Annotated in this window: 54 protein-coding genes (1 of these 54 cut by a window edge); 23 read left to right on the top strand and 31 right to left on the bottom strand. The window is 69.7% G+C overall.

All coding sequences use genetic code 11. From position 1 onward, the window contains the following. Positions 1 to 375, top strand: partial view of an SRPBCC family protein gene (locus tag ABZ532_RS25560; protein ID WP_361288198.1) — the 3' portion only. 576 nt of this gene lie to the left of the window's left edge; 375 of the gene's 951 nt are visible here — the last part of the coding sequence; its start codon lies off the left edge, out of view; the stop codon is at positions 373 to 375. A 4-nt stretch (positions 376 to 379) separates the two neighbouring features. Here ABZ532_RS25560 and ABZ532_RS25555 read toward each other — a convergent pair whose 3' ends face one another. After that, complete coding sequence (locus ABZ532_RS25555) at positions 380 to 871, bottom strand: hypothetical protein (RefSeq protein ID WP_361288195.1); 492 nt, start codon at positions 869 to 871, stop codon at positions 380 to 382. Positions 872 to 959: 88 nt separating this feature from the next. Here ABZ532_RS25555 and ABZ532_RS25550 point away from each other — a divergent pair, with 88 nt between their 5' ends. Then, positions 960 to 1,373: a TIGR03618 family F420-dependent PPOX class oxidoreductase gene (locus tag ABZ532_RS25550; protein WP_361288192.1), complete on the top strand. Its 414-nt coding sequence runs from the start codon at positions 960 to 962 to the stop codon at positions 1,371 to 1,373. 23 nt (positions 1,374 to 1,396) lie between these two features. Here ABZ532_RS25550 and ABZ532_RS25545 read toward each other — a convergent pair whose 3' ends face one another. The 10 genes from ABZ532_RS25545 to ABZ532_RS25500 form a co-directional block, all read right to left on the bottom strand. Continuing rightward, the gene (locus ABZ532_RS25545) at positions 1,397 to 1,645 is read right to left on the bottom strand and encodes a hypothetical protein (RefSeq protein ID WP_361288189.1); all 249 of its coding nucleotides are present in this window, start codon (positions 1,643 to 1,645) and stop codon (positions 1,397 to 1,399) included. 106 nt (positions 1,646 to 1,751) lie between these two features. Further along, a complete protein-coding gene (locus ABZ532_RS25540; RefSeq protein ID WP_361288186.1) occupies positions 1,752 to 2,759 on the bottom strand; it encodes an NADP-dependent oxidoreductase in 1,008 nt (335 codons plus the stop codon). A 146-nt stretch (positions 2,760 to 2,905) separates the two neighbouring features. Next, complete coding sequence (locus ABZ532_RS25535; RefSeq protein WP_361288183.1) at positions 2,906 to 6,283, bottom strand: pyruvate carboxylase; 3,378 nt, start codon at positions 6,281 to 6,283, stop codon at positions 2,906 to 2,908. Between the two features lie 393 nt (positions 6,284 to 6,676). Then, positions 6,677 to 7,675: a glycosyltransferase family 2 protein gene (locus ABZ532_RS25530; RefSeq protein ID WP_361288332.1), complete on the bottom strand. Its 999-nt coding sequence runs from the start codon at positions 7,673 to 7,675 to the stop codon at positions 6,677 to 6,679. A 152-nt stretch (positions 7,676 to 7,827) separates the two neighbouring features. Further along, on the bottom strand, positions 7,828 to 9,294 hold the full coding sequence (locus ABZ532_RS25525) for a DUF2079 domain-containing protein (RefSeq protein ID WP_361288180.1): 1,467 nt from the start codon (positions 9,292 to 9,294) through the stop codon (positions 7,828 to 7,830). Between the two features lie 80 nt (positions 9,295 to 9,374). Next, the gene (locus ABZ532_RS25520; RefSeq protein ID WP_361288177.1) at positions 9,375 to 10,541 is read right to left on the bottom strand and encodes a glycosyltransferase; all 1,167 of its coding nucleotides are present in this window, start codon (positions 10,539 to 10,541) and stop codon (positions 9,375 to 9,377) included. Between the two features lie 36 nt (positions 10,542 to 10,577). Further along, a complete protein-coding gene (locus ABZ532_RS25515; protein WP_361288174.1) occupies positions 10,578 to 11,267 on the bottom strand; it encodes a peptidylprolyl isomerase in 690 nt (229 codons plus the stop codon). 313 nt (positions 11,268 to 11,580) lie between these two features. Then, positions 11,581 to 13,800: a glycosyltransferase family 39 protein gene (locus ABZ532_RS25510; RefSeq protein ID WP_361288171.1), complete on the bottom strand. Its 2,220-nt coding sequence runs from the start codon at positions 13,798 to 13,800 to the stop codon at positions 11,581 to 11,583. Continuing rightward, positions 13,797 to 15,275: a bifunctional glycosyltransferase family 2/GtrA family protein gene (locus ABZ532_RS25505; protein ID WP_361288168.1), complete on the bottom strand. Its 1,479-nt coding sequence runs from the start codon at positions 15,273 to 15,275 to the stop codon at positions 13,797 to 13,799. Before ABZ532_RS25505 ends, ABZ532_RS25510 begins: the two co-directional genes overlap by 4 nt. 113 nt (positions 15,276 to 15,388) lie before the next feature. Then, entirely contained in the window at positions 15,389 to 16,426 is a 1,038-nt protein-coding gene (locus tag ABZ532_RS25500) for a UTP--glucose-1-phosphate uridylyltransferase (RefSeq protein ID WP_361288165.1), read from the bottom strand. A 225-nt stretch (positions 16,427 to 16,651) separates the two neighbouring features. Here ABZ532_RS25500 and ABZ532_RS25495 point away from each other — a divergent pair, with 225 nt between their 5' ends. The 3 genes from ABZ532_RS25495 (at position 16,652) to ABZ532_RS25485 (ending at position 20,016) form a co-directional block, all read left to right on the top strand. Next, positions 16,652 to 17,206: a hypothetical protein gene (locus ABZ532_RS25495; protein WP_361288162.1), complete on the top strand. Its 555-nt coding sequence runs from the start codon at positions 16,652 to 16,654 to the stop codon at positions 17,204 to 17,206. Between the two features lie 580 nt (positions 17,207 to 17,786). Continuing rightward, the gene (locus tag ABZ532_RS25490; RefSeq protein ID WP_361288159.1) at positions 17,787 to 19,355 is read left to right on the top strand and encodes a hypothetical protein; all 1,569 of its coding nucleotides are present in this window, start codon (positions 17,787 to 17,789) and stop codon (positions 19,353 to 19,355) included. A 235-nt stretch (positions 19,356 to 19,590) separates the two neighbouring features. After that, on the top strand, positions 19,591 to 20,016 hold the full coding sequence (locus ABZ532_RS25485; RefSeq protein ID WP_361288156.1) for a chaplin: 426 nt from the start codon (positions 19,591 to 19,593) through the stop codon (positions 20,014 to 20,016). 83 nt (positions 20,017 to 20,099) lie between these two features. On the opposite strand, the gene ABZ532_RS25480 is transcribed toward ABZ532_RS25485, so the two are convergent. After that, positions 20,100 to 21,263, bottom strand: a complete 1,164-nt coding sequence (locus tag ABZ532_RS25480) for a GDSL-type esterase/lipase family protein (protein WP_361288152.1) — start codon at positions 21,261 to 21,263, stop codon at positions 20,100 to 20,102. An 801-nt stretch (positions 21,264 to 22,064) separates the two neighbouring features. Here ABZ532_RS25480 and ABZ532_RS25475 point away from each other — a divergent pair. Next, positions 22,065 to 23,918: a protein kinase gene (locus ABZ532_RS25475; protein WP_361288149.1), complete on the top strand. Its 1,854-nt coding sequence runs from the start codon at positions 22,065 to 22,067 to the stop codon at positions 23,916 to 23,918. Positions 23,919 to 23,958: 40 nt separating this feature from the next. After that, the gene (locus ABZ532_RS25470; RefSeq protein ID WP_361288146.1) at positions 23,959 to 24,666 is read left to right on the top strand and encodes a hypothetical protein; all 708 of its coding nucleotides are present in this window, start codon (positions 23,959 to 23,961) and stop codon (positions 24,664 to 24,666) included. A gap of 110 nt (positions 24,667 to 24,776) precedes the next feature. Here ABZ532_RS25470 and ABZ532_RS25465 read toward each other — a convergent pair whose 3' ends face one another. The 5 genes from ABZ532_RS25465 to ABZ532_RS25445 form a co-directional block, all read right to left on the bottom strand. Continuing rightward, positions 24,777 to 25,646: an MBL fold metallo-hydrolase gene (locus ABZ532_RS25465; protein WP_361288144.1), complete on the bottom strand. Its 870-nt coding sequence runs from the start codon at positions 25,644 to 25,646 to the stop codon at positions 24,777 to 24,779. Positions 25,647 to 25,898: 252 nt separating this feature from the next. Beyond that, positions 25,899 to 26,414, bottom strand: coding sequence for a hypothetical protein (locus tag ABZ532_RS25460; protein WP_361288141.1), 516 nt, complete (start codon positions 26,412 to 26,414; stop codon positions 25,899 to 25,901). A 158-nt stretch (positions 26,415 to 26,572) separates the two neighbouring features. Beyond that, on the bottom strand, positions 26,573 to 27,052 hold the full coding sequence (locus tag ABZ532_RS25455; RefSeq protein ID WP_361288138.1) for a hypothetical protein: 480 nt from the start codon (positions 27,050 to 27,052) through the stop codon (positions 26,573 to 26,575). 250 nt (positions 27,053 to 27,302) lie between these two features. Then, positions 27,303 to 28,238, bottom strand: coding sequence for a calcium-binding protein (locus ABZ532_RS25450; protein ID WP_361288135.1), 936 nt, complete (start codon positions 28,236 to 28,238; stop codon positions 27,303 to 27,305). 625 nt (positions 28,239 to 28,863) lie between these two features. Continuing rightward, a complete protein-coding gene (locus ABZ532_RS25445) occupies positions 28,864 to 29,232 on the bottom strand; it encodes a low affinity iron permease family protein (protein ID WP_361288132.1) in 369 nt (122 codons plus the stop codon). A 376-nt stretch (positions 29,233 to 29,608) separates the two neighbouring features. Between ABZ532_RS25445 and ABZ532_RS25440 the strand changes: the two genes are divergently transcribed. Further along, positions 29,609 to 29,920: a DUF4235 domain-containing protein gene (locus ABZ532_RS25440; protein ID WP_361288129.1), complete on the top strand. Its 312-nt coding sequence runs from the start codon at positions 29,609 to 29,611 to the stop codon at positions 29,918 to 29,920. A gap of 330 nt (positions 29,921 to 30,250) precedes the next feature. Continuing rightward, a complete protein-coding gene (locus tag ABZ532_RS25435; RefSeq protein ID WP_361288126.1) occupies positions 30,251 to 30,583 on the top strand; it encodes an antibiotic biosynthesis monooxygenase family protein in 333 nt (110 codons plus the stop codon). Between the two features lie 388 nt (positions 30,584 to 30,971). On the opposite strand, the gene ABZ532_RS25430 is transcribed toward ABZ532_RS25435, so the two are convergent. Then, positions 30,972 to 31,634, bottom strand: a complete 663-nt coding sequence (locus ABZ532_RS25430) for a class F sortase (RefSeq protein WP_361288123.1) — start codon at positions 31,632 to 31,634, stop codon at positions 30,972 to 30,974. Beyond that, positions 31,631 to 32,443: a hypothetical protein gene (locus tag ABZ532_RS25425; RefSeq protein ID WP_361288121.1), complete on the bottom strand. Its 813-nt coding sequence runs from the start codon at positions 32,441 to 32,443 to the stop codon at positions 31,631 to 31,633. The genes ABZ532_RS25430 and ABZ532_RS25425 overlap by 4 nt, the downstream gene beginning before the upstream one ends. A 313-nt stretch (positions 32,444 to 32,756) precedes the next feature. On the opposite strand from ABZ532_RS25425, the gene ABZ532_RS25420 reads away from it, so the two are divergent. From ABZ532_RS25420 to ABZ532_RS25405, 4 genes are all read left to right on the top strand, one after another. Further along, the gene (locus ABZ532_RS25420; protein ID WP_361288118.1) at positions 32,757 to 32,996 is read left to right on the top strand and encodes a hypothetical protein; all 240 of its coding nucleotides are present in this window, start codon (positions 32,757 to 32,759) and stop codon (positions 32,994 to 32,996) included. Positions 32,997 to 33,226: 230 nt separating this feature from the next. Further along, on the top strand, positions 33,227 to 33,640 hold the full coding sequence (locus tag ABZ532_RS25415; protein ID WP_361288115.1) for a TraR/DksA C4-type zinc finger protein: 414 nt from the start codon (positions 33,227 to 33,229) through the stop codon (positions 33,638 to 33,640). A gap of 359 nt (positions 33,641 to 33,999) precedes the next feature. Further along, on the top strand, positions 34,000 to 34,881 hold the full coding sequence (locus ABZ532_RS25410; protein ID WP_361288112.1) for an MEDS domain-containing protein: 882 nt from the start codon (positions 34,000 to 34,002) through the stop codon (positions 34,879 to 34,881). Then, on the top strand, positions 34,878 to 35,303 hold the full coding sequence (locus ABZ532_RS25405) for an ATP-binding protein (protein ID WP_361288109.1): 426 nt from the start codon (positions 34,878 to 34,880) through the stop codon (positions 35,301 to 35,303). The genes ABZ532_RS25410 and ABZ532_RS25405 overlap by 4 nt, the downstream gene beginning before the upstream one ends. 142 nt (positions 35,304 to 35,445) lie before the next feature. Here ABZ532_RS25405 and ABZ532_RS25400 read toward each other — a convergent pair whose 3' ends face one another. Beyond that, entirely contained in the window at positions 35,446 to 36,006 is a 561-nt protein-coding gene (locus ABZ532_RS25400) for a VanZ family protein (protein ID WP_361288106.1), read from the bottom strand. A gap of 71 nt (positions 36,007 to 36,077) precedes the next feature. Further along, positions 36,078 to 36,350: a PEP/pyruvate-binding domain-containing protein gene (locus tag ABZ532_RS25395; protein ID WP_361288103.1), complete on the bottom strand. Its 273-nt coding sequence runs from the start codon at positions 36,348 to 36,350 to the stop codon at positions 36,078 to 36,080. A gap of 484 nt (positions 36,351 to 36,834) precedes the next feature. Between ABZ532_RS25395 and ABZ532_RS25390 the strand changes: the two genes are divergently transcribed. Genes ABZ532_RS25390 through ABZ532_RS25350 form a run of 9 tightly spaced genes read left to right on the top strand, consistent with a single transcriptional unit; the run spans position 36,835 to position 44,571 of the window. Further along, positions 36,835 to 37,314, top strand: a complete 480-nt coding sequence (locus ABZ532_RS25390; protein ID WP_361288100.1) for a hypothetical protein — start codon at positions 36,835 to 36,837, stop codon at positions 37,312 to 37,314. A gap of 5 nt (positions 37,315 to 37,319) precedes the next feature. Beyond that, positions 37,320 to 38,228, top strand: coding sequence for a hypothetical protein (locus ABZ532_RS25385; protein WP_361288097.1), 909 nt, complete (start codon positions 37,320 to 37,322; stop codon positions 38,226 to 38,228). Next, the gene (locus ABZ532_RS25380) at positions 38,215 to 39,621 is read left to right on the top strand and encodes a V-type ATPase 116kDa subunit family protein (RefSeq protein WP_361288094.1); all 1,407 of its coding nucleotides are present in this window, start codon (positions 38,215 to 38,217) and stop codon (positions 39,619 to 39,621) included. Before ABZ532_RS25385 ends, ABZ532_RS25380 begins: the two co-directional genes overlap by 14 nt. Further along, on the top strand, positions 39,618 to 40,040 hold the full coding sequence (locus ABZ532_RS25375; protein WP_361288091.1) for an ATP synthase subunit C: 423 nt from the start codon (positions 39,618 to 39,620) through the stop codon (positions 40,038 to 40,040). The genes ABZ532_RS25380 and ABZ532_RS25375 overlap by 4 nt, the downstream gene beginning before the upstream one ends. Positions 40,041 to 40,042: 2 nt before the next feature. Continuing rightward, entirely contained in the window at positions 40,043 to 40,264 is a 222-nt protein-coding gene (locus tag ABZ532_RS25370; RefSeq protein ID WP_361288088.1) for a V-type ATP synthase subunit F, read from the top strand. Continuing rightward, positions 40,261 to 40,788: a hypothetical protein gene (locus ABZ532_RS25365; protein ID WP_361288085.1), complete on the top strand. Its 528-nt coding sequence runs from the start codon at positions 40,261 to 40,263 to the stop codon at positions 40,786 to 40,788. Before ABZ532_RS25370 ends, ABZ532_RS25365 begins: the two co-directional genes overlap by 4 nt. Then, positions 40,785 to 42,554, top strand: coding sequence for a V-type ATP synthase subunit A (locus ABZ532_RS25360; RefSeq protein WP_361288330.1), 1,770 nt, complete (start codon positions 40,785 to 40,787; stop codon positions 42,552 to 42,554). The genes ABZ532_RS25365 and ABZ532_RS25360 overlap by 4 nt, the downstream gene beginning before the upstream one ends. Beyond that, positions 42,551 to 43,933 (top strand): V-type ATP synthase subunit B, encoded by a 1,383-nt coding sequence (locus tag ABZ532_RS25355; protein ID WP_361288082.1) that lies wholly within the window; start codon positions 42,551 to 42,553, stop codon positions 43,931 to 43,933. Before ABZ532_RS25360 ends, ABZ532_RS25355 begins: the two co-directional genes overlap by 4 nt. 5 nt (positions 43,934 to 43,938) lie before the next feature. After that, positions 43,939 to 44,571 carry a V-type ATP synthase subunit D gene (locus ABZ532_RS25350; RefSeq protein WP_361288079.1) on the top strand — a complete coding sequence of 211 codons (633 nt, stop codon included), beginning with the start codon at positions 43,939 to 43,941 and terminating at the stop codon, positions 44,569 to 44,571. 372 nt (positions 44,572 to 44,943) lie between these two features. Here the strand turns inward: ABZ532_RS25350 and ABZ532_RS25345 are convergent, their stop codons facing one another. The 8 genes from ABZ532_RS25345 to ABZ532_RS25310 form a co-directional block, all read right to left on the bottom strand. Further along, positions 44,944 to 45,138, bottom strand: coding sequence for a hypothetical protein (locus ABZ532_RS25345; RefSeq protein WP_361288076.1), 195 nt, complete (start codon positions 45,136 to 45,138; stop codon positions 44,944 to 44,946). Between the two features lie 10 nt (positions 45,139 to 45,148). After that, positions 45,149 to 45,394, bottom strand: a complete 246-nt coding sequence (locus ABZ532_RS25340; protein WP_361288073.1) for an acyl carrier protein — start codon at positions 45,392 to 45,394, stop codon at positions 45,149 to 45,151. Further along, positions 45,391 to 46,785, bottom strand: a complete 1,395-nt coding sequence (locus tag ABZ532_RS25335; RefSeq protein WP_361288070.1) for a 2-oxo acid dehydrogenase subunit E2 — start codon at positions 46,783 to 46,785, stop codon at positions 45,391 to 45,393. Before ABZ532_RS25335 ends, ABZ532_RS25340 begins: the two co-directional genes overlap by 4 nt. 2 nt (positions 46,786 to 46,787) lie before the next feature. Further along, the gene (locus ABZ532_RS25330) at positions 46,788 to 47,783 is read right to left on the bottom strand and encodes an alpha-ketoacid dehydrogenase subunit beta (RefSeq protein WP_361288067.1); all 996 of its coding nucleotides are present in this window, start codon (positions 47,781 to 47,783) and stop codon (positions 46,788 to 46,790) included. 2 nt (positions 47,784 to 47,785) lie between these two features. Next, positions 47,786 to 48,871: a pyruvate dehydrogenase (acetyl-transferring) E1 component subunit alpha gene (gene pdhA, locus ABZ532_RS25325; RefSeq protein WP_361288064.1), complete on the bottom strand. Its 1,086-nt coding sequence runs from the start codon at positions 48,869 to 48,871 to the stop codon at positions 47,786 to 47,788. Further along, positions 48,868 to 50,658, bottom strand: a complete 1,791-nt coding sequence (gene acsA, locus ABZ532_RS25320; protein ID WP_361288062.1) for an acetate--CoA ligase — start codon at positions 50,656 to 50,658, stop codon at positions 48,868 to 48,870. Before acsA ends, pdhA begins: the two co-directional genes overlap by 4 nt. Before the next feature lie 549 nt (positions 50,659 to 51,207). Continuing rightward, on the bottom strand, positions 51,208 to 51,885 hold the full coding sequence (locus ABZ532_RS25315) for a CBS domain-containing protein (protein WP_361288060.1): 678 nt from the start codon (positions 51,883 to 51,885) through the stop codon (positions 51,208 to 51,210). A 738-nt stretch (positions 51,886 to 52,623) separates the two neighbouring features. Further along, entirely contained in the window at positions 52,624 to 53,589 is a 966-nt protein-coding gene (locus ABZ532_RS25310; protein ID WP_361288058.1) for a pirin family protein, read from the bottom strand. A 103-nt stretch (positions 53,590 to 53,692) separates the two neighbouring features. On the opposite strand from ABZ532_RS25310, the gene ABZ532_RS25305 reads away from it, so the two are divergent. Continuing rightward, complete coding sequence (locus tag ABZ532_RS25305) at positions 53,693 to 54,061, top strand: tetratricopeptide repeat protein (protein WP_361288055.1); 369 nt, start codon at positions 53,693 to 53,695, stop codon at positions 54,059 to 54,061. Here ABZ532_RS25305 and ABZ532_RS25300 read toward each other — a convergent pair. Beyond that, positions 54,055 to 54,438, bottom strand: a complete 384-nt coding sequence (locus ABZ532_RS25300; protein ID WP_361288052.1) for a zinc ribbon domain-containing protein — start codon at positions 54,436 to 54,438, stop codon at positions 54,055 to 54,057. The two genes, ABZ532_RS25305 and ABZ532_RS25300, sit on opposite strands and share 7 nt — an antisense overlap. Positions 54,439 to 54,568: 130 nt before the next feature. Next, positions 54,569 to 55,267, bottom strand: coding sequence for a helix-turn-helix domain-containing protein (locus tag ABZ532_RS25295; RefSeq protein WP_361288326.1), 699 nt, complete (start codon positions 55,265 to 55,267; stop codon positions 54,569 to 54,571). Positions 55,268 to 55,546: the final 279 nt, after the last annotated feature.

Genomic DNA, 55,546 nt, shown 5'->3' with positions numbered 1-55,546 from the left:
GTCAGCTTCCACGAGGTCACCCCGGATCTCACCCGCATCGTGCTGGTCGTCGAGTACTACCCGTCGGGCTTCTTCGAGAAGACCGGCAATCTCTGGCGTGCCCAGGGCCGGCGTCTGCGACTGGACTTCAAGAACTTCCAGCGTTACGTCAGCCTGACCGACGAGGAAGCCGAGGGCTGGCGCGGCGAGATCCGCGACGGTGAGGTGGTGCGCAGCCACGAGGAGGCCCTGGAGGAGGAAGAAGCGGAAGCGGAAGACAACGAGGGGTACGAGGATCCTGAGGAGTACGACGAATACGAGGAGGAGGGCGAGGGGGACGACGGGGACTACGACCAGGAGGAGGACCAGGACGAGGAGGACGAAGAGGAGGAGTGAGGCATCACCTCAACACCTCTGCCGACTCGTTGTGGAGTTCGTCCACGATCTCCATCTGCCGCCTTGCCCGGTCCTTCAGTTCGATGATCCGTCCGTAGTCGATGCGGGGCCGTTCTTCCGCCACCGTTGCCAGTGACTGCCACAGCTCGTACTTGCCCTGGATGCCGATGCGCAGGGTCTCCAGTTCGACGAGCGAGCTGAGCCCGGCGCGGCGGTGGAGGCGACCGTTGGGCTTGAGCCGTGCGATCTTCTCGACGGCCCACCCCACACACACCTTGTAACGGCGCGGGCCGATCCCGAGTGACCGCATCAGTGCCACGAGTGATGCGCGGTCCTCTGCGATGTCGTCGGCGATGCGCTCCATGTCCGCGGCACGCGGCGATGCGCGATGGGCCCGCGCGATCCGCCGGGACAGCTCGACCCCTGTCGTCGCACCCGCCAGATGATCGTTGAGGTAGATGGTGAGAGCATCGTCATGCCGGGGATCTGCGTTCATGCTTCCTGTCTACGACAGCGGCCCCCGGTTCGCGACTCGCGGCGCCGCCGCGTACCGGATCCACCCCACGGATGAGGAAAGGCACCCCATGACGCCCGAGGAAGTGGCTGTTGCCACCGCGGGAGAGCGCTTCTGGCAGGAACGCCGGATCTGCTACCTCACCACGCCCCGCCCGGACGGCACCCCGCACCTCGTGCCCGTAGGGGTCACCTACGACCCGCGCACCAGGATCGCCCGTGTCATCACCAGCGCGGGCAGCAAGAAGGTCCGCAACCTGCGTGCCGCTGGGCCCGGCACCCCGGTGGCCGTCAGCCAGGCGGAGGGGCGGCTGTGGTGCACGCTCGAAGGCACCGCCGTCGTCCGGGACGACCCCGAGTCCGTGGCCGATGCCGAGCGGCGCTACGCCGAGCGGTACAAGCCGCCCAGGCCCAATCCGGAGCGTGTGGTCATCGAGATCACCGTCACCCGTGCCATGGGCACCGCGAAGCCGGCCGGCTGGTGAGCCGTCCGGCCGCCGGAGAACGCTCATGCTCTGCGCGCTCCCGGCTTCCAGCGCCCCAGTGCGCTACGACCGCAACTGCGCAGCTGCGACGGGCACATACGGGCACGCTGGCCACCCGTGGTGATGAGCGCGTTCACCGACGACATGGGGTCGGTGCCCATGGACTTCGCCACCAGGACGCCCACCACCAGTGGGAGCAGTGCCGTGGCGAGGGCCATGCCCGTGACGGTGACGTGCTGGACGCGGAGGGTGCGCGGGGCCTCGGGGTTCATGACTCCCATTTCAGCCCCGCGCCCGCCGGCACGGATCGGGTGGCGTACTCAGTGCCGGCGCCCTCGGGTACTCAGATGACTACTCAGATGTCTGCGCGCTGAGGCGTCAGCCGAGTTCGAGGACCAGTTTCCCCACGTTGTCTCCGCGGAAGAGCATCTGGAACGCCTCGGGGAAGTCGTCCACGTTGCCCTTGACCACGTGTTCCTTGACCTTGATCCGGCCATCGCCGATCCAGCCGGCGATCTCCTGCGCGGCCTCGGCATAGCGCTTGGCGTAGTCGAAGACCACGAACCCCTCCATGCGGGCGCGGCGCACCAGCAGGGACAGGTAGTTCGAGGGGCCGCTGACCGGTGTCGTGTTGTTGTACTGGCTGATCGCGCCGCAGATCACCACGCGTGCGTGCATCGCGAGTCGGGTGAGCGCGGCATCCAGGATGTCGCCGCCGACGTTGTCGAAGTAGACGTCGATGCCGTCCGGGGTCAGCTCGCGCAGGCGCTGTTTGATGTCACCCTCGCGGTAGTCGATCGCGGCGTCGAAGCCCAGTTCGTCGGTGAGCAGGGCGCACTTCTCGGGGCCGCCCGCGATACCGACCACACGGCAGCCCTTGATCTTGGCGATCTGTCCCACGATGGAGCCGACGGCGCCCGCCGCCCCCGACACCACCACCGTCTCGCCGTCCTTCAGGGCGCCGACGTCCAGCAGGCCGAAGTAAGCGGTCATGCCCGGCATGCCGAGGGCGCCGAGGTAGGTGGACGGCGGGGCGAGTGAGGTGTCGATCTTCATCGCGCCCTTGCCGTCGGAGACGGCGTACTCCTGGACGCCGAAGGTACCGAGGACCTGGTCACCGGGCTGGAACCCGGGGTGATTGGAGGCGGTGACCTCGATGACCGATCCGGCGCGCATCACCTCGCCGATTCCCACGGGCGGCAGATACGAGGGGCGGTCGTCGAGCCAGCCGCGCATGGCCGGGTCCAGCGAGACGACCCTTGTACGGCCGGCGAACTGGCCGGGTCCCGGCTCCTCCACGGGTGCCGTGTGGTGTTCCCAGTCCTCGGCTCGCACCATGCCGGAGGGGCGCGCTGCCAGTCGGATCTGGCGATTGGTCGCAGTCATCGGGCCTCCTGTCGCTCACTGACGACTCAGACCATACCGACCAGTAGGTATGAGCGCGAGCCCGACAGGCGGCCTCTCTTGCTATGACATGCGCCACCCGTGCCGGACGAGAGCGGTGAGCTCTCGTCCGGCACGGGTGGCGGGCCTCAGCCGATCTCGATGAGCAGATCGCCCGCTTCGACCTGCTGGATCCTTCCAATGGCCAGGCGCGTGACCGTGCCGGCGCACTGGGCGGTGATGGACGCCTCCATCTTCATCGCCTCGATGGTGGCCACCGTCTGCCCGGCCGACACCGTCGCGCCCTCCTCGACCTGGAGTGTCACGACACCCGCGAACGGTGCGGGGACATGCCGGTCGTTGCCGCGCTCGGCCTTCTCCGCGGCCTTGACCTCGGTGGCGACGGACTCGTCCCGTACCGACACCGGGCGCAGCTGGCCGTTGAGCGTGGCCAGTACCGTGCGGATGCCTCGCTCGTCGGCCTCGGAGATCGCCTCCAGCTGGATCAGCAGGGTGACGCCGGCGCCCAGGGTGACCGTGTGCTCGACGTCCGGTTCCAGTCCGTAGAAGAAGTCCTGCGTGGGCAGCACGGAAGTGTCGCCGTACGCCTCGCGGTGGGCCTCGAACTCCTTGGTGGGACCGGGGAACAGCAGCCGGTTCAGCGTCGCCCGGCGCTCCTGGTCCAGCCCCTGGCGGTCCTCGTCGGACAGCGTGGGGGCCGTGGCCTCACCGGGGCGGCCCTTCAGCGCCCGGGTACGGAACGGCTCGGGCCAGCCACCGGGCGGGTCGCCCAGCTCACCACGCAGGAATCCGATCACCGAATCCGGTACGTCGAACTTGCCGGGGTCGGACTCGAAGTCGGCCGCGTCGACCCCCGCTCCCACCAGGTGCAGGGCCAGGTCGCCCACCACCTTCGACGAGGGGGTCACCTTGACCAGCCGGCCCAGCATCCGGTCCGCGGCCGCGTAGCAGTCCTCGATCAGCTCGAACCGGTCGCCGAGGCCGAGCGCGATCGCCTGCTGGCGCAGGTTCGACAGCTGTCCACCGGGGATCTCGTGGTGGTAGACCCGCCCGGTCGGCGAGGCCAGCCCGGATTCGAAGGGGGCGTAGACCTTGCGCATCGCCTCCCAGTACGGCTCCAGCGCGCCGACCGCGTCGAGCGAGAGCCCTGTGGCGCGCTCGGTGTGGTCGGTGGCCGCGACGAGCGCCGACAGGGACGGCTGGCTGGTGGTGCCCGCCATCGAGGCCACGGCGGCGTCGACGGCGTCGACACCGGCGTCGATCGCGGCGATCAGTGTGGCGAGCTGGCCGCCGGCCGTGTCATGGGTGTGCAGGTGCACCGGCAGGTCGAAGCGCTCACGCAGTGCGGTCACAAGGGTGCGTGCGGCGGGCGGGCGGAGCAGTCCGGCCATGTCCTTGATGGCCAGTACGTGTGCCCCGGCCTCGACGATCTCCTCGGCGAGGCGCAGGTAGTAGTCCAGGGTGTAGAGCTGTTCGGCCGGGTCGGACAGATCACCGGTGTAGCACAGTGCCACCTCGGCCAGCGCGGTGCCGGTGGACCGTACGGCATCGATGGCGGGACGCATCTGCGCGACGTCGTTGAGCGCGTCGAAGATCCTGAAGATGTCCATGCCGGTCGCCGCCGCCTCGGCGACGAAGGCGTCGGTCACCTCGACGGGGTACGGCGTGTAGCCGACAGTGTTGCGCCCACGCAGCAGCATCTGCGTACAGATGTTGGGCGCCGCTTCCCGAAGCGCCGCGAGCCGCTCCCACGGGTCCTCGGCGAGGAAGCGCAGGGCCACGTCGTACGTGGCCCCTCCCCAGCATTCCAGGCTCAGCAGCTCCGGCGCCGTACGGGCGACATAGGGGGCGACGGCCAGCAGATCGCGCGTCCGCACCCGGGTGGCCAGCAGGGACTGGTGGGCGTCGCGGAAGGTCGTGTCGGTCACCGCGACGGCCCGCTGTGCGCGCAGCTGCGCCGCGAACGCCTCGGGACCGAGGGCCGCGAGACGCTGCCGGGAGCCTGCGGGAGGCTCGCTGCCCAGGGCGACGGGAGGGAGCTTGAGGGCCGGGTCGATGACCTGGGGACGCGGGCCGTGTGGCCGGTTGACGGTGGTCTCCGCGAGATAGCTGAGCATCCGGCTGCCGCGGTCGGCCGATGGGCGCGCCTTCAGCAGCTCCTGGTGGTCGGCGATGAAGCTCGTCGTGACACGGCCCTCACGGAAGACCGGGTGGTCTAGCACGGCGCCGAGGAACGGCAGGTTGGTGGCGACTCCGCGGATGCGGAACTCGGCGATCGCCCGCCGTGCGCGGCGGGCGGCGTTGGTGAAGTCATGACCGTGGCAGGTCAGTTTGACCAGCATCGAGTCGAAGTGCGCGGACACCTCGGCGCCGGTGTGGACGGTGCCACCGTCGAGCCGTACTCCGGGGCCGCCGGGAGAGCGGTACGCGGAGATGGTGCCGGTGTCGGGGCGGAAGCCGTTGGCGGGGTCCTCGGTGGTGATACGGCACTGGAGAGCCGTGCCGTTGAGCACGATGTCCTCCTGCGTCAGCCGCAGCTCGGGCAGTGTCTTCCCGGCCGCGATCCGCAGCTGCCCGATGACCAGGTCCCGCCCGGTGACCTGCTCGGTGACCGTGTGCTCCACCTGGATACGGGGGTTCATCTCGATGAAGACATGGTTGCCGCGCTCATCCACGAGGAACTCGACGGTGCCCGCGTTGACGTATCCGATGTGCCGTGCGAACGCGACGGCGTCGGCGCAGATACGGTCACGCAGCTCGGGGTCGAGGTTGGGCGCGGGCGCGATCTCCACCACCTTCTGGTGGCGCCGCTGCACCGAACAGTCCCGCTCGTACAGGTGGACGACGTTGCCCTGGGCGTCGGCGAGGATCTGCACCTCGATATGGCGGGGGTTGACGACCGCCTGCTCCAGGAAGACGGTGGCGTCCCCGAAGGCCGACTCCGCCTCGCGCATCGCCGCGTCGACCGACTCCCGCAGCTCCTCGGGCGCGGAGACATGCCGCATTCCCCGCCCGCCACCGCCCGCGACCGCCTTGACGAACACCGGGAACCCGATGGACTGGGCGGCGTCGAGCAGCTGGTCCACGTCCGTGGACGGATCCGAGGACTTCAGCACCGGCACCCCCGCCTCGCGGGCGGCGGCCACGGCACGGGCCTTGTTGCCCGTCAGGTGCAGGACGGAGGCCGGGGGCCCGACGAAGGTGATCCCCGCGTCGGCGCAGGCGGCGGCGAGGTCGGGATTCTCGGACAGGAAGCCGTACCCGGGATAGATCGCGTCCGCACCGGCCTTGCGCGCGGCTTTGATCACCTCGTCGACCGAGAGATAGGCCCGGACCGGGTGACCCTTTTCGCCGATCTGGTAGGCCTCGTCCGCCTTGGCCCGGTGGAGCGAGTTGCGGTCCTCGTAAGGGAACACGGCCACCGTGGAGATACCGAGCTCGAACGCCGCGCGGAAGGCGCGGATCGCGATCTCGCCCCGGTTGGCGACCAATACCTTGCGGAACATCGAAGTCCCCTGTCGTGTTGCGGGCGCGCGGCCTCAAGGTGAAGGTGACGATGCCGACCCGGCTGCCGGGATCGGCATTCGCTGTTCCCGTGGACGCTACCGATCACCGGCGCCCGCGTCGATCTCCCATCGGGGGGAGCTACGTCACGCGTGTTACGTCCGCTCCCTACGTCTTTGCCCCGATTCCGTCGTGGTGATGTCCTGTCAGGTACGGGCTCGATCGGGCCGGCGAGCAGGGTGATGCCGGCCGTCGGGCGGCTCGCGTGGTCGCCGGGTGCCCTGAGGCGCGTGCGTTACGCCTGCTGGCCCGCCCGGCGCCATTGGGGGCATGATCGGCCCCCTTCCCGACCCGGGCCGGAGTCGGCGAAGCGCGATCCCGGTACGCTGCGGCGCCTACCCGGAACGTGTCGCCGCAACCGTCACCGGCAGGGAACCGGGCGCGTTGTGGAACGTGTCGTCCGTCTCGCGCACCAGGTAGTGGGGGCGGCGCTTGGACTCGTGGTAGATGCGTCCGACGTACTCTCCGACGACACCGAGGGTGGCGAGCTGGATACCGCTGAGTGCGACGATGACGGCGACCAGCGTGGCGTAGCCGGGCGTGTCGATTCCGTTCATCACGGCGCTCACGGCGATCCACAACGCATAGGCGAGGGCGGACAGGAACAGCAGGAGACCAGTGTGGATCGCCAGCCGGAGCGGGCGGCTGTTGAAGGACAGCAGGCCGTCGATGCCGTACTCGAGCAGGCGCCGTCCGCCCCATTTGGAACGCCCACCGGCCCTGGGGGCGTTCTGGTAGGTGAAGCTGACCGTGTCGAACCCGATCCAGCAGAAGAGCCCCTTCGAGAAGCGGTTGCTCTCCGGAAGGAGCAGCAGTGCGTCGACCGCGCGGCGGGACAGCAGGCGGAAGTCACCCGCGCCGTCGACGAGCGCGACATCCATGAAGTGGTGCACCAGCCGGTAGTAGGTCCGGCTGGCGGCGGTGCGCAGTGCGCCTTCGCCCATGCGGTCGCGTTGGGCGATCACCTGGTCGTAGCCGTGCCGGTGCAGTTCCAGCATGCGAGGGAGCAGTCCAGGCGGATGCTGGAGATCGGCGTCCATCAGGATCACCGCCGACCCCAGGGACATACGCATCCCCGCGAACATCGCGGCCTCCTTGCCGAAGTTCCGGCTGAACGAGGTGTAGCGCACCTGCGGTGAGCGAGCGGCGAGCCGGCGCAGCTTTTCCAGGGTCCCGTCGCTGCTGCCGTCGTCGACGTAACAGATCTCATAGCGCTCGGTGGTCTGCTCCAGCACGGCGGTCAGGGCACTGTGGAAGGTGTCGATGACCTCGCTCTCGTTGAAGCACGGCACGATGACGGAAATCCGGATGTCTGACACATGCTCAGTGAACATCCGGGGCCGCCGGGAACGGACGGGCGTTTCCCCGAGCGTCTCCAGCTTCATGCGGATGGCTTACGCACTCGGTCACGACACGGGTGTACCCGGCCCCAGTAGGCGGAGCCGGGTACACCCTCATGCCGGGCCGCCTTGCGGACTCCGGCAATTCAGGAGCGGCGCAGCAGCACGAAGCCGTAGTGGTTGGCCACCGTGGAATAACCCCGGGCCCGGGCCGAGTCCAGCGCGTCCCGTTCCTGGAAGAACGACAGCGGCCAGCGACGGTTCTGCTCCACGAGGGTGTCCACCAGGATCCACTGCGGGTTGGGGCGGCTGTCTGCCCAGCCGAAAAGGCTCACGCTTGTGCGGCCGGCGAGTTGGGGGACCAGGAAAGTGGACGCCTGCACCGTGGCGCCATCGGGGATCAGGCGCATCACGTCACGTGCCGCGCCGATGCGCGGATCGCTCTGCCAGGTAGCCGGCTGGACCAGCTTCCAGAGCGGGAACTGCGGGAGGAGCAGCAACGCCACCGCCGCGGCCCCTGCCAGGTAGCGCCGCAGACTCGGAATTCCCGGACGGCGCCGGACGAGCGCATCGATGAACGCCGCGAAGACGATGGTCATCACGACCAGGGAGTAGTGGTAGCTGACTCCCCAGTTCGCCATGTAATGAGAGACGAACCGCCAGGCGAAAGTGGGCACCGCGACCAGGATCAGCGGTGACCGAAGCGCCAGGAACAGCGTTGGCGCGAGTGAGAGCAGAAGGGTCGACGCCTTTTCCAGGGGGGTGATGACGCCGATGGTGCCGCGGAAGAGAAGGGAACCAAGGCCGCTGCCCTCGGCGGTGGCGTTCTCAAGACCCGACCAGTGGCCGTAGCCGCCCGTGGGGCTGAACGCGGGCAGGATCACGAGCACCGTCAGGAGCGAGGCGGCCAGGCCGATACCCGCCGTGATGAGACCGATCCGGCGATCGCCGCGCCGCGCGATGAGCAGGCCGATGACGCAGACCGCCAGCCCCAGATCCTCCTTGACCAGCAGCAACGGCATGGCCCACCACGCCGCGGCGCGCAGCCGCTCCTGACCGAGCGCGGCCAGCGAACAGGCCAGAAAGGGTGCGGCGAACGCCACTTCGTGGAAGTCGAAGCCCACCGCGCTCGCGACGCCCCAGGACAGGCCGTAGGCGGCTCCGATGACCAGGGCAGCGGTCAGCCCCAGCGTCCGGCGCACCCACACGGCCAGCGGGATGACGCTCACGGCCACGAGTGCCGCCTGGACCACCAGCAGCGTCTTGACCGTGGGCCAAAGCCAGTAGAGGGGAGCGATGGTGGCGAGAACGGGTGAGAAGTGGTCGCCCAGGACCGGGAAGTCCGGGCCCTTGACCTCCGACACGGGGAGTCTGCCGTGCGCGTAGGAGCGGACGACCTGCTCGAAGATCGCCAGATCGAAGCTGTTCGACATCATCCGCTCGTGGATGCGAAGAGACAGCAGCATGTACATGAAGAACAGAACGCCCGCCAGGCTCCAGATCTGCCAGCCGGCGCCGCGCTCCTCGCCTCGGGACGTGCCCGCCGCAGGCTTCCGCTTCGGAAGGACCGCCGGCATCCGTGGCCGAAGGGTGCCGTGGGACAGCGCGTTCATGACCAAGCCTGCTCTCTGGTGGGTGGGGCGGACTGAGCCCGCGGCCCGGCGAACCGGGCCGCGGGAGTGGACGCGGCACGTCAGCCGGCTACCGGCTGGGGCTTGCGGGACGCAGGAGGCTCCGGCTGCTTCTCGGCCTGTACATCGGCCTGCTGCTCCGGCTGCTTACCGGGCCGGTGCTCGGCGCACTTGTCGACCGCGAACGCCTTGTTCTTCACGACCTGTTCGCGAATGTGCCCGGGGAGGTCGGGCAGCGACAGCAGTGCGTCGCAGGCGGCGAGGGACTGGTCGTAGGCCCCGACCCAGTAGGCGTTGATCGAGTACTCGAAGACGAGTCCCCACTGGTACACCCAGGGCTGGGTGAACAGGATGTCCTCCGAGGGCATGGCCCTGCCGACCGCGCTTCTCAGCAGCGCGAACGCCGTGTGGTAGCGCCCCATCTTCCGCAGGCGTGAGGCCAGTTCGTAGCAGGCTTCGAGACGCTGCGGGCGGGTCTCCCAGGCCTTGGTGAACGCCTCCACCGCGTAAGGCCAGTTGGAGCCGGCCGCCTCGAGGATGCCCACCTGGAGCAGGGAGAAGTACACCTCCTCCACCCATCCCCCCATGGCGGCCCGGCGTTCGTACAACTCGATGGCCTCGGTGCGCCGCCCCAGGTCCCGCATGGTCTGTGCCAGGTAGAACACCGTGCGCGGGTTGTCCGGATCACGCTGGAGCTCCACGCTGAGCAGCCGTGCGTCGCGCTCGAACTTGTCGTGCTTGGATCCACCGTCACCGTGGTCACGAATCACCAGGGCGTCGAGGTTCTCCTGGCGCACGTCCTGGTCGCAGGTGAGGTACTCGTGGGTGACACCCTCGTACCGCCACGGCAGATCGCCGCGGACCAGCCGTCGGATTCGGTAGGACGTGTCGCAGTCATGGCGCAGCATGTACGCGTCGGCGGTCAGCGGGGGAAGTTCACCGTCGCAGCGCAGTTCCAGGTCCGCGTCCAGCAGCAGCACATAGTCGGCCTTGCCGCGGGCGTGCTGGATGTTCAGTGTGCGGTTGTGCCCGAAATTCACCCAGGGCTCTTCATGCAGCTCCCCCGGGATTCCGTCGAGCACCGATCGGATCATGTCCTGGGTCCCGTCGGTGGAGCCGGTGTCGGAAATGACCCAGGTGTCGATGAGCCCCTTCACCGCGGTCAGGCAGCGCTCGATGACTTTCGACTCGTTCTTGACGATCATGCACAGGCAAATGGACGGCTTCATGATCTCCTCACGGGTGCCACTGCGGACCGCAGGCCCTTACTTGACGGTCACCGATTCGATTACCACGGGATCCTTGGGCTTTCCGTCAGGCGTCCCGCTCCGGGTTCCCTTCGCCCCGATCTCCTTCAGAACATCGAGCCCCCGGATCACCCTTCCGAACGGGGTCCACGACTCGGGCATCCGGACCTGGGGATCGGCATAGCTGATGAAGAACTGGCTGCCGTTGCGCCCGGGAACCACCTTGGACATCGCCACGGTGCCGGCTTTGTAGGTCGCCCCCATCAGATTCTCGTCCTTGAAGTAGTAGCCCGGGTCGGCGGTGCCTTCTCCAGCGGGATCCCCGCATTCCAGTACGAAAATCTGCCGGGTGGACACGCGATGGCAGGCGCTGCCGCGGTAATAGCCGTTGCGGGCGAGATGGACGAAGGAATTCGTGGCGCAGGGCGCGCTGCCGCCGAGGGACTCGAAGACGACGTTGCCCATGTTGGTGCCCAGCGTCACGGTGTACGGACGGCGGGCCGTCTTGGGGTCGGTGGGCGGCAGGGAGACCCGGTGGGCTGGGTCGCTCAGCGTGTACTCGCATGACGCCGGCACCAGGGCAACAGGCCTGGCTTCGGCGTCCTCCCCGGTGAGTGCGACCGCGGTCCATGTCAGCACCGCGCACCCCAGGGTGACGGCGAGTACGGTCGTCCCACGCCGGATCACGTCCGGGGCGCCATGCGTCACGGTGTGACTTCCTTGCGGCTGTGCGGCGGATTCCGGCTCCGGCTGCCGTTCGCTCTCGGGCATCTGCGACATCTGCGCCTCGGTCTGTGGGGTGAAGGTAGACACAGACCTACACACGCCTTACCCCGATCACCGCCAGCCATGACGCGGTGTCACCCGATCCGACCCGACCGGGTGACATCTCTGTCTGCCGCTCGGGTAACGCCCGCGATGAACCGCGGAGCCTGTCCTGTCCGTCGGGATGGCCCTTTCGACGGCGGGTACGGACATGCCTCGCGGACGACGGCACTCGGCCGCCGTCCGCGAGGTGTGCTCAGGAGGTGGTCCGCTGGGTGAGGTCGTAGAGGGTCGTGTTGCCCACCGTGACCCTCTTGAAGTTCGCCTGCACCCAGGTGCTGATCTGGCTGCCGGCGCTGTCACCGCTGCCGCCACCCGGGCCCTGGGAGCCGCCGGCGATGAAGTAGTGGACCGCTCCCTCGTCCACCAGCGACTTGAAACCGGCCAGCGTCGGGGACGGGTCGTTTCCGTTGAATCCGCCGATCGCCATCACCGGCTTCTCAGTGGCGATCTGGTAGGAGCCCGTCACATGTGAGCCGAGTCCGGCAGCCACCCAGGTGTACTTGCTCGCGTCCTTCAGCAGCAGTTCCCTCACCTCCGTGCCGACGGACTGGCTCTCGCCGCCGGGCCCGCCCATGCCGCCACCGGGCCTCCCCTGGCCCTGGCCCTGGTTCTGTCCCTGGCCCTGGTCTTGACCTTGGCCCCCACCGGACGGCGGCTGCATGCCCGACGGAGGCTCGATACCGGACGGCGGCTGACCCATGCCACCGGGAGCCTGCTGCCCCGTACCTCCGTCGCCGGGCATGCCACCGCCGGGCATACCCTGCCCCTGCCCCATGTTCTGACCCATGCCCGGGTTCTGCTCCTGGCCCACGCCCGACGGGGGCTGGCCCATGCCGCCTCGCCCGCCTCCGAACATGCTGGTCGAAGCGGGTCCGGCCGTGGGCATTCCGCCCGTGTGCACGGAGTTGAGCGTGGTCAGGGTGTAGGCGAACGGACCCGCCAGCGATGCGGCGAGAGCGAGACCCGCGACACCGAGCACCGCGCGCCGCCCCAGCTTCGCGATGAACACAAGGCCCGCGGCCGCGGCAAGACCTGCGGCGAGCACCAGCCACTTCAGCGGCCCGTAGTCACTGGTGCGACCGAGCAGGACGTATCCCCACACCGCCGTCACGGCGACCGTGGCGCCGAGGACCGGCACGGCCCACCTGGTGCCGGCGCGCTCCCGCCACAGGATGGCCACGCCCATTCCGATCAGGACGGCGAGGTAGGGGGCGAGCGCGACCGTGTAGTACTCATGGAAGACACCCGAGGCGTAGCTGAAGACCACGGCGCTCGTGAGCAGCGCACCGCCCCAGACCAGGAAGGCGGCGCGGGTCGCGTCCGCCCGTCCGGCCCTGCGGGTGAGGACCAGGCCCGCGACCAGCAGGATCAGTGCGGCCGGCAGCAGCCAGGAGATCTGGCCGCCGAGGCCGTCGTTGAACAGCCTGTCGATTCCGGTTTCGCCCGTGCTGCCGAATCCGCTACCGCCGCCCCCACCGGGACCGCCTCCGGTACCGCTGCCGCTGTTGCCGCTGACGCGGCTCAGGCCGTTGTAGCCGAAGGTCAGCTCCAGGAAGGAGTTGTCCGTCGAACCTCCGATGTAGGGGCGGGACGACTCGGGCCAGAGTTCGACCAGGGCGACCCACCAGCCGCCCGCGACGACCATCGCGAGGCCGGCGGCCAGCAGCTGCCACAGCCGCCTGAGCGGCTTGACCGGTGCGCAGACGGCGTAGACCAGCGCCAGGGGCGGCAGCACCAGGACCGCTTGGAGCTGCTTGGTCAGGAAGGCGAACCCGATCGCGACGCCCGCCCACACCAGCCACTTCGTGCGACCGCCTTCCAGTGCCCGCTGCACGAAGTACACGCTGAGCGCGAGCAGTAGCGCGAGGAGCGCGTCGGGGTTGTTGTAGCGGAACATGAGCGCGGCGACCGGGGTCAGCGCGAGGACCGCACCGGCAAGCAGCCCGGCCCCTGGCCCGGACTGGCGCCGTACCGCGGTGTACACCACGGCCACGGTCAGTACGCCCATGATCACCTCGGGGACGAGGACCGACCACGAGTTCAGTCCGAAGATCCACACCGACAGGTCCATCGGCCACAGCGAGGCCGGGGGTTTGTCGACCGTGATCGAGCTCGCGCCGTCGAGCGAGCCGAACAGGAACGCCTTCCAGCTCACGCTGCCCGCCTGGGCGGCCGCGGTGTAGTAGGAGTTCGCCCACCCCGAGGCGCTGAGGTTCCACAGGTACAGCAGTCCGGTGGCCAGCAGCAGCCCGATCAGGGCGGGACGTGTCCAGCGGGGGTCACCGGGCCTGCCCCGCCACAGCCGGGCCAGGCGGGCGCCGCCCCAGGCGTGCCGGGCCTGGGGCGCTGCGGGGTCGTCGGCCCGATGCGGTGGTGGGCCGGTCTCGATGCGGTCGGAGGGTGCGGTGGTCATCGTGTGTTCCTTGCTGTGTGGCCGTCGGGGCGCGGTCGTGCGGTGGCGGTCCAGCTCGTCTCCGCGGCGTCGTCGGCGCGGCTGTGCTGTGTGTCGCCGTACGGCGAGGCGGCGTCCGCGTAGTAGTGCGGCAGGGGGCGGTAGACGATCGGGGTTGTCTCGTCCAGGGGATGGCGCGGTTCCCGGTCGTGGGACACCGGTTCGGACGCCGGTGCGGTCCGGGCATGGGCTCCTCGGCTGCCCTGGGCGAAGACCCAGGTGCGCAGCAGCAGGAACCGCACGATGGTCGCGGCGAGGTTGGCGGCGATCAGGACGGTGAGCTCGGCGGCGTGCGAGGTCTTGCCCCCCGCGGCGTCGAGTGCCGCGAGCGAGCCGCTGGTCAGCAGCAGACCGACGGCGAAGACCAGCAGGCCCTGGGCCTGGTGGCGCAGCGCACGCTCACGTCCGCGTACACCGAAGGTCAGCCGGCGATTGGCCGCCGTGTTGGCGACCGCCGACACGAGCAGGGCGAGTGCGTTGGCGGCCTGGGCGCCCGTGCCGAGCCGGAAGAGGGAATACAGCACCAGGTAGAAGGCGGTGGACAGGGCGCCTACCACGCAGAAGCCGACGACCTGGCGGGCGAGCCCCGTCGGGACGCCGGGCAGTTCCGCGTCCCGGGGGTCGTCGCCGAACGGGCGGCGCAGCCGGTGCAGCGCGAGCTTTCCGGTGGCGAGTGCCTTGCCGACCCGCCATACGCCCTTGAGGTCCTCGGTCGCGGTCCTGACGATGTTCACGGTCGAGTTCGGGTCGTCTATCCAGTCGACCGGGACCTCGTGGATCCGCAGCCCGGCGCGCTCGGCGACCACGAGCATCTCGGTGTCGAAGAACCAGTTGGTGTCCTGGACCAGGGGCAGCAGCACCTGTGCCACCTCGCGACGGATCGCCTTGAATCCGCACTGCGCGTCGGAGAAGCGGGCGCTGAGCGAACGGCGCAGGATCTGGTTGTAGGCCCGGGAGATGAACTCACGTTTCGGGCCGCGCACGACCCTGGAACCACCGGCCAGCCGGGTGCCGATCGCCAGGTCGGAGTGGCCGGAGATCAGCGGCGCGACCAGCGGGAACAGCCCGTTGAGATCCGTCGAGAGGTCTACGTCCATGTAGGCCAGGACCGGAGCGTCGGAGGCACCCCAGACGGTGCGCAGGGCACGTCCGCGGCCCTTGAGCTCCAGACGGAACAGGCTCACCTCGGCGACCTCGCGGGCCAGCCGGGCGGCGATCTCCGGGGTGCGGTCCGTGGAGGCGTTGTCCGCGACGGTGATACGGAAGCCGTACGGAAAAGTGCGCACCAGGTGCTCGTGCAGTCGGCGCACGCACCTTTCGATGTCCTTCTCCTCGTTGTGGACCGGTATCACCACGTCGAGAACGGGTGGTCCGGGTGTCGCTACGGGGATGTGCTCCCGCGCGGGGAGAGCTCCCATCCAGGAGTCCGTGTGCATGGTTGCGACCCTCCAGTAGTGCCCTGTCACATCGGTGTGGTGAAGCTGTGCGGCGCCTGTGAGTCCCGTCGGCGTCCTGATCCCCGCCTCGCGGGCCCGGGGCGGCCGGTCCTTCACGCCGTCACGGCCTCGCGGCCTGCTCGTACGAAGTCCGTCAGCCAGCGCCGGAAGTCCGGCCCCAGGTCGGGGCGCTCGCAGGCGAGCTCGACGATCGTGCGGAGGTAGGAGGCGCGGTCGCCTGTGTCGAAACGTCGGCCGGAGAAGATCACTCCGTGCACGGGGTGGTCGCCCGAGAGCGCCAGCCTTCTGAGCGCGTCGGTGAGCTGGATCTCACCGCCGTGACCGGGTTCTGCCTTCTCCAGCAGGTGGAACACGGCCGGGTCGAGGACGTAGCGGCCGATCACCGCGTAGGTGCTGGGCGCTGCCCCGTGTGCCGGCTTCTCGACGAGGTCGAGCACCCGTACGAGCGGATCACCGGCGCCCTCCGCGTCGTCCTGAGCATCCGCGTGGCGGGCCTCGTCGACCGGCTCGACGGCCGCACATCCGTAGAGGTGGGTCTGGTCGGGCGCCACCTCCATCAGGGCCACGACGCTGCCGCCATGGCGCGCCCGCACCCGCAGCATCTGCTCGAGCAGTCCCTCGCCCGGGCCGATGAGGTCGTCTCCGAGGAGTACGGCGAAGGGCTCGTCGCCGACGTGGCTGCGCGCGCACAGGACGGCATGGCCGAGGCCGAGCGGTTGACTCTGGCGCACGTGGTGCATACGGGCCAGCCGGGTCACCCGGCGCACTGCCTCCAGGCGGGCGGTGTCGCCCTTGGCGGCGAGCGCGTGCTCCAGCTCCGTGTTGCTGTCGAAGTGGTCCTCCACCGCCCGCTTGTCACGCCCCGTGATCATGAGGACGTCCTCGAGCCCGGCGGTCGCCGCCTCCTCGACGACGTACTGGATCGCCGGCTTGTCGACGACCGGCAGCATCTCCTTGGGGGTCGCCTTGGTCGCCGGCAGGAACCGCGTGCCGAGTCCGGCCACAGGGATCACGGCTTTGGTCACCGTGGCCGTCGCCTCGGCCGCGGCCGAGGCGACGGCGGTGGAGGGGGTGGCGGTGGAGGGGGTGGCGGTGGAGGGGGTGGCGGTGGAGGGGGTGGTTGCGTTCATGCACGCCACGTTCGCCCGCGAGGTTGAGCGCGACCTGTGGGGCAGCTGGGACGGGCCCATGTGTTCGCGCCGGTGCCGGTCACCGGTATCAGCCGCTGACCGGCACCTCACCTGGATGCCCGTCTGGGATGGCTGGGGAAAACCGCCCAACGGATGCTGACCGGGTAGCGGGCCCTCGGGTGACACACGGTCACAACCCCGCACTTCCTCACCAGGAGACGCATCATGCGCCACATCAAACGTCTCGGTCTGAGCGTGGTCACCGGCCTGGCCACCGCTCTCTGCTGCGCTTCCGCGGCTGTGGCCACCACCCCAAGCCCTGACACCGGCTATCCCAAGCCGCCCCGCGACAAGGCAGAGAACATCGAGCTCACGGCGGTGCCGACTCAGCTCACCTTCATCGACGTGGACCCTCCGGGGAGCAGCCAGGGCGACCAGCTTGTCGCCACGGGCAACCTTCTCAAGTCCGGTGACCAAGCGGGGCAGTTCGACGAGGTCTGCACGGTGACCCGTCCGGGATCCGACGGCCCGAACGCGTTCCAGTGCCAGGTCACCCTGACACTGCCCGACGGGCAGATCACCCTGCAGGGCGTGTTCACTGTGCCCGGCTCCGAAACCGGCGCCGTTGCCGGCCCTGTCGCCGACTCCGACCCCGCGCCAGGACGTATCACCCTGGCGGTCACAGGAGGCACCGGGCGCTACCGCACGGCCCAGGGCTATGTCGACGCCGCCAACACGAACGAGCCGGAGACCGAGCTCACGGTGCATCTCGTCCACTGACCGGCAGCGTTACAGATGCGAAGCACCCGGGAGGCCGGCCCGGGTGCTTCGGCGCACGGGGGAGCCGGTGCGGATGCTTCGGCACACGGGTGGCCATTCCGGAACACCACCCGTCCGGGCGCGGCAGCCGGGTGTGCCCATCCGGCCATGTGCCCGGCTTGTGCGATCTACGATCGTCGCGCTCCGGGAGCGTGCAGCCGCCTGAACAAGGCATGCCCAGCCTCGCCGTGCGGGATCCGGCACCGTGATCGGAATCCATCCCCGGAGCGTCTGCGGCGAGGTCCGGTCATACAGATCCAGGCATCGAAGTGAAGAGCCGCGAGCCGATTCACAGCTGACTCCTCACCGGCTCACAGCGGGCTCCTTGGCCGGTATTCACAGTGCCGGCGCATCCACGTCAGCTCTACATTCGCGTCACTCCACCCGGGCACCGTTCGGCAGCACACGGCAGGCGGACGAAATCCATCAGTCACCCGAGCCTGTCATGTACACGCCACTACCTCGCCGGACGGGTCCCGCAACGCGTCCCGTCCCGGCCGTACATCCCCTCACATCCGCGCCCCAAGGATTGGAAGACGTCATGGATGAGTCCCAAGGCTCCGCGCCGGAGGCCACGCCGGCTCCCGTCTCTCCCGTCGGCCGCGACGGCGGGGCAGGTGCAGCACCCCGCACAAGTCCCACCCGCCGTGGAGTGCTGCGGGGTGGCGCGCTCGCCGCCGCCGTGGCGGCGCTCGAGGTGCTCAAGAACTCCTCGGCGCTACCGGCCAGAATGACGTCCGCGGCAGCGGCCGCCCCTGCCACCGCGGCGGCCGTCCTCCCCGACATCCAGTTCGACATAGCGGACTACGTCGGCCCCGTCACCACCGTCGACGGCGTCGAGGTCCAGATGGGCCCTGTCCACACGGTCTTCGCGACGGCACGGCTGCTGCGCCCGCCCACCCGCGGCGACCAGAGCAGACTGAGCTCCGCGCTCTCGACCATCGAGCGCGCCTACGCCTTCTCCCCGTCGGGTGTGTTCACCTTCGTCGCCTACGGACTGCCGTACTTCGGCAAGATGCCCGGGGGGCTCCACGGCCCGCTGGTTTCGGCGTACATGCCGCGCCTGAGATCCTCGACCAGACGCTACGTGCTGGAAGAGGCCGTAGCCGGACCCACCGACGTGTCCCCTTCGAATCCGCGGATCACCAAACGGCGGTTCAACGTACCGGTGTCCATCGAGGGCAACGACCTGCTGTTCACCCTGCGCAGCGACAACGCCGCCAACATCCAGGACGTCCTGAGGTGGCTGGGCGGCAGCAACAGACTGGCCGGCCGGCCGCAGACCTCGCCGCTCCTCTCCGACCTGCTGACCTTCACCTCCAGCAGGGCGATGTTCACCCAGATCGGTCTGCCGAGGAAGGTGGCCGACGCCAACAAGCTGGTCTACGCGTTCATGGTCAACCCCCGCTCGCCGATGTGGATGGGCTTCGCCGACCAGCAGACCTCCGGTACCAGCGCCGCCGGCGCCGTCACCTTCCAGGCGAGCCCGCTGACCACCGCCCGCCCCGGCGACTACTTCGGCAACGGTTCGGTCCAGCACCTCTCGCACGTCATCATGGACCTCCAGCAGTTCTACGACGTCGACGACAAGGGCGTCCCCGGGGACGACGCCATGTACACCGAGCGCGTCCAGTACATGTTCCGCTCCACCCCGCCGCCCTCGGAGGGCAACGCGGACCAGTACACCGACGGTGGCGGTCCCGCCTTCCTGGAGAACACCTTCCAGGGCACGGACGACGCGCTCCGCAGCGCCCAGGGCATCGGCACACCCGAAGGCGAGCACCGGATCGGGCACCTCTCATGCCTCCAGCGCTCCTCCCGCACCGCCTCGGGGCAGCCCCTCCACGTGCGTATGGACGGACCGGGCTACGACGGCATGGACGTCCCGGACGGCTCCGCACAGCCCAAGCTCCAGTTCACCGTGTTCGTGCCGACCGCGGAGTTCTTCCGCGTCATGCGCAGCAACCAGGCGTCACTCGACCTGGCCGAGGAGCACGACGTGGAAGAGGACGAGAACGGTCTCGAGCGCTTCCTGACCGCCACCCGGCGGCAGAACTTCCTCACCCCGCCACGACTCCACCGCTCCTTCCCGCTGGTCGAGTTCATCTGACCGGCACAAGGCGCGCGCTCCGGCCCTCAACAGTGCCGCGGGCAGGCCGGGGCGCACGTCAGGGCGATCAGGCCCGCAACGGGTGCTTGCCACTGGTCCGTTCAGGGGCATACGCGACGCGGCGACCCGTAACCTCCGGACAACGCACCGAAGTGCTGATAACAAGCCATACGTAAGTGAACAGACCGATATGCGAAGAACGCGCTCTGTTCGACAAGCACTGTGGAGGTTTTCGATGTTCCGTCTCGTCAAAAGCACGGTCGTGGCCCTGGCCGTCGGTGCGGCCACCATCGGCGGGGCCACGGCCGCGTCGGCCGACACCGGAGCGCAGGGGGTGGCCGCCGACTCCCCCGGGATCCTGTCGGGCAACGTCATCCAGGTGCCCATCGACATCCCCATCGCCGCCTGCGGCAACTCGCTCGGCGTGATCAGCATGCTCAACGGCACCAGCGGCAACGCCTGTCTCAACGGCAGCGCGAGTGACGAGGACGACGCGTCAGACGGCGCGATGGCCGTGGGCGCTGCCACCGGCTCCCCCGGGATCCTGTCGGGCAACGTCATCCAGGTGCCGGTCCACGTGCCGGTCGCCGCCTGCGGCAACTCCCTCAGCGTGATCGGCATGCTGAACCCGACCATGGGTAACGCCTGCGTCAACTCCTGACCACGCGTGCGCCGGTCCGCCGTGGCGCCTCGTCACGACGGACCGGCACACACCCGCCCGCTCCTGAGCAGGCGGGCGAACGCTCAGGAGACACCGGTGAGATACATCCCCGAATCGTCCTTGCCCGCCGTGTTCCGGCAGGCGTAGTCGCCCGTCGGCCGCGCGTAGATCAGGCCGAGGCAGCGCCCCAGGGCCCGCTGGGCGTAGTAGTTCGGGTGGAACGACTCCTGCATGGTTCCCTGCGCCGCCCCGCTGACCAGGAAGCGCGCCCATTCACTGGTGGTCGCGGACGGTCCCTGCGACGAGGTGGCCAGGCGGGTCGCCTTGGCGCACACCTCTCGCCCCTGGAGCATGTCCTGGAGGTCGAGGAACTGGACTCCCTCGGATTCGGCGACCGCCTTCACCTCGGCGGCGTACTCCGGGATGAACACATCGCGTGCCCAGTCGGCGTCCTTGTCCCAGAACGGGCAGCCCCCCGTGGTCAGCCTGGACCAGCCGCTCTGCGCGTACCGGATTTCGGAGCCGCGCGGAATCGGCGACGGGGCCGATTGCAGGATGACGCGGTAGTCGCCGGAAGCGTATCCGGCGGACGACATCACGGACCGGATCTCCTGGACGGACTTGGCGACGCCCGCCATCGCGGAGTCCATGCGCTGGTCGACCTTCTCCCCCTGGTCGTCATAGCAGTAGGAGTACAGGAGCGAGTAGTCCTCGACGCAGTTGGTGATGACATCGCTGAAGCCGAGGTCGTTGCCGCCGATCGAGAGCGCGATCAGCTTGACCCGGTACTGCGCGGCGACGGCAGCGAGCTGGTCGGCCTGCGGCCTCTCACCGTTGAGGGACTCCCCGCCACTGCCGGCCCGGATGACGTTGCCGGTGGTGGCGCCGGAGCAGGCCAGATTGATCGCCACGTCGGCGATCCCGGTGGCACTGAGCACCTCGGCGGAGTCGGAGCGGTCACACCCGCTGGAGTATGTGCCGCCGTACACGGTGGTGGGGTCGTAGCTCTTGCCGTTGTAGGCCCGGTCCGTCCCGTTGCGGCTGCCGGACTGTGTGTTGCTGTTGCCCTGCCACCGGCCGGCTTCTCCGGAGATGAAGCTGTCCCCCATCGACACCACGGCGGTCTGCGAAGGTGACGTGCTTGCCTGTGCGGGGGCGGCAGCGCAGGTGAGCGTGCCGGTGAGGACGAGGGCGGACGTGAGGACCGCGGCGGGCCGCCGCAGGGATACGGCGTGGAATCCGGACATGGAGATGCTCCTGCATCCTGGCCGTGCCGATCTGACGGGTCAGCACGGAGCGTTGACGGAAACGCACGCCGGCCGGGCGCGAGAGGAATCTGGCACGGCCCCTTTGTTACCGCAAGGTAGCCGTCGATATTTCTTATCTGTCTCATAGGCGGCGCTGGATCTTCCGTTCTGGCGCTGGAGGGACTGCCGCCGCGGCGGCGCTACGAGCCCGCCGGTGAGCCACCCACGCACGGGTGCGCAGAGTGCCCGGCAACTCCCCTCGCAGTGACAGCACTTGACACAGCCGTCCGCATACCGAACGGAGGGGATCGGGGACGGATCAGCCGGCCGCCGGCGATCCGGGCGGCTCCGTCGCCGTCCAGGCCGGGACTCGGGAGGGCGGTTGTATACCAAACTGAGACGTCCCGACCGGCTCAGGACCGCCCAAAGGGCACCCCTATCCGGCCATCTCCTTCATCCGCTACCTGCGATGCGACGCTGCTCAGACCGCGATTCCGGTGTGAGTGGTGGTTGCTCTACGGCAGCGCCAACCGGAGCCGCCAGGATCAGTGCCGGTGACGGCCGGAGTGCCACGACGTGCCACGGCGGCCGACCGAAGGCTCGCCGCGCGCCGCGGCCGGCCCCGCGCGTCCCGAGGGAGATTGAGCGACGACTACTCAGGAAGAGTCCCACCGGAACCGCCAGGCTTGGTGCGCCCCGTCGAATCCGGGGTTCGGCCTGAAAGTCACCCGAAGCAGAGCGAAGCGGGGAGAGGCAGACCGAAGAAGTCCCAAGAGCGCCGAGGAAAGGCGGAACCGCACCGTGAAGACCTGGTCCGTTCCCGGTTTCACAGAGATTCGTGAACTGGGGACCGGGGGTAGTGGACGCGTGATGATGGCCGTCGAAACGGCCTCCGGTACGCCTGTCGCCATCAAGTACCTCAACGAGCGGCTGACGGAGGACACCCGCTTCCTCCAGCAGTTCCGTGCCGAGGCCGAACTGCTGCGGGAGGTCGACTCCCCGCACGTGGCGCGCCTGCACCAGTACGTGGAGACCCGGGACGGTGTCGCCATGGTGCTGGACCTGGTGGACGGGGCCTCCTTGCGAACGCTGCTGCGCCGGGAGGGCGCGACCACGCCCGAAGCGGCGCTGACCGTCCTCAAGGGTTCGCTTCTCGGCCTGACCGCCGCTCATCGCCTGGGCATCGTGCACCGCGACTACAAGCCCGAGAATGTGCTGGTCACCGCGGAAGCCACCTCCAAGCTCGTGGACTTCGGCATCGCCGCGCGCGACGGGTCGGCATCCACCGGTATGTCGGGCACCCCGATGTACATGGCGCCGGAGCAGTGGCAGGGGCATCCGGCCTCGGCCGCGACGGACGTGTACGCGGCGACCGTCACCTTCTTCGAGTGCGTGACCGGGTCCCGTCCGTTCGGCGGAGAGCATCTCGGCGAGATCGCCATGTCGCATCTGTCCGCGCCGGTGCCCGCTGAGGCCGCACCCGAGCCGTTGCGCACACTCGTAGTCCGCGGGATGGCGAAGGACCCGGCCGGCAGGTTCGGTTCGGCGGACGAGTTCCTCGCCGAGTTGGAGACCGTCGCCGCCGCCGCGTACGGGCCCGACTGGGAGGAGTACGGCCGGCGCACCCTTGCCGCACTCGCCGTCGCCCTGCTGGTGAAGCTCCCACAGCCGCAGGCCGGGGGCGACGACGCCGCCACCGAACTCGCCACCACCGAACTCGCCACCACCGAACTCGCCACCACCGAACTCGCTACCACCGGCCTGGACGAGGAGCCGCCGGTCCGCCGCTCCCGTCAGCGGTCTCGCGGACACGGCGGCGGCAGCGATCCCGCCCGGAAGGGCAACGTGGCCGGCGCTGCCCGGCGACAGCAGCTCAGAGTCCCGGCGATCGCCGCCGCGGTGGTGCTGCTGGGCGGGGCTGTCGTCGCAGGAGCCGTCATGAGCGGTGGATCGGCCGAGGACAGCGCGTTCTCCGCCTCCGCGGACTCCGGAACCAGTGGCGCGGCGTCAGGCGCGGCACCAGGGTCGGCACAGCCGTCGGCCGGCGATCCGGCCGGGCACGATGCGGCAGCGTCCCCCTCAGCGCCTTACGGTTCCACACCTCCCGGCACGACCCCGAGCGGCGCCTCGGCCGGCGCGGCGGCGCAGGGCGGTACCGGAGCCACTGGTACCGGACCGGGTGCGGCCGTTCCCGGTCCGGCCGGCACCGGAACCGGTACCGCCCCCAGCGCGACCGGCACTGGCCCCGCCGCAGTGCCGTCCCCTACCGCTGCGGTGCGACAGCCGACCACGGCGCCCACCACGAACCGCGCCGCGATGGCGGTCGGTTCGGCGGGCGTCAGCTCCCTCAAAGTGGCGTCGCAGGGCCGGGGCGCTGACGCGGCGATCACCGTCACCACGACCGGCACCGATGCCGTCAGCCTCACACTGACCTGGTACAACAGCGAAAAGTCCGGCACCCCTGGGGAGCAGGACGGCAGCAGCGAGACGTACGAGCTCAGCGGCCGCACCAGCTACCAGCTCTCGTACCACCATGAATTCACCACCTGCCCCCGGTACTGGGGACTGCGGATCAGCACCACGCCCGCCGCCGAGTCCGGGCGGGCATACCAGGACACGGGCGCGCCGGCATGCGTCTTCGATCCGATCGGCTGAGCCAGGACCCCGACACCCCCGAAACCGGAGAGCGACCGGCATGCCGACGCACGACGACGGGCCCACCCAACGGCTCAGGCCCCTGCACCACCCCGGCTCCCACCAGGGCGACGAGGTCCCCGAGTACCTCTCGACGGGCTGGACCTCCGCCTTCAACGCCCCTTCACCACACGAGACTTACCGCAGCCGCGCCACGGCGGCCACCGTGTGGAACACCGGCGTGTACCCCGTGGGTCCGGCACCCGATCACGTACTCCCGACCCTGCCCCTTCCGGAGAGCGAGCTTCCGCCCGACCGCACCACCGCGGTCTGGCGGGACGGCCCCATACAACGCCCGAGGCGGCCCCGGCGCCACACATGGCGATGGCCGGGATGGGCGGCACTCGGACTCCTGCTGACCGCCGTCGCCGGTGTGATCCTTTGGCAGCGGGACACCCGGGAACTGGCCATCACCCAGGTCACGGTGAGCGCGCAGCCGACCGAGCTGGGGTGCGACCGAGCGGCCACGGTGGTAGCCGTGATCACGACCAACGGCGCGGCCGGAACCATCCGGTACCAATGGATCCGCAGCGACGGAACCACATCGGGCGAGTTGCGTCAGACCGTGCGTGACGGGCAGGGGGAGGTCACACTGCCGATGTACTGGACCTTCCACGGCAGGGGCACCCGCGAGGCGCGCGCCGTCGTGGGCGTCCTCACCCCCACAGCGCACACGGCCTCGGCTTCCTTCACCTACCGCTGCGGCTGACCTGCCCGTACTCCGATGCACCCGGCTGCCCCTCTCGCGCGCCGCGAAGACGGCGGGAGGGTCGGAGCGCAGTGACAGGCGAAGCACACAGGCGGGCCGTTGCCCGCCCCTCACCAGCGGACGGCGGTGAAGTCGATCTCCCGAGGCCGCAGCAGTCGCGTACGTCCCGCCAGAGCCAGCAGCCGCTGGGACATCTCCTCAGCGGCCAGGCGGTGACGGTCACCATGGCCCGGGAGGACCCATTCGAAGCGCAGCCGTCCGGCTGCCCTGGTCAGGGAGACCGCCAGTTCCTCGATGGAGTACCACGTCACGCTCTCCACGACCTCCAGATCGCCCGTCGAGCGTGACCAGTAGAAGCTGTCACCGCTGAAGCAGTACCGGTCGTCCGCGAGGTAGAGCACACTGCCTCGGGTGTGACCGGGCACCGGATGGGCTGTGACTCCCTCTCCGATCTCCGTGACCTCGAGGCCCCGGATCACCTGGTCCGCGTCCGGCGCCGCGTCGACGTCCCCTTCGTGGATCCACAGCCGAGCGCCGAAGTGGTCCGCGTAGCGGCGGCCGTGTGCGGCGTGATCACGATGGGTGAGCAGCACATCGGTGACGGGGCCTGATGCCGCGTACCGCTCGGCGAGGTCAGGGCGCCAACGCGGTGTGTCGATCATCATTGCCGTACCGGAGGGCCGCATGAGGAGGTAGGAATTGGCTCCCGCGGTGTGTGGGGAGTTGTGCCCGCAGATCAGTACGCCGTCGTCCACGGCCATGGGGAAGGGGTCGAGCGCTTGGTCCGGCTGTCCGGCCGCGGGGCGCACCGATCGGGTGGGGCAGGCGAAAACGGCGGCGTGCAAGCGCCTTGTCTCCGCGTCATTGCCCGGCAGCCGCAACACCTGCGACCTTCCCTGCGACTCGCCGATCAGATCGGGTGCGAACTGCCGGGCTACATCGCAGTTGATGCAGCGGTCGTCCACGTACCAACCATCCATTGCCTGGCTCCTTCCAGCGGAACCGACCCGGGTCAGGGCCGCCGTTTCAGGGATAGCCCACATTCGGCAGGAACGGGTAGGCCCTGCCGATCTGGTATTTCGGGATCGGGCTCGCTCTCACCGGGAAGTCTCGGTCCGTATGGGATCGCCATCGGCCGAGTGACCTGACGGCCCGCCAAAGGGCCGGACGGCCCAGGGTGCCCGCACGGCCGCCGCCCGCTCCTGCGAACGGCGGCCGTGAACAGGTGCGGATCAGACCTTGGTGAAGCACATCGTGGAGCGGCTGCCCCGGCGGGTGACCTTGATGCCGTAGTCGTACTTGGAGTCGCACTGTGCGCTCCCGACCACCCGGTCACCCATCTTGTACTCGGCCTCGGGCGAGTCGCAGTCGACGACCGTCGGAACCGGACTGCCCTCTGGGTCCTCGACCTTGACGCAGTCACCGATGCCGGGCTGGTGCGACGCCGCCTCGGCTTCCTTTTTCGCCTTGCCGCCGTTGGGGTCGGTGTTGTAGTCCCAGACCCAATAGCCGAGTGCACCGAACACCGCTATGACGATGACAGCAGACTTCAGGGCCCGTCCCAGACCGCCCGGCTGCGGTCGCTGTGGCCCGCGGGGAGGCTGAGGCTGCTGCGGGTATCCGTACGGGGCCTGCGGCTGCTGCGGGTATCCGTAGGGCTGCTGCGGTTGCTGCTGCGGGTATCCGTACGGGTGCTGCGGCTGCCCGTACGACGGTTGGTTCTGGTACTGCGGTGGAGGCGTCGACATGCCTGAAAGACCCCGTTGTTGAGTGCCGTTGGATTGGTCAATGCGTGTGCAAGGCTATCCATCCGCCGGCGACACGGGGAACTCACCTCCAGGCGTCAGTGCGGCCCCTCAGTGGGGGAAACCGCAACGCATTGGGCTCTCGCGAGGGATGCGGTACTTCAGGCCCCTTCCGCACTGGCCAGAGCATCGGTGATCAGGCGGGTGGCGAAGTCACGGTCGTCGGCCAGGCGGTTGATGTGTTCCGCGAGCAGGAAGACGGTGACTTCGAGAGCGGTCAGCTCTTCGTCCGTCCAGTATCCGTACTGCTTGCGCCAGAGGTTGGGGCTCAGGCCGGTGCCCGCCGCGATGATCAGGCCGGCCATGGTGGGGATGGCCTCGGGGCTGACGCTTCCGGGCATCATGCGCATCGAGGCCACGAGGTTGGGCACCACGTGCTCGATGACATCCTTGTCGTTCTCCTCGTAAGCCAGCCGCAGCCATTTCATGAACATGAAGATGAGCGTGCACGCGCCGTCCAGCAGGTCGCCCATTCCCTTGGTGCCCAGTGACGCGAGGAACTGGTCGATCAGCTCTTGCTTTTCGGGATCGGGGGCGGTCCTGGCGTCGCAGACGCTCCTGAGCCGGGAGTCGATCAGCATGAGTGCTCCGCCAACATCGCCAGCGGGAGCGTTCGCAGGGTCGCAGGGCGATGAGAATGACACAGGTTCCCTCCTCAGATGACCGCGGTGGGCAACGCGGCGCATACGTACAGTAGACCTGCGAGGAGATGGGGGTCCGGCGAATCCAGGCGAAAAGGCCTTCTGGTGGCCGTGTCCCCCGGCTCGGCGCCGACCGAACACGACGGCTGCCGCACAGAAGAATCCAGGGCACGAGCCTCGCGCTGATGTATCAGTCGTTGCAGCCGGGGCCGTTGCGCGGGTTGATGCAGCTGTTGGTCCCGGAGCCGCCATTGTTGGTGTTCGTGCCGCGTCCGCCGTCCAGAGCGTCATCCCCGGCTTCCCCGAAGAGCCGGTCGTTGTCCTCCTCACCGTCGAGCCGGTCGTTGCCCCTGCCACCGCGGAGCTCGTCATTGCCCTTGCCACCGGAGAGGGTGTCGTCGCCGGTGTCCCCGTAGAGGGTGTCGTTCTCCTCGTCACCGTGGAGGTCGTCGTTGTCCTCGCCACCGTCGAGCTGGTCGCTGCCCCTGCCACCGTGGAGGTCGTCGTTGCCCGAGCGACCGCGGAGGTCGTCGTTGCCCAGGCCCCCGATGAGCTGGTCATCGCCCGAGTCGCCGGAGATCCGGTCGTTGCCCGGTTCCCCGCGGAGGTCGTCGTTGCCCGAGCGACCGCGGAGGTCGTCGTTGCCCAGGCCCCCGATGAGCTGGTCATCGCCCGAGTCGCCGGAGATCTGGTCGTTGTCCTCGTCACCGCGGAGGATGTCGTTGCCCGGGCCACCGCAGATGCGGCCGTTCCCCCCGAGTGCGTAAACCGTGTCGTTGCCTCCGAGCGCGAAGATCACGTCGTTGCCGGGGGTCCCGACGATGATGTCGTTCCTCTCGGTGCCCACGATGGTGGGCTTGGCGTCCTCGCAGTTCGAGTTGGTCCCGTGCGTGGCCGCCGTCGGTGTTCCCGGCGCGGCGGCCGTTGACCCCGGTGACCCCGGTGACCCCGGTGATCCCGGCGACCCCGGTGTGGCCGTCGTCGCGGGGGTGGACCAGACGAACATCCCTCCGGTGATGAGGGCGATGATTGCGGGGAAGGATCGAGGACTGCCACTGCGCCGGCCGGAGCGCGCAGCGCGAGCCGTCTTCGGGCGGTCGTCGCCGGAGTGGCGGGGCTCGAACATCGCTTCGACTGCTCCCTTGGTGAGATGCACAGCTGTCTCTTACAGACAGTCACACTCTTGCCCGACCCGCGTGCGCCCGAAGAGGGGAGGGAATTCATCCACGGGCATTCCTCGCAGGTCAGGGCAGACACACCGGGCCATATGACCACTCCTTCGGTCGCAACCCGCACGGACCCGTCGCGGGAGAGCAGTGACCGGCCCGGAGGCCGACCGCCCTGCAGAGGCCACGCAGATCAGCAGGACGATCCCCCGTGGGCGCCGCGGTACGCGGGCATGGTTGCGACGGCGGAGCAACGACGCCGGCGAACGCGCACGGGGACGTTCCGGCGTGCGCGGCGAGCCTCCGGCTCCGCCTATGCAGAGTTCCGGCATGGAGCGGCCGACATGAGCACCCGCGGCACCAGCCTCGCGCTTTCATGAGGTTGGCTGTCCGACGGGTGGTCAGGTAAGCGAACCGTGCCCGTCCACGCGACCAGCAGCACCCGACCGCCGGAACCAGCCGAGGTCCCCCGGATGCGCTCGCGCCGGAGCCCGTTCCGCCACACCCGCAGCACGCCCACGGCCTCGCCCAGCCGTCGGCCCCGGTACCGGTGGACTCACCGTCGTTCGCACTTCTCGAGGTCTCTCACATTTCGTCTTCGAGCCGAATGGCCTTCCTCAGATCCTCGTGCGCCTCTCCCGGCTCCCCTTCGCTCGCTTCGAGCATGGCGGCAGCGATCGCGTCCAGCTTGCGCTGGATGGCACGCTCAGCCCGCAACTCCGAGTTCTTGAGCAGAGCCAGCAGCAACAGGGTTACCGACGTCATGCACGTTCCGGCGAACACCTGCCACTCCAGGTCGAGCCCGGCGACATGAACGGCCACGGCCCCGGCCACCAACACGAGACACAGCCCGAAGAACACCGGTGAGCTCGTGAAACGGGATGCGCCCTCCGCCAACTGCTCGAACCTGCCGCGCTTGTCGCCACCACGGTCTGCGGGGTGCTGAATCGCCATCGTCCGTCTCGCCTTTCCTCGTCCGCACACAGCCCTGCACTTCCCTGCCAACCGGCGAGACCAGCATCGCCGCGTCCGAGAGCTGACCTCGACAGCGCCGCGCGCAGGTCTCGACCGTCGCAGAGTCCTCCGCAGCCGAGACGTCGGCTTGTCCCGGAGCATGCAACGCATGCCCCGGGGGCCTTGCCGCAACCGCAGGAGTGGGCAGGTTTTCGTGAGGTCCGTCGTTGTGCCTGGCGAACCGCATGTGTACGCCTTACCGCAGAGGGCACCCGCCCAAGGGGGTCCATGCCACGTCCGCAGCGACGTGAGCCCGGCTCTCCTTCTCGGAGATCGACGGGATACGGACGCCGCGGAGGCGATGAAGGGAGAACACATGAGCAGGTTGAAGCTGAAGAGGGAGAGCAAGGTCCCCCTCGCCTACAAACCGGTCGGCTTCGCCCTGAGCTGGGGCGGAGGCACGCTGGCCGGAATCGCCTTCCAGAAGGCGTGGAAGGTCCTGCGGCACGAGGACAACGCGCCCGACGCCTTGGACCGTGACCGGGGCTGGGGCGAGATCTTGATCGCGGCCGCTCTGCAGGGCGCCATCTTCGCCGTCGTCCGCAGCGTGGTCGACCGCTCCGGAGCCCACGCGGTATACCGGACCACCGGTGTCTGGCCCAGCGACGACAAGACCGGCAGGGACTGAGCCCCGCCGCACCGCGCGGACCGGTCCGCGCCATGGCTGCCGCGCTAAGGCTGCTGTCGCCACCGTGCATGGCATTCCGCCTGTGCCCAGCGGCACGCAGGCCCCGCGCGTGTCATCCGTGGACGGTGTCCGGCCGTTGGGGCAGGCCCGGGGCCAGCTCTTGATGCCCGTTCATTTCACCCGTCGGCCGGCCCGGCGGCACCAAAGTGCGAGGGTGTGCAGGCTGGTGCTGAGGCACCAGCCCTGGACGGCCGACAGGCCCGCACCCGATCGGGGGAATGCGCGCCCGTACCTGCCCATGGCGACTTCCGTAAGGGGAGCGATCACGACATGACCGTTACCGCGAAGATCGACACCATCCGCCCCGTCGCGACCCTCATCAACGTTTTCACGGTCGCCCCCGACCGCCAGGCCGAGCTCATCGCCCTGCTCGCCCAAGCCACCGAAGAAACGATGAAACGGCAGCCCGGATTCATCTGCGCCAACTTCCACGCCTCCCAGGACGGTGAGTGCGTCATCAACTACGCCCAGTGGGAAACCGAGGACCACTATCGCGAGATGCTCACCAACCCCGAGGCCCGCGTCCACATGGACAAGGCCGCGACGATCGCCACGGATGTACAACCACGGCTCTACCGGGTCGAGTCGACACACTCCAAGTGACACTGCCCGGAGGCCTGTACCGAACCGTGCCCGACGACATGTCATCCGTCATACGTCGTCTTCCGCCGGGAGCCTCGGCAGACGACGGGACACTCGCACGAAGCTCCCACAGCGGCAGGGGGCAGGGCTCACCCGACGAGCCCGGCACCCTGACTTCGGCCGCCTGTCCGGGACGAGCCCACCGACACGGTCACCCGGCCGCAGCATCCCCTGGGCGGCGGCCCGGATCGGTCCCTGCTGAACCCTGTGCGGCCGCAACCCGGGTGACCAACGCACCGGGGGCGCCGTTGCGCCGACGAGGAACCCACCACCCCTCGTCGGCGCACCGGCGCCCGTACCCGCCCGGTCGTCACCGCGCACCCGGCCCAGAACGATCGCGGCCGGCGCTCTACGCGACAGCCACCATGCTGGCGAACACCACCACGTTGTTCGGGTAGTAGTGGCGTTTCGCGTCGAAGTCACCGCCGCAGGTGACCAGTCGCAGCCCCGCGTGGTCGACGTTCTTGTACACCTCCAGGGTGGGGAATTCCTTCTTCGGGTACTCGGCGACACGGTCCACCCTGAACTCGGCCGTCTTCCCGTCCTCGCGCGTCACCTTGATCGCGTCGCCGGCCTTCATCGTCTTGAGTTTCTCGAAGACCGCGGCCTTGCCGTTCCAGGTCACATGTCCGGCGATCACCGCGGGCCCCTGGGAACCTGGGGTGGGGCCCGGTTCGTACCAGCCCGCCAGATCGGGGTTCTTAGGGGTCGTCATCGCCCCGTCCTTGTTCTGCCCGAGGGTTTCGAGCTCACTCGACAGCGCGAGCGACGGGATGGAGACCACCCGCGGCGCCGACCGTGCCAGGGCCGCGACGGCCTGGCCGTTGTTCGATCCCTCTGCCGGTGCCTGGCTGCTCGCAGGACCCTGAGCGGTGTTCTGGCCCTGGTTCGCCGGTGGCGTCGCCGTCTCCTGGGCGCCGCAGGCAGTGAGCAGGAGGGTCGCTGCCACAGCGATCACGGATACGGCGCGCCCGGTACCGACTGCCGCACTGCTGCCGAACACGCGGTTCACGCGGCACCCTCCGGCGCGACGACACGGGACGTCTTGCGTCGGCGGGCGAGGACCAGTGCGCCTGCCGCCGTCACCGTCGCCGCGATGGCGGCACCGGTCACCAGATTCGGAGAGACGCCGGCTGCGCCGGGACCGCTGCCGGTCTCGATCCCACCGACCGGGATGGAGCCGACCGCCGCGCCCTTGACCTCGCCGCAGTTGGTGGGAGCGGTGGCTTCCTGGGGGAGCTTCGGGTCGAGCTCGCTCTTGCCGGCGCCCTCTTCGTCGTACTTGTCGTTGTCATTGCGGTCGATGCCGTGCTGCACGATGTGCAGGTCCTTGATGTGCTCGACCACGTCCTGGGAGACCGGGATGGTCCGCTTGTAGGAGATCTTTCCCTCCTTGTCGGCCACCGGCATCCGATCCACCGCCAGACCGCTGCCCGCGTCCGTGTCTCCCGATGTGGTGAGCGAGATGTTGATGTCGCCGTAGTCGTGCGTGGCCTCGGTGTTGTTGAGGATCCCGTCGCCGTTGGTGTCGTCGCTGGCGTCCGGGCAGTGGAAGTCGTGCCCCTCGGTCGATCCGTGCAGGTGCTGCGCCGAGGGCTGTCCGGGCACCATGCCCTCCGACTTGATCCACACCGTCAGTTCCTTGCCGCGAAGGCTCAGCATGGCCGTCCCGCGGGAACCCGACTCGTTCAGCTGCTCCAGGTCGATCTGGAACGCAGGGCTGTCCGCGGCCAGCGCCGCTGGAGAAGCCACGATCGTGGTCAGCAAGGCAGCGGGGAGAGCGGCGAGTACCGCAAGACGGCCGGTTCGCTTGGACATCACGTTCGTTCCATTCCGCAGCCCCTGGAGAGGGAAGCCGCATGTCGTACGGACTTCTGGCGACACCCGAGCAGCCCGCTGGCCGTTTGCTCGAGCATCAGCTCCACGCATGCCTGCACAGCAGTCGTGCGGTAGGAGGACGTTCACCGGCGCCTGCGGCGGAGACCACGCGCCGGCGACCTACGGACACGCGGGCGTCGGCGACAACCGTGGCAACGCCAGGCATGGGCTGCCCCCTCCTCGCCCCAACTGAAATGCAGTTACCTATGAAACGCAGGAAGCACCGCGGGCGTTCAAAGCGGCCTGTACCGTCCCTGTGGCCCTCGCATGCAGACCCGGACGCTGCGGGCTGGTCCTCACCTCCCTCGTGCTGCTCGGTGCGGTGGCCGTGGCGGTGGCCGCGACGGTTCCGGAGGCCATCAGTGGTTCCACGGCCCAGGCGGCATCCGACGCACCTGCGATCGGGGCCGTGCTGCGCTGCGCGGCCGTGCCGGCCCTGATGGGCTCCGCAGCCCTGGCGGTACTCCACCGCCGTCGCCCGTCTCCGCACCTGTGACACCGCGATCGAGGCGTCGACGGGGTCGGGGGATCTTCTCGCGGTTTCGCCGCGCGTCGGCCCGCAAACCGTTGTGCTCTCTCGACCACAGGCGCTTGCCATCCCCTCTCGGACTCTTCAGCTTGCTCAAGGAAGAACGGTCGTGCCGGGCCCGGAAGCCAGCGGCCCTGTTTCAGGGGTGGAGAACACGACGTGGGAATCAGGGGCTGCAGCCGGGCGTTGTCGCAAGCATGGGAGATCCATCCCGATGCGACCACGGCGAGCGCAGTTCGTCCACCTCGGCTTCCGCCCGCGCGCGTCTCGCGGCCGACCGCGCCGACACCGTCGAACGGACGGCCGCGCTGGCCCGCGACTTCGATGCGATCGTTGCGGCGAACGCCCTGGTCGCGGTCGATGACGAGCACGACCCCGACGGGGGCAGTACGGCCTTCGAGCGGGCCCACGTGGCCGCTCTGATGGCGCTGGCGCGTGAGCACCTGGAAGAACTGGATCAGGCGCTGGCACGCCTCGAACGGGGTGAGTACGGGCAGTGCGAAAGCTGCGGCAGAAGGATCCCGCCCGAGCGCCTGGAGGTCCGGCCGGCGGCGACCACCTGTGTACGCTGCGCCCGGTCCGACCCGCGCCGACCGCGGCGCTCCGCCTGACGCCCTCCTTGCCGTAGATGGGTGGCTTGAACCCGTCCTTTGTCAGCGGACCCTGGCGCGCCCGACCGAAGAACGGCCGGTCCTGGGTGATCGCACTGCCCCCGACGCTACGGCTCGGACTCAGTCGCGGCCCGGCCGCCGGCTTCGGTACTCGGCCGCACTCTCTGTGCGTGCGCTCCGGCGCACACCGCACTCGGCATGCCCGCGCGAGCAGGAAGTGACGTCATCAGAACAGATGTTGTCGAAAGCCGTGATGGCGACTCCTGATGGAACGCCGAACTGTACCGTCGCATTCTTCACCACAGCCGCAGGTGCTGTGCTTGAGCCAGTGCGGCCGTTCGAATGTAGGAAGGGGGGCCATGGCCGTTCCCGTGGATGCTCACACCCTGGCGGTGGAGCAGATGCGTCTCGGAGATCACGCCTTTGCGCACTACGCGGATGACGACATGCGATGGGGCGTGCTGGGGGTTTTCGCGCAGCTCGGACTGTCCCGCAACGAGAAGGTCATCGTCATGGCCGATCCGGAGGTCCCGCACGACGAGGCGTCCCGGCGGCTGTTTCCGCACGGTGTGCCCGAGGCGGCTTTGGGCAGCGGTCAACTGCGGTTCTCCAGCATGCGTGAGCTGATCCATCCACACCGCAGGTTCACTGCCGAGCGGCAGATGGGGCGATTGCGGGAGGAGACCGAACAGGCCCGAGCCGACGGGTACACGGGGCTGCGGTCCATCATCGACATGGCGTGGGTGGCCGACCTCGGCATGGACGTCGAGGGTGTCATGCACCGCGAAACACACGCGGAGGCACTGTTCGCCGACCGTCTGTACGCGGAGATCTGCACCTACGACCGGCGCCACTTCGCTCCGGAAACGCTGGAAGCCATGCGCGTCGGGCACCCGGTAACACTGCTGGAGCACCCCGGAGACCTGGGAGCCTTTCAGTCCGACCACGGGCTGCGACTGGTGGGGGAAGCGGACTGGTCCACCCGCGAGCAGTGGAACGCCGCCCTGCGGGCCGCGCTCGCCCGACTCCCCGGCAATCAGTCACTGATCCTTGACCTCAGTCCGCTGTCGTTCCTCTCGGTGACCTGCGCGGCGGACATGCTTCGCCGCATCAAGCAGGACTGTTCGCATGAGCGGGTGGAGATTCGTTGCTCCCCCTTCAACGCGGCCCTGCTCCGCCACATCGGAGTGCCGTCGGCGGACATCCTGGTCCTGGTCAAAGCCGAAGGGGGCAGCCAATGACCCTGCAGCTCAACCCGGCTCACGCAGGAGAAGAGCTCCTGCTGGACACGCACTTCAGTGCCGGGGACCTGGCGAAGCTACGCCTCCGGGTCGACGAACTCGCTGCGATCGCGGGGTTCATCGAGCCCCGGCGCGCGGAGTTCGTCCTGGCCATGCACGAGGTGGCCTGCAACGCCGTGCGGCACGGCGGAGGATCGGGCACCCTCAGGCTCTACCTCACCCCGGACGCCCTGCGCTGCCAGGTCACCGACGAAGGCCCCGGATTCGACGAAGACGTCATCCCCTGTGTGCCACCTGCCCTGGAAGCCTCCGAGAGCGGGCGTGGACTCTGGCTCGTCCGCCAGTTCACCGACCACATGACAATCGTCAAAAGCTCCGTCGGCACCGACGTCACCTACGCCATGCGGCTGTCGGCCACCTGAGATCCGGCCAGGCTGCGGCCCGGCCGTCTCGGTGGAGTCGAAGATCACCACACCAACCACCGCTGTTGCGCCCCGGGCGCTCGAGAGCGCTCAGCGTGCCGCGCCCGGGGGAGCGTCCCCGCCGCACAGGTTGAAGATCAAGCTAGCCGACGGCAGTCGGTCGCTTGGTGAAACGGTGCCACCAGTGCTGGCGCCGTGGGTGCACCGCACGTCCCAGCCGACGACCGATGAGCAGGTATCCCAGGAGGGCACCCGTCGTGTTGAGCACGACATCGTCGATGTCGAAGGCACGGCCGGTGACAAGGGCGCCCTGCACCAGCTCGACCAGCACCATCGCCAACGCCGTGACCGCTACGACACGAACGAGTCCCCGTGCGCGGGGTACGAGCACCGGAAGCAGCATGCCGAACGGCATGCCGAGAACGACATTGCCGCCGAGCTGTTTGACAGTGTCCCGGAATGCGGGCTGCGCGAGGTAGTCACGGATGGAGTCACCGGGACGGAGGTTGGTGTGCGTCAACGGCTCGGAGGCAGCCGAGGGCTCCAGCGTCAGCCTGGCCAGCACCACCGCGAAGGCCACAGTCCCGGCGAAAGCCAGCAGCATGGCCACCACGCGAATCCCCCTGGAACGCGGGGGCGTGGGGGAAACGCTCCGCTCTCCTGATTCCTCACTGGTCTTGCGGCGCAGGACTGTCCGAGCCATTTCAAGCCCCCTCAGGGTGGTTGAACGTTCCGTTACCCGCTAGACGGGGCAGTACGCCGTCCGCGGCCTGTTCACCCGGGCCGTACGGCCGAACGATCCGGCATCCAGCCCCGGTAGTCCATCGCCATCGCAACGTAAGGGCATGCAGGCAGGTCGAGGAGACGGCGGCCAGCCGGGGGCAGCCGCCGTGCACAGGGCGCGGGCCCGGTTCCAGTGGTGGTGGTGAAGCCCGGCGGCACGGGCAGGCCCATTCGGGTCATCTCGGCGAGGTTGGCACCCTTGCCTCCAAGCCGGCCGGCCATCTCCCGGCCGCCCTCGGTGGAGTCGTACACATGACGTGCCATGGCGGAGTGCCTCCTCTTTCCGGCAGTGGGCGACCTCTTTCCACGGTGCCCGGACTACTGCTGGTCGTGCTACCGGCCACGGCGACTGTCGCAGTGTGCGGCCTGGAGCTGGGAATCCGGAAGATTTGGCAGATCCCGGCCGGACCGGCCTGGCCCGAGCTCTCGCACCCGCACCCCGCTGATCGCCCCGGTCCGCCGCCGGGCCTGGGGGTACTGCTCGCCGACCGCACCGATGCCACGCTGGCCTCGCGGAGACCTCCGCGGCGTGCCGAGGCCGTGAGGTCGACGCCGGCCAGGGGCGACCCGGGCCGACGTCGCGCAGGGCCATGGGGTTCCCGTGGACACCGCGGCGGGCTGCGGGCGTACTCGTGATCACTTGCAGCCGACCCTGATCGGGGACGCGCGGCCCAACTCAACGAGACGTGGACTTTTCTGGCGTGGACACTGGACTCGGATCGGCAGATCGACTCGCAGGAGCGGCGTGATGGCGGGATTCCGGGATTTCCTGATGCGGTTCCGGCCGGTCGGGCTGCCCGGCCCTGCCGCCGCAGGAGGCGTGCCCGCAGACCGGTCGGCCGAGCTTGCAGCCGAACTGGAGCCACAGCTCGCCCTTCTCCAAGGCGCGGAGGCTGAGGCGCGGAGGGTGCGGGAGCAAGCGTCCGCGGAGGCGGTACGGCGTCGCGAGGCAGCCGAACGGATGGCCGCGGAAATCGTCGACCGGGCCCGCGCCGCCGCCCCACGCGTACGGGAACAGAGTGCCGCCCGGATTCATGACGCCACGGCAGCCGAGACCGCGGCCCTGCTGGCGGCTGCCGAACGCGATGTCGCCGCCCTGCGGGACCGGGTCGAGCATCGCCTGCCCTCGCTCGTGGACCGCGTGGTGGCCGGGGTGATCGAAGAGCTGTCCGCCCCGGACGACGAGCGGCAGGAAGGGGGATCACCGCGGTGGGCGCCGGGTGGGTAGCAGGTGTGACGCGGGCCAGGGCCATGGTGTCCAGGTGCCTGGGCGTCGCCGGTGCCCGGGATGTGGCCGGCGCCGCGACGCTCGCCGACTCTCTCGGGTATCTGGCGGCCACGCCGTATCGCCGCGATCTCGATATGGAAGCCGGGCTGGCCGGCGCCCAGCGGGCCGTCTCGGCGACCCTGCTGTGGCATCTGCGGGTACTCGCCGGCTGGCAGCCACGCGCGGGAACGGCCATGCTTCGGTTGCTCGCCTCCGGGTTCGAGACGGCCAACGTCGACGATCACGCCCGTGTGCTGTCGGGCGCGGAGCAGCTTCCGGCTGTCCGGCCGTACCGGCTGGGGGCGCTGGCCACCGCATGGCCGAGGTTGTCCGAGGCCGGCTCGCCGGCCGAGCTGCGGGCCGCGTTGGCCGGTTCCGTGTGGGGCGATCCGGGAGCCGACTCCGCGGCGGCGGTGGCGGTCGGTATACGGATCGCTGCCGCCCAGCGGACCGCGGCGGCCGTACCGCAGGCGGTGCATTGGGCGGCGGGGCGACTCGCGCTGCTGGTGGGCCGCGAGGTGTTTCTCGCCGACCGGGCCCTGACTCCGCCGTCCGCGCGCCGGGCCGCCCGGGTGCTCGGCTCCGATGCCGTGGGCGCGGCGTCGTTCCCCGACTTCGCGCGGCGTCTGCCGGCCACGGCGCGCTGGGTGATGGACGGCATCGAGACGCCGGCGGACCTGTGGCGCGCGGAGACGAGGTGGTGGATCCGGCTGCAGCGGGACGGACGTGACCTGATGCGCGGCTCCGGCCTCGGCTCCTCGCCCGTCGTCGGCGCCGTCGCCCTGCTCTCGGCCGACGCGTGGCGGGTTCGGGGTGCCCTCGAACTGGCCGCGCGCGGTGGCGGCTCGCTGGAGGCCCTCGATGTCCTGGTCTGAGGCCATGCGCCCGGTCCGCATGCAGCGGGTGGCGATCATGGCGCCGTACGAGACCCTGCGCGAGACACTGATCCGCATCGCCGAGGCGGGCAATGTCGAGATCGACCGGATCGAGGACCCCGCGCACGCGACCCCAGGGCCTGCGGCACGCCGACTGCAGCGGCTGCGTACCGAGCCCCCGGACGCCCTCCTGTGCGTGGCCCCGCCGGATCTCGACGTCCTCGAACGGGCGGGTCGGACCGATCTCCTGGCGGGCGAGGCACAAATCGAGGAGCGGATCGGCAGTGCCGTCCGGCGCGGGACGGTGGCGGCGCTCGCCGGATGGTGCCCCGCCGCCGAAGTACGCGCGACGGCCGCGCGGCTCGCTGACGTAGGTGGCGTCATGGTGCCGATACGGACTCACGGCGGCACCGATCCGCCGACTCTGCTGCGCGACACCGGCGCGGTGCGCGGCTCCTTCTCCCCGCTGGTACGGACGTACGGCACGGTGCCGTACGCGGACATCGACCCCACCATGCCCGCCGGCATGGTCTTCGTGGTCATGTTCGGCCTGATGTTCGGCGACGCCGGCCACGGGGCACTGCTGCTCCTGGCCGCCCTGCTGCTGTATCTGGGCCGGCCCGCCCGCCTTGCGCCGCTGCGGCGCCTGTGGCCGTTTGTGGCCGGAGCCGGGCTGACCAGCACCGCGGCGGGCGTTGCTTACGGCGAGTTCTTCGGCCCGACCGGTGTGCTGCCGGTGCTGTGGCTGGACCCGCTGCAGCAGCCGATGCTCCTGCTCGCCGCCGCGGTGGGGCTCGGCGCCGCGCTCCTGGCTCTTGCGTACGGGGCGGGCATCGTGAACCGCTGGCGGGAGGGCGGTCCGGCCAACGCGCTGTACGCGGCGTCGGGCGTCGCCGGCGCCATGCTCTTCCTTGGCTTCGCCGTGCTCGCCGGTGGTGTGCTCGCGGGGCGCACCAGTCTCGTGCTCGGCGGTGCCGTGCTGGCGTTCACCGGTCTGGCGCTGGCGGGCTCGGGGCTGTTCACGGCCTCGGCGGGCGGGGTCGGCGGTGCCGTGCAGACGGGGGTGCAGCTCTTCGACGTCGTGATGCGCATCGGCTCGAACGTCGTCTCCTTCGCGCGGCTGGCGGCCTTCGGGCTCACCCACGCCGCGCTGGGCGAGATCGTCTGGCGCGGCACGACAGGGCTGGCAGTCAAGGGATCCGTGGCGCTGCTGGGGGCCGTGGTTCTCTTCACCGTCGGCAATGCTCTCGCCTTCGCGCTGGAGGCGCTGGTGGCCGGGGTGCAGGCGCTGCGGCTTGAGTTCTACGAACTGTTCTCCCGGGTCTTCGAGACCCAGGGCCGTCCATTCCGCCCGTGGCACGTTCCGGTACAGCACATGGAGGTGGCGTCGTGATCGCCTGGCTCATCGCCCTGCCCGTCGTCGCGGCGGCCTTCTGTGGCACGCGGCTGTTGCTGCGGCGGCGCGGCCGTGCAGCCGTGCGGCTGATCGTCGCCGCCGACGCGGCTCTGCTCGTGGGCGCGCTGGCCCTGCTGACCGTGGCCCTGAGCGGGGCGCCCGCCCAGGCATCCGCTACCCAGGCCGCTGCCCAGGCAACCGGTTCCGGCTCGGCGGCTTTGATCGGGGCCGCGATCGCGGTCGCCGGGGCGTCGATCGGCGCGGCGATCGCCGTCGCCTACACCGGAGCCGCCGCGCTGGCGGCGCTGAGCGAACGGCCCGAGCTGTTCGGGCGGGCGATGGTCATCGTGGGACTCGCCGAGGGGATCGCCATCTACGGCCTCGTCGTCGCGATCATCCTCATCGGGAAGGCCTGACGATGGGTCGCATCGCAGCCATCGGAGAGCAGACCCGGGTGGCGGGCCTGGCCTTGGCTGGTGTGACCGTCCTGGTCGCCGAGGAGCCGGAGGCCGTACGCCGGGCATGGCAGGGCCTGCCGCAGGACGTCGCCCTGGTGATCGTCACCCCGGCCGCCGCCGACACCTTGGGCCCGGCGCTGCTGGAGAGCGCCCGGCCGCTGACGGCGGTGATGCCGGCATGAGGTCCCCGGCCCCGGACCACCAGCCCGCCGCCCTCGAACCGGTGCGGGAGCGGCTGCTGCGCGCGGCCCGGGCCGACGCCGTGGAGCTGCTGGCCCGTGCGGACCGTGAAGCCGAGGCGCTGCTCGAGGAGGCCAGGGCCCAGGCAGCGGCGATCCTCGACGACGCCCGCCGCCAGGGCGAGACCGACGCGGCCCGGGGAAGCACCGCGGAACTGACCCGGGTCCGCAGGACCATCCGCGCCCGCGAACTCGGCGTGCGCAGGCAGGCGTACGAGGAGCTGTGCAGCCGTGCCACCGAACGCATCCGCGGCCTGCGGCACACCGCGGACTACCCGGCGATCCGCGACCGACTTCGCCGACGGGCCCGCCGGCTCCTCGGCCCGGAGGCCGAGGTCGCCGAGCACCCCGGTGGAGGAATCGTGGCCCAGGCGCCGGGCCGCCGGGGCGACTGCACCCTGGACGCCCTCGCCGCCCGTGCGCTGGACCGGCTCGGTGCGGAGGCGGAGTCGTTGTGGACACCATGAGGAGCGCGCCCGAGGCAGCCGCCCTGGCAGGCCGACGGGAACAGCCCTGCCGCATCCTGCGGATCGCCGGCCCCCTGGTCGAAATGGAGTACGCAGACGGCACGGCCATGTACGACCTGGTCTCCCTGGGCGATGCGGGCCTGCCCGGCGAGGTGGTGGCGATCAAAGAGGGCGTCGTCACGGTCCAGGCCTACGAGTACACCGGCGGTCTCGCTCCTGGGCACGGCGCCCGGCCCCTGGGCACACCGCTGTCCGCCCGGCTGGGTCCGGGCCTGCTCGGCGGGATCTTCGACGGCTTGCTGCGCCCGCTGTCGGGCAGCGGCGAATGGCTCCTTCCCGGCGCGAGCACGACCGGGGACGGCAACCGCTCGTGGCGGTTCACACCTGGGGTGACGGCTGGGGAGCGGGTGTCCGAAGGGCAGGCCCTCGGCGAGGTCCGGGGAACCGGACCGGTGCCCGTGCGGATCCTCGTACCGCCCGGCGCCGCAGGGACCGTGGAGCGGATCGTCCCCGAGACGGAGCACCCCGAGAACGCGGTGCTGGCCGTCGTCGGCGGCACCGCGGTCCGGATGACCGGCGACTGGCCCATCCGCCGCCCGCGCCCGGTCCGCGAGCGCCTCACCGCCGGGCAGCCGCTGAACACCGGGCAGCGCGCAATCGACCTGCTCTTCCCCGTTGCAAGGGGCAGCACGGTCGCCGTACCCGGCGGCTTCGGCACGGGCAAGACGATGCTGCTGCAGCAGATCGCCAAGTGGTGCGACGCCGACGTGATCGTCTACATCGGCTGCGGAGAGCGCGGCAACGAGATGGCCGACGTCATCACCGAACTGGCCGCGCTCGAAGATCCCCGAACCGGAGGCCGGCTCGCCGAGCGCACGGTGACGATCGCCAACACCTCCAACATGCCGATGATGGCCCGCGAGGCGAGCATCTACACCGGAACCACGGTCGCCGAGTACTTCCGCGACATGGGGCTCGACGTCGTGGTCATCGCCGACTCGACCTCCCGGTGGGCCGAGGCACTTCGCGAATTCGCCTCCCGTACCGGTGCTCTGCCGGCGGAAGAGGGCTATCCGGCGGGACTGGCCTCGGCGATCGCCGCCTTCTACGAACGGGCCGGCGCGGTGACCACGCTCGGCGGTGACCAGGGCTCGGTCACCGTCGTCGGCGCGGTCTCGCCGCCCGGCGGCGACATGACGGAGCCGGTCACCGCCCACACCGAACGGTTCGTGCGCTGCCTGTGGACCCTGGACCGCGACCTCGCCTACGCCCGGCACTACCCGGCCGTCTCCTGGGCGGGCTCCTTCTCCCGCGACGCGGATACCCTCGCCTCCGCCCACGCGGAGGCCGGCGACCCCGACTGGGCCGCCCGGCGCGCCCGGACGGCCGGACTGCTGGCCGAGGCGGACCGGCTGGCCGACCTCGTCGACCTGATCGGCATCACCGCCCTCCCCGCCCCGGAGCGGATCAGCGTGCTCGGCGGCCGACTGATCCGCGAGGGGGTCCTTCAGCAGAGCGCGCTGTCGGCCCAGGACGCCTACTGCGGTGCGCACAAGGCCGCGGCCCTGGTCGACGCCGTCCATGCGGTCGTCGACCGATGCCGAGAGCTCGTCGAGGCCGAGGTGCCCGCCTCGGCGATCGAGGAGGTGGACTTCGGACCGCTGCTGCGCGCTCGTGAGGACGTCGGCCCGGACGATGCCGCGGGCGTCGCGACCCGGCGGGACGCCATGCTCGCTGTGCTCGCCGGGCTGCGGGAGGCGACGTGACCGGCTGGGGCGAGGTCGAGTACACAGCGATCCGCGAACTGCGCGGCCCGCTCGCCGTCGTGAAGGGGGTGGCAGGCGTCGGCTGGGACGAATTCGTCCGGATCACGCTCGACTCCGGCGAGGAGCGGCATGGACTCGTGCTGGAGGTGGATCGCGGACTCGCCGTCGTACAGGTCCTGGAGGACACCGCCGGCATGGATCCGGCACGGGTCCGGATGGCCTTCGCCGGGCAGCCGCTGCGCATCCCGGTCGGTTCGGGGTGGCTGGGCCGGGTCTGCAACGGCCGCGGCGATCCGATCGACGACGGGCCGCCGATCTTCGGATCCGACACCGCGGCCGTCGCCGGGAACCCGATCAACCCGGTGCGCAGGGAACCGCCCGGGGAGCCGGTGCTCACAGGTATCGGCGTCATGGACGCGCTCACCACGCTCGTACGGGGCCAGAAGCTGCCGGTGTTCTCCATCGCAGGGCTGCCGCACCTGGAACTCGCCGTCCAGATCGCCGCCCAGTCCACGGCGGCCGGAGAGGCGTTCAGCGTCGTCTTCGCCGGTATGGGCCTCACCCACGCCGACGCCTCCCTCGTCCGCGACGCCTTGGAGGAGCGGTCCGCCGCGGGAGAGCTGGTGCTGCTGCTCAACACCGCGGACGATCCGGTGATCGAACGCATCCTGACCCCGCGGATCGCGCTCACCGTTGCGGAGTACCTCGCCTTTGAGGGAGGCAAGCATGTGCTCGTGGTCATGACCGACATGACCAGCTATGCCGAGGCGCTGCGGGAGGTCTCCGCGGCACGTGGCGAGGTCCCGGCCCGTCGCGCTTACCCCGGCTATCTCTACAGCGACCTGGCCTCTCTCTACGAGCGTTGCGGGCGCATCCGGGGCCGGCCCGGCTCCGTCACCGTGCTCCCGGTGCTCACCATGCCCGCCGGTGACATCACGCATCCGGTGCCGGACCTGACCGGGTACATCACGGAGGGGCAGATCGTGCTGTCCCGTGAGACGCACGCGCTCGGGGTGTACCCGCCGGTGGACGCCCTGTCGTCGCTCTCCCGGCTGATGCGCAAGGGGGCCGGTCCCGGTCGTACCCGGCCCGACCATCTCGACGTCGCCGCCCAGATGCTTGCTGCCCTTGCCCGGGCCCGGCAGGTCCGCGAACTCGCCGACCTGGTCGGGCAGGCGGCGCTCAGCCCGACCGACCACCGGTACCTGAACTTCGACGAGGCGTTCCTACGACGTTTTGTGCACCAGCGCCGTGACGAACTGCGCACTCTCGATGAGACGTTGGAGAACGCCTGGCAGGTCCTGCTCGACCTGCCTCGTAGTCAGCTCGCCATGCTCCCGGCCCATTTGCTGGACGCCCGCGGTGCGGAGCGGGGGTGAAGGCAGTGGCCACCCTCCGGATTCCACCCGGGCGTGCCGGGCGACTGCGTCTGCGGCGCAGTCTGGCGGTCGCCGTGCGGGGCGCCGACCTTCTCGAGAGGAAGCTGAGCATCCTCCGTGCAGAGCACCAGCGCCTCGTACAGGCCGAGCAGGACGCTGCCGCCGCCTGGCGCGAGCTGTTGAGGGAGGCCGAGACCTGGCTGTTGCGCGGGCTCGTCCTGAGCGGGGAGCACGCCCTGGATACGGCGGCTGCCGGTCTCGCTCCGGCGGATGTCACCGTCAGCTGGACCACGTCGATGGGGGCGCTGCACCCGTCGCAGGTCTCCTGCGCGATCCCGGCTCGCCCGCCGACCGCTGTCGTACCGGGCAACACGGCCCTGATCAACGCCGAAGCCGCCTACCGGCGGGCGGTGACGGCGGCCGCCGACTGCGCCTGCAACCGGGCCGCCGCCAGGATCGTCGGCGCGGAGATGCTCAGCACCCGCCAGCGGGTCCGGGCGCTGCAGCGCCACTGGATCCCGCGCCTGCAGGAGGCCCTCGCTCGCGCGGACCTCACCTTGGAGCAGAGCGAGCACGAGGACACCGTCCGGCGGCGGTGGGCCGCCCGCATGCGGGAAGAGGGCGAGTCGCACTGCTGAAACCCGCGCGACGCGGTGCCTCAGCCGGCGACCCGTACGGCGAGCGTGGGCCGACTTCTGCGCCCTGCCCGACCCGATGACGACTTGCGCCCCGCCTCCTTCGCCTCACTTTCGAGAATCCCGGTGCCGCTACGTAGTCCCCCGGGGCCACGGAACACTGGCGGCGGAAGTGGAGTTCGCGAGCGGGGTTCAGGTCCCGTTGCGAGGGCGTGTCGCGAGTGGTCGGCCCGGGTGGTTCCTCAAGGACGCTCCAGGCCACCGGGAGCCGACCCCTTACTCGGCCATCTCACGGGCCACCCGTCCCAAAGGCGTCCTTGCCGAAACGGACACCGCCGGAGAGCTCACTGCTCCCAGACCTCATCGGCCGGCTCCTTAGAGTCCTTGGGAGAGCAGGATTTCGTGCGCAAGTCGCGCGCCGCGGGCTGCCTGCTTCTCCATCTCGGTGTCCTCTGAGGGGATTTCCTCCAGGCCTTCGGTCAGTGCTCTGATGGCCTGGGCCAGGACCTGCACCTGGGACTCCAGGATGCGCAGCCTTTCATGCTCGTCCGGGGCGACGTTCTCAGTCATCGTGGTCTCCTCACTCTGTACGGTCGACGAGGAAGTCGGCACTGTCGGCAAGCGTGGTGAGTCGCGGAGTGTCCTCGTCGTCAATGCGGACACCGGTCCGCTCGCTGAGGGTCTCGACGAAGCTCAGGAAGTCCAGCGAGTCCATTTCGAGGGCTTCGCGGAACTTGTCGTCGGGCCCCAGGGTGGTGAAGTCGGCGTCGGGAATGACGCTCGCTATCGACTCCTTGACGATGCCCAGTGCTTCGGTGCGGTTCATAGCTGCTCCGGGTTCTGCAAGTGTCTGTCTACCGCTGTCAGGTAGCGGGCTCCGATAGCGCCGTCGGTTGCCCGGTGGTCTGCCGACAGGGTGGCCGTGACCACGGGCCGCACGCCCAGCAGACCGTCGACGGCGGAAGGCCGGTCGACGACCCGACCGAAGCCGACCAGGGCTACTTGGGGTGGGTAGATGACGCCGAAGACGGTTTCCACTCCTTGATCGCCGAGATTGGTGACGGTGATCGTGGCGTCGGACACTTCGGAGCTGCGGAGCCGACCCGTTCGGGTGCGGGCGACCAGGTCCTTCAAGGCGGTCATCAACTGCGGGAGTTCGAGGGTGTCGGCGTCGTGCAGGGCCGGGGCTATGAGCCCGCCCCCGCGGAGGGCTACCGCTACGCCGAGGTGTACGTCGTCGCGTGCTGTGAAGTGGTCGTCGGCCCAGAAGCCGTTGAGCTCGGGGACTTCCCGGGCCGCGAGGGCTGCGGCCTTGAGCAGCAGGGCAGCAGGAATCAGCCGCTCGGTGACCGGGCTGCGGCGGTTGTACTCATGCAGCCAGCCCATGGCCACTGCCAAGTCGATGGTTGTGGAGAGATAGTAGTGCGGGATCTCTCGATTGGCGCGGGCCATCAGACCGGCGATCGCCTGGCGCATCGTGGCTGCCCGGTCCTCGTAAGAGCCCTCCGGGGCGGCGACACGGTGTGGGTGTGGGGCTGAGGTTGCCGGGCCGGGGGCCGCCTTGCGCACGTCGACGGAGCGGATGGTGGCGTCCTTGCCGGTCCCGGTCACCGTTGCGAGGTCGACGTTCAGTTCGGCGGCGAGCTTTCGGGCGAGCGGGGTGGTCCGCAGGCGCGGCGGTGAAGTGCCGGCCTCGGCGGCTGCGGCTGCTTGCTCGACGTCGGTTCGGGTGACGCGTCCCCCTGGGCCTGATCCGCGGACTTCTTCCAGGTTGATGCCACTGCTCTCGGCGAGGTGCCGGGTCAAGGGGCCCGCTACGGTGTGCCCGCGCTCGTCGGCGGCGGACGGTAGGGGAACCCGGGCGGGTTCGGTCCGAGCGGGGGGCGTTGTGCGCCTCGGCGCCGACCGGACCGGTCGCTTCCTCTCCGCCTGATCGGGCTTCTCGGGCTTTCGGGGCTTCTCGCGTCTCCTGGGGCCTTCCGCGGTCGGCTCGATCAGCGCGAGCGCCATGCCGACCGGCACCGTCGTGCCCGGCTCGACGAGCAGCTTCCCCATGGTCCCGGTCTCGAAGCACTCCACCTCGATGGTGGACTTGGCGGTCTCGACGACCGCGACAGGATCCCCCTTGCGGACCTGGTCACCCGGCTGAACCAGCCATTCCTGGAGCGTGCCCTCGTCCATATCGGCGCCGAGGGACGGCATGGTGAATTCGGCCATGGTCAGTCCACCGCCCGGTGTGCCGCCGCGACGATGTCGGCGGTCTGAGGGAGGGCGGCCTCCTCGAGTCGCCGGGCGTACGGGATGGGAACCTCCGCGCTGCACACCCGCTCCACCGGGGCATCCAGTTCGTAGAACGACTGCTCGGCGATGCGGGCGGAGATCTCGGCGGCCAGGCTGCCGGTGCGCCAAGCCTCGTCCACGATCACGACTCGGTGCGTACGAGCGACGGAGGCGGCGATGGTCGCGTCGTCGAGGGGACGGAGTGTACGCAGGTCGATCACCTCGGCGCTGATGCCCTCGGCGGCCAGTTCGTCGGCTGCGGCGAGAGCTTTGGGCAGCGAGCCGCCGTAGGTGATCAGGGAGATGTCGGTGCCCGGCTTTCGGATCACGGCATGGCCCAGGTCCACCGGGGCGGCGGACGGGGCGAGTTCGCCCGCGGCGTTGTAGAGGCTTCCGTGTTCGAAGATCAGCACGGGGTCGGGGTCGGCCAGTGCCGGGGCGAGCATGTGGCGGGCGTCCTCGATGGTGGCCGGTGCGAGGACGCGGATGCCGGGGATGTGCGCGTACCAGCCTTCCAGGCTGTGCGAGTGCTGTGCGGCGAGCTGCCGTCCCGCGCCCGTGGTCATGCGGATCACCAGTGGTACGGGCAGCTGGCCGCCCGACATGTGCAGCAGGGTGGCAGCGTTGTTGAGGATCTGGTCGAGGGCGAGCAGGCTGAAGTTGACGGTCATGATCTCGACGATCGGCCGCATCCCCGCCAGGGCCGCGCCGATGCCCGCGCCCACGAACGCGGACTCCGACAACGGGGTGTCGCGGATCCGTTCCGGTCCGAATTCCTCCAGCAGTCCGAGGCTCACGCCGAAGCATCCGCCGTAGCGGCCCACGTCCTCGCCCATGAGGAAGACACGGTCGTCGGCGCGCAGGGCCTCACGCATCGCCTCACGCATCGCCTCCCGGTAGGTCGTCTTCGCCTCTTCCGTGCCGCTGGCGCCCATGGTCAGCTCACCGTCTCCGCCGAGGAACTGGTGACGTGGTGGAGCAGGTTCTCGACCGGTTCCTCAGGAGCCTGTTCGGCCGCTTCCACGGCACGGTCGATCTCGTCCGTGATCTGGTGCTCGATCTGTGCGAGCTCCTTGTCGTCCAGCTCACCGTTTTCGCGCATGCGGTCCATCAGCCGGTTGATCGGGTCGCGGTCCTTCCACTGCGCGACCTCCGCCTTGGCGCGGTAGCGGTCGGGGTCGTACATGGAGTGGGCGCGGAAGCGGTAGGTGCGCAGCTCCAGGAAGTGCGGTCCGGTGCCGGCCCGGATGCCCTCGACGGCCCGGCGGGCGGCCTGCTCGACGGCTTCGACGTCCATCCCGTCCACGGTCCAGGCGGGCATGCCGTAGGAGGCGGCGCGCATGGCCAGGTCGGTTTGCGCGTGCTCCCGGGCGAGGGCTGTGCCCATGGCGTAGAGGTTGTTCTCGCAGGCGAGCAGCAGCGGCAGGTTCCACAGGGCTGCGAGGTTCGCTGTCTCGTGAAACTCCCCTTCGGCGAAGGCTCCGTCGCCGAAGAAGCAGCAGGTGACGCGTCTTTCCCCACGCATGCGGTCGGCGAGGGCGAGACCCGCGGCCAGCGGGAGCCCGCCGGCGACGATCGCGCTGCCACCGTAGAAACGGCGGCTCGCGTCGAACAGGTGCATGGATCCGCCGCGGCCCCCGCTGCAGCCGGTCGTCCTGCCGTACATCTCCGCCATGACGGCCTCGGCGGGGATACCGCGGGCGAGTGCGTGGCCGTGTTCGCGGTAGGTGGCGACCACCGCGTCCTCAGGGCTGAGTGCCTCGTTGACGCCGACGGCGACGGCCTCCTCGCCGATGTAGAGGTGGACGAAGCCGCGGATCTTCGCGGCGCTGTACAGCTCGACGCATCGCTCCTCGAAGCGCCGGATGCGCAGCATGGCCTTCAGCAGATCCCCCCTGTGTCCGGTGGCGGGCCAGTCGGCGGGGAACCCTGACTTCGCGGCCTGCTTGCTTGTCGCGGCCTTCTTCGTCGCTTTCGGGGCCGCCGAGACCTTTCGGGTGCGGGTGTCGCGGGCGGGGCTCATACGGATCCCTCCAGGGTCGACAAGTCGCCTGTGGGCAGGCCAAGTTCACGGGCGCGCAGCAGTCGGCGCATGATCTTGCCGCTGCGGGTTTTGGGCAGGTTCTGGTCGAAGGCGATCTCCCGGGGTGCGACGGCCGGGCCGAGCCGTCGACGAGCGAAGGCCAGCAGTTCCCGCTCCAGATCCGGGCTCGCCTCGATGCCTGGGCGCAGCGACACGAACGCCTTGACGACGTCGCCGGCGACCGGGTCCGGTCGGCCGATCACTCCGGCCTCCGCGACCGCCGGGTGTTCCATCAGCGCGCTCTCCACCTCGAACGGGCCGATCAGATGTCCCGCCGACTTGATGACGTCGTCGGCGCGCCCCACGAACCAGTACCAGCCGTCCGCATCCCGCCTGACCAGGTCGCCGGTCAGGTACCAGCCGTCGGCGAACGACGCGTCGTAACGCTCCTTGTCGTGCAGATAGCCGCGGAACATCGACGGCCAGCCCGGCCGCAGTGCCAACTCGCCCTCCACGTCGGGACGGTCCACCTCTGTCACCATGCCGTCGGTGATCAGCGCCCGGCCGTCCTCACCCTGCTTCAGCACGGACGCCTCGACACCGGGCAGCGGCCGCCCCATCGAGCCGGGCCGGATGTCGCATGCCGCGAAGTTCGCGATCATGATGCAGCCGGTCTCGGTCTGCCACCAGTTGTCGTGGACTGGCAGGCCGAGCACGTCCTGGCCCCACACGACGGCCTCGGGGTTGAGGGGCTCGCCGACGGAGGCGATGAACCGCAGGGCCGACAGGTCGTAGGAGCGCGGCAGGTCGTACGGGCCTTCGCGGGGTGTGGCCCGCATCAGCATGCGCAGGGCCGTGGGCGCGGTGTACCAGACGCTGACCCGCTGCTCGCCGAGGATCCGGTACCAGCGCCGGGCGTCGTAGTCGCCCTCGTCGACGACGACCGTCACGCCGTGCACGAGCGGCGCGACGATGCCGTACGACATGCCGGTGACCCAGCCGGGGTCGGCGGTGCACCAATACACGTCCTCGGGGTGCAGATCGAGCGCGTAGGCGGCCGTAGCGTGCTGGGCGACGACCGCTTCGTGGACGTGGACGGCGCCCTTGGGGGTGCCGGTGGTTCCGCTGGTGAAGTGCAGGAGCGCCATGTCCTCCGGTGAGGTCGGCGGGATGGTGAAGCTGTCCGAGGCCGCGGACATCAGTTCGTCGAAGGAGAGCGTGCCGGGAAGCTCCTCGGCGCCGGGGCCGACGATGAGGACATGTTCGAGGTCGGGTAGCGACGTCCGCCGGTCGGCGACCTTGCGGCGGTACAGAGCTGCGGTGGTCACCAGCGCGCGGGCGTCGCCGAGCCGCAGCCGCTGTCCCACCGGGTCGGGGCCGAACGCGGAGAAGAGCGGGCACAGGACGCTGGTGTTCTTCAGCGTGCCGAGCACCGCGGTGTAAAGCTCGGGACAGCGGCCGAGCAGGGAGAACACCCGGTCCCCATGGCCGACGCCGAGTGACCGCAGGACGTTCGCGAAGCGGGACGTACGGAGGGCCAGCTCGGCGTACGTGACAGTTGAGACGGCGTTGTCACGAGCGATGCACCGGAGCGCCACCTTGTCCCCGTGGTCCGGAACGGCATGCCGGTCGACCGCCTCGTGCGCGATGTTCAGCCCGCCGCTGGGCAGCCCGGCCAGCGCGGCGCGCGCCCGCGTCCACGAGAAGTCGGAACAGGCCCGGTCGTAGTCGGTGAGATTCGGCGTGACGCCGGGTGTGGTGTCCTTTGGGATCGTCTCCCAGTGCATGGGCGCTCCTCCCGACGCCTGCCTCTGTCTCCAGAGTCGCCGAGCCTGGCCCGGGTCGCATTGCGACCGCCCCCATGGCGAGCCAGTCGGGCGCAACTGATCACCACAGCCATCCGGCGGGGCGTGTACGGCGGCGGCCTCTGAGGCCCTCCAGGACTCCGGAGCGGCTGGCCGCGGTAGCTTTCGGCAATCATGGAGCCGGGGGCTGCCCGCTTCTCACGGACCCGGATTGCGCGGTGAGCGGCTTCGCTCCGCTTCGCCGCATCCGATGGCACACAGGATGAAGCTCTCCGGATCCCCGGCGGCTTCGATGGCCACGTCGGCGCTCCCGCACCCGGCAGCCGACGTGCCCGTCCGGGCGAACGGCCACTCCTGGTCAGGTTCCATGTAGGGGCGACGGAAGACGGGGCGGCCCGCCGGGCGGTCACCTTGGTGTAGTCCGGGAACGTCAGGTCAGACCAGCTTCCTCACCGCGCGCGGATGTGCGCGAGACCCGCACCGCGGTTGTGCTCTTCGTCGGAGACCTTCCGCGTGCGTGCCGGTTCCCTTCTACTGCTCGCCCCCAGGGTCCGCAGGAGTGGTGGACTCGCCGGTGAGATGGGGCTCGACGTCCACGACGCCCTCAATGGCGCGTACGAGGCGCACGGCGACGGAGATGAGCGAGGTATCGCGGATGTGCCCGCGGAGGGTGACGACGCCTTCGTGGACGTCCACGTGGATGGCGTGGCTGAAGGCCGGGAAGAGGTAGGACACCACTGTGCGTCGGACCTCCTCCTCGATGTCCTCGTCCGACCTCAGGAAGACCTTCAGTAGATCGGCACGGCTGACGATGCCCTGGAGCATGTCCACGTGGTCGACCACGGGCAGTCGCTTGACGTGCCTGACGGCCATGATTTTGGCCGCTTGCGCCAAGGTGGCGTCGGGGTGGACCGTGATCGCGGGGGTGCTCATGAGCTCCCCGGCTGTCACGGCCTCCGCCTTGGCGAGGTCGGACAGGCGCCGACGTTGCTCGAAGAGGCTCGGGTCGCTGTCGCGGAACTCCTCCTTGGGCAGCAGGTCGGCCTCGGAGACGACGCCGATGACGCGCCCTTCTCCCTCCAGAACCGGCATGGCACTGACCTTCCACTGCCCCATGGTCTGCACGATCTCCTTGAACGGTGCGTCGCGCCCGACGGCCACGACCGTATGCGTCATCACATCGCTCACGATGTGCGGGGTCTCAGGCACTTGGGCCTCCTCGTCTCGCCTCGTCAGGGCACTTCGCCTGCAACCGTGCGGGCCCGGCCCGTGGTCAGTAGACCACGAGCCGGGCACACCCGGGTCGACGAGGAGGAAGCGGCCGGCCGCGACACGCTGCGGCAGATCGAAGTCCTCCGCACCCTCGTCATCGACCACGGCATCGTCGGCCGCACGACTCCCGGCCCACACGCGACCCGGGAGCCATCCACCGCCACACGGGCACCACGCACCCCTGCCCGCCGTCCCCGCGGGTGGGCGGTGGGTCCCCCTCGGCGAGTTGGCCGAGGTGGTGCGCGGGCTCATGACGGACAGTCGGCGGGCCGACGAACGGCACGGGGTCGAGGTGGGCTCCTGCGGCCGGCCGAGTTCCGGGGGCGAGCGGTGGGCCCACGGTCGGATGCCGACGGCGTGGCTGGGCGCCGATACGGCGGAGGCGAACCGGTTGGCAAGATCCAGCAACGGTCATGACGCCGGACCACCGGCCGACCATGGCAGGAGTGGGACCAGCGAGCACATGGCACGCACCATCCTGACGCCTCATCAGTAAAATCAGCATCGAGTCAGCATTGGGTCTACTGAACCTGCCTGCAGATGACCACACCTGGTACTGCCGGCCGCACGGCCGAGGCCATCAGAGGGGTGATGCGCCACTTTCCGTTCGGCGGGAATGGAGCGGACGTACCCCGCTCGGCAGGGCGACGACCAGCCTTCTCTCATCGCCCCAGGTCAGCGCACCCTACCCCGTGGCTTCAGTGCCACAGGCGGGAGTTCGGGGGCAGGCAGCCGACCGCCGTCATAACCCTCCACTACGCCGAAGCGGGAGCCGCTCACCCACTCTTCGCGAGCCTTTGCGATGTCCTCGTGGGACCGTCCGATGAAGTTCCACCACATGACGATCTCCTCCTCGAACGGCTCGCCGCCGAGGAGCATCAGCCCCGCGTCCGACTCCGCGCGCAGCGGCAGTTCGCGGCGTCCGCAGCCCAGGTAGAGCATCGAACCGGGCAGCACCGGTACCCCGTCGACGTGGGCCTCGCCGGACATGGAGAGGACCGCGTACTCGAAGTCGGGGTCGAGAGGGACGCTGGTCTCGGTGCCGTGGGCGAGGGACAGGTCAGCACCGACGATCGGGGTGTAGGTCGTGCCGGGGGAGGTGGCGCCGTCGAGTTCGCCGAGGATCAGTGTGGCGGTGAGACCGGGGGCGGTGATGCGCGGCAGCTGTGGGTGGTGCTCGAAGTGGGGCTCCACCTGCCGGTGGGCCCCGGGGAGCGCCACCCACAGCTGGGCGCCGTGGAGGAGACGGGCGTGCGGTCGGGGGCTCTCCTCGGAGTGGCTGATCGCGCGGCCGGAGGTCATCAGTCCGAGTTCGCGCGGGCGGATCGTCTGAAGGCTGCCGAGGCTGTCGCGGTGCAGCACCTCCCCGTCGTGGAGCCAGCTCACGGTCTGGAGGCCCATGTGCGGGTGCGGCGGGACCTGCATGCCGGGCTCGTCGGCGATGTCGTCGGGGCCGTAGTGATCGACGAAGCACCACGCGCCGACCATGCGGCGGCCCAGGTTGGGGAGCAGTCGGCGGACTTCGGTGGACTCCCCCAGCGGGACGCGGCGGGGGGCCAGGAGCTCGCGCACCGGTTCGGCCACGACGAAGCCGCGGCCGCCGCAGGGGGACATGGCAGCTTGACGATCAAGATTGCTCATGGGGACCAACCTAGACCCGTGCGCCACAGGCCACACCGATGTGGAATTTTCAACCACTTCCGGTGGTTGGGCTACCCGACGGAACGTGCGGACGGGAGTGCGAATGAGCGGGCACTACTACGAGTTCGGGACTCCGGCGGACCGCTGGGACCGTGCCCAGATGTTCTTCGAGGCCAAGGAGTACCTCACCGCGGCACGGATACTCGGCGGGCTGGTGGACGAGGCACCGGGGCACGCCTCGGCACGGCTGCTGCTGGCCCGGGCCTACTACCACTCCGCACAGCTCGGGAAGGCCGAGGCTGAACTGCGGGAGATCCTGGACCGCGACCCGGTCGAGCACTATGCCCGGCTGATGCTGGGCCGCACCCTGGAACGGCAGGGGCGGGCCTGCGAAGCCGCACCTCATCTGCGGATGGCGGCGGCCATGGCCGGGGACTTTCCCGGCGCGGCGCCGCCAGGCGCGGATCAGTAGCGGTCCGCGCGTCCGCCCGGCTCGCAGACCTCGAAGACCGCTTCCCCGGCGTCCATGTCCCAGCCGGCCGCGGGGCGCACCGGAGCCCCCACCCACACGAGATGCGGGTCGACTCCGATGACCCGGCAGCGGAACATGAAGCCCTCGGGGAAGCGGATCAGTGACTCGTTGCGCGCCACGGCGGTGTTGCGGTGGACGACGCTGGTACGGACGACGGTGGCGAGCCCGTCGCTCTGCTCGGCGTCCAGGTCACTGGAGGCACAGACCGGACACAGCAGTCGCCGGAACGAGGCGGTGCCGCACCAGCGGCACCGCTGGTAGGTCAGTGGGGACTCCTGGCGCACCGCCGTCGCTGTGCCGGATTCTTGCTTCAACACGTCTCGACTCCCTGCCCTCGGCCGGAATGCACCGTCGTCGCATCGGCGCGAGGGCACCGTATGGCACTCAGTGCCGCGCCGTAAAGATACCGAGTGCCAACTTTTCCGAGCCAGCGATCAAAAGCGCTGGTCAGAGACGGCCCAGCGCCTCTTCCATTCGCTGGACCACTCGCCACATCGGGGTGCCCCGACGGGTGACCAGCACCACGACGTCGTCCTCACCGCCGCTCCCGACGAGGCCTTCGGCGCCGCTCTCCCGCGGGGCTTGCGCCCGGTCGGCCCCCCAGACGTCCATCACGAGACCGAGCGCATGGTCCACGGCGGCTTCGGCATCGCCCTCACCACCGGAACGCAGCCAGGAGCGGAGAGCGTTGTTGTGGGCGGCGACCACGGCGGCGGCGATCACATCGGCCCGCAGCGCCCCGTCCCCCGAGCCCTCGCAACGCCGTCGCAGATATCCGGCCATCGTGCGTTCATAGCGCCGCACCACCGACAGTTCATAGGTCCGCAGCCCCGGCACTTCCCTGGTCAGCCGGTAGCGCTGCACGGAGAACTCGGGGTCGGCCGCGTACATGCGCAGCACCAGCCTGGCAGCGTCACAGACCCGGGCGACGGGATCACCCTCGTCCCCCGCGGCGGACAGGAACGCGGTCACGTCGGCGAGACAGCTCTCGTGGTCCGGGAACACCGCGTCCTCTTTTGAGGGGAAGTGGCGGAAGAACGAACGGCGTCCGACCCCCGCCCGCGCCACGATGTCGTCGACCGTGGTCTGCTCGTACCCACGCTCCATGAACAGCTGGAACGCCGCCTCGGCGAGCGCGTCCCGCATGGGCACCTTGGCCTGCGGGCCCGGGGCCGGGTTTCCGGCGGTTCCTCCAGCTTGTCTGCGCACCTCGGTCATGCGGGGAACCTAACACCGGATCGCCATTTTGGCACTGAGTACCTTTACTGTGGGAACTGAGTGCCATAGGCTCGCCCTCGGCGACCATGCGCCATCAGTGGAATCAGCCAGTCAGTAGGAGAGCCGGCGTGAGCTTGAGGATCGTTGTCTGTGTGAAGTACGTGCCTGATGCCACTGGTGACCGGCACTTCGCCGATGACCTGACCG

Origin of the sequence: Streptomyces sp. NPDC019396, assembly GCF_040632375.1 — a bacterium.
GTDB lineage: Bacteria > Actinomycetota > Actinomycetes > Streptomycetales > Streptomycetaceae > Streptomyces.
Note: the sequence above shows the minus strand (reverse complement) of the source record. Positions and strands in the feature narration are given on the sequence as shown.

Excerpts from the sequence above, each read along its gene's own strand:
- ABZ532_RS25555 (WP_361288195.1), bottom strand. The coding sequence starts at position 871 with ATGAACGCAGATCCCCGGCATGACGATGCTCTCACCATCTACCTCAAC.
- ABZ532_RS25550 (WP_361288192.1), top strand. The coding sequence starts at position 960 with ATGACGCCCGAGGAAGTGGCTGTTGCCACCGCGGGAGAGCGCTTCTGG.
- ABZ532_RS25545 (WP_361288189.1), bottom strand. The coding sequence starts at position 1,645 with ATGAACCCCGAGGCCCCGCGCACCCTCCGCGTCCAGCACGTCACCGTC.
- ABZ532_RS25540 (WP_361288186.1), bottom strand. The coding sequence starts at position 2,759 with ATGACTGCGACCAATCGCCAGATCCGACTGGCAGCGCGCCCCTCCGGC.
- ABZ532_RS25535 (WP_361288183.1), bottom strand. The coding sequence starts at position 6,283 with ATGTTCCGCAAGGTATTGGTCGCCAACCGGGGCGAGATCGCGATCCGC.
- ABZ532_RS25530 (WP_361288332.1), bottom strand. The coding sequence starts at position 7,675 with ATGTTCACTGAGCATGTGTCAGACATCCGGATTTCCGTCATCGTGCCG.
- ABZ532_RS25525 (WP_361288180.1), bottom strand. The coding sequence starts at position 9,294 with ATGAACGCGCTGTCCCACGGCACCCTTCGGCCACGGATGCCGGCGGTC.
- ABZ532_RS25520 (WP_361288177.1), bottom strand. The coding sequence starts at position 10,541 with ATGAAGCCGTCCATTTGCCTGTGCATGATCGTCAAGAACGAGTCGAAA.
- ABZ532_RS25510 (WP_361288171.1), bottom strand. The coding sequence starts at position 13,800 with ATGACCACCGCACCCTCCGACCGCATCGAGACCGGCCCACCACCGCAT.
- ABZ532_RS25505 (WP_361288168.1), bottom strand. The coding sequence starts at position 15,275 with ATGCACACGGACTCCTGGATGGGAGCTCTCCCCGCGCGGGAGCACATC.
- ABZ532_RS25500 (WP_361288165.1), bottom strand. The coding sequence starts at position 16,426 with ATGAACGCAACCACCCCCTCCACCGCCACCCCCTCCACCGCCACCCCC.
- ABZ532_RS25495 (WP_361288162.1), top strand. The coding sequence starts at position 16,652 with ATGCGCCACATCAAACGTCTCGGTCTGAGCGTGGTCACCGGCCTGGCC.
- ABZ532_RS25490 (WP_361288159.1), top strand. The coding sequence starts at position 17,787 with ATGGATGAGTCCCAAGGCTCCGCGCCGGAGGCCACGCCGGCTCCCGTC.
- ABZ532_RS25485 (WP_361288156.1), top strand. The coding sequence starts at position 19,591 with ATGTTCCGTCTCGTCAAAAGCACGGTCGTGGCCCTGGCCGTCGGTGCG.
- ABZ532_RS25480 (WP_361288152.1), bottom strand. The coding sequence starts at position 21,263 with ATGTCCGGATTCCACGCCGTATCCCTGCGGCGGCCCGCCGCGGTCCTC.
- ABZ532_RS25470 (WP_361288146.1), top strand. The coding sequence starts at position 23,959 with ATGCCGACGCACGACGACGGGCCCACCCAACGGCTCAGGCCCCTGCAC.
- ABZ532_RS25465 (WP_361288144.1), bottom strand. The coding sequence starts at position 25,646 with ATGGATGGTTGGTACGTGGACGACCGCTGCATCAACTGCGATGTAGCC.
- ABZ532_RS25460 (WP_361288141.1), bottom strand. The coding sequence starts at position 26,414 with ATGTCGACGCCTCCACCGCAGTACCAGAACCAACCGTCGTACGGGCAG.
- ABZ532_RS25455 (WP_361288138.1), bottom strand. The coding sequence starts at position 27,052 with ATGCTGATCGACTCCCGGCTCAGGAGCGTCTGCGACGCCAGGACCGCC.
- ABZ532_RS25450 (WP_361288135.1), bottom strand. The coding sequence starts at position 28,238 with ATGTTCGAGCCCCGCCACTCCGGCGACGACCGCCCGAAGACGGCTCGC.
- ABZ532_RS25445 (WP_361288132.1), bottom strand. The coding sequence starts at position 29,232 with ATGGCGATTCAGCACCCCGCAGACCGTGGTGGCGACAAGCGCGGCAGG.
- ABZ532_RS25440 (WP_361288129.1), top strand. The coding sequence starts at position 29,609 with ATGAGCAGGTTGAAGCTGAAGAGGGAGAGCAAGGTCCCCCTCGCCTAC.
- ABZ532_RS25435 (WP_361288126.1), top strand. The coding sequence starts at position 30,251 with ATGACCGTTACCGCGAAGATCGACACCATCCGCCCCGTCGCGACCCTC.
- ABZ532_RS25415 (WP_361288115.1), top strand. The coding sequence starts at position 33,227 with ATGGGAGATCCATCCCGATGCGACCACGGCGAGCGCAGTTCGTCCACC.
- ABZ532_RS25410 (WP_361288112.1), top strand. The coding sequence starts at position 34,000 with ATGGCCGTTCCCGTGGATGCTCACACCCTGGCGGTGGAGCAGATGCGT.
- ABZ532_RS25405 (WP_361288109.1), top strand. The coding sequence starts at position 34,878 with ATGACCCTGCAGCTCAACCCGGCTCACGCAGGAGAAGAGCTCCTGCTG.
- ABZ532_RS25400 (WP_361288106.1), bottom strand. The coding sequence starts at position 36,006 with ATGGCTCGGACAGTCCTGCGCCGCAAGACCAGTGAGGAATCAGGAGAG.
- ABZ532_RS25395 (WP_361288103.1), bottom strand. The coding sequence starts at position 36,350 with ATGGCACGTCATGTGTACGACTCCACCGAGGGCGGCCGGGAGATGGCC.
- ABZ532_RS25390 (WP_361288100.1), top strand. The coding sequence starts at position 36,835 with ATGGCGGGATTCCGGGATTTCCTGATGCGGTTCCGGCCGGTCGGGCTG.
- ABZ532_RS25380 (WP_361288094.1), top strand. The coding sequence starts at position 38,215 with ATGTCCTGGTCTGAGGCCATGCGCCCGGTCCGCATGCAGCGGGTGGCG.
- ABZ532_RS25370 (WP_361288088.1), top strand. The coding sequence starts at position 40,043 with ATGGGTCGCATCGCAGCCATCGGAGAGCAGACCCGGGTGGCGGGCCTG.
- ABZ532_RS25365 (WP_361288085.1), top strand. The coding sequence starts at position 40,261 with ATGAGGTCCCCGGCCCCGGACCACCAGCCCGCCGCCCTCGAACCGGTG.
- ABZ532_RS25360 (WP_361288330.1), top strand. The coding sequence starts at position 40,785 with ATGAGGAGCGCGCCCGAGGCAGCCGCCCTGGCAGGCCGACGGGAACAG.
- ABZ532_RS25345 (WP_361288076.1), bottom strand. The coding sequence starts at position 45,138 with ATGACTGAGAACGTCGCCCCGGACGAGCATGAAAGGCTGCGCATCCTG.
- ABZ532_RS25340 (WP_361288073.1), bottom strand. The coding sequence starts at position 45,394 with ATGAACCGCACCGAAGCACTGGGCATCGTCAAGGAGTCGATAGCGAGC.
- ABZ532_RS25335 (WP_361288070.1), bottom strand. The coding sequence starts at position 46,785 with ATGGCCGAATTCACCATGCCGTCCCTCGGCGCCGATATGGACGAGGGC.
- ABZ532_RS25330 (WP_361288067.1), bottom strand. The coding sequence starts at position 47,783 with ATGGGCGCCAGCGGCACGGAAGAGGCGAAGACGACCTACCGGGAGGCG.
- pdhA (WP_361288064.1), bottom strand. The coding sequence starts at position 48,871 with ATGAGCCCCGCCCGCGACACCCGCACCCGAAAGGTCTCGGCGGCCCCG.
- acsA (WP_361288062.1), bottom strand. The coding sequence starts at position 50,658 with ATGCACTGGGAGACGATCCCAAAGGACACCACACCCGGCGTCACGCCG.
- ABZ532_RS25310 (WP_361288058.1), bottom strand. The coding sequence starts at position 53,589 with ATGAGCAATCTTGATCGTCAAGCTGCCATGTCCCCCTGCGGCGGCCGC.
- ABZ532_RS25305 (WP_361288055.1), top strand. The coding sequence starts at position 53,693 with ATGAGCGGGCACTACTACGAGTTCGGGACTCCGGCGGACCGCTGGGAC.
- ABZ532_RS25295 (WP_361288326.1), bottom strand. The coding sequence starts at position 55,267 with ATGCGGGACGCGCTCGCCGAGGCGGCGTTCCAGCTGTTCATGGAGCGT.